The organism is Leifsonia sp. TF02-11 (assembly GCF_017565305.1).
Taxonomy (GTDB): Bacteria; Actinomycetota; Actinomycetes; order Actinomycetales; family Microbacteriaceae; genus Leifsonia.
Window position 1 is genome coordinate 443,370 of sequence record NZ_JAGEKP010000003.1, and the last position, 55,398, is coordinate 498,767.

A 55,398-nucleotide genomic window follows, 5' to 3' on the forward strand; every position below is an offset into this window, starting at 1 on the left:
TTGACCACGACGCCCTCCTGGCCGGCCGCGAGCGCCTCCCGCGACACCCGCTCGGCCGTCTCGGGATCGTCGGTGACCTCCCCCGGGATGCGATACTCGCCGGCTACCCGCTCCAGCTCGTGCCGACGCACCGAGAGCGGCTCGTCGAGCAGGTCGCGGCCGTCGACGTGGAGGATGTCGAAGAACCAGGGATGCAGCACGGCTTCGCGTGCAGCCTCGGCGCCAAATCTCGACATCGTCTCCTGGAACGGCCGAGGCCCGCCGTCCTCGTCCAGCGACAGGGTCTCGCCGTCGAGGATGACGTCGCGCGCGGGCAGCCGGCGCACGATCTCCACGACCTCGGGCACCCGGTGCGTGATGTCGGCGAGGTTGCGCGTGAACACGCGCACGCTGTCGCCCGACCGGTGAACCTGGATGCGGGCGCCGTCGAGCTTGTACTCCACGGAGGCCGGCCCGGTGGTCGCGAGCGCGGCCGACGCCGACGCGGCGGTGGCGGCGAGCATCGGCAGCACCGGCCTGCCGACCTCCAGGCCGACGGCGTCGAGCTCGTCGGCGGTGCCGGTCAAGGCGATCACCGCGGTCTCGCCCAGATCGCCGGTGAGCATCGCGGCGCGACGGACGCTCGTGCCGGGGCGATCGGCCGCCCTCGCGATCGCGTCGATCAGCACGCCCTCCAGCGCTCCCGTGCGCATCTCGCCCAGGAGCACGCGGGCCAGGAGATCCTGTTCGCCCGCGGTGCCACGCGCCGCGAAGTCGCGGAGCGCTGCACTGCGGTCGCCCGCCGAGCCGGCGCCGCCCAGCGCGGCCAGCTCGCCGAGCAGCGCGTCGAGGTCGAGGACGGTCAGCGTCGCCTCGGCGGCGGGCTCACCCATCACGGCCGAGACGCCGCGCCAGCCGACGCCGACGCGACCCTGCCGCGGCTTGCCGACAAGGAACCCGACCGCCGGGGCGATCTCGTCCGGCTGCAGCTCGCCGAGCAGGCCCGCGAGCGCGTCGACCTTGGCCAGCCGCGACCGCGTGGCCGCGACAGCATCGAGTGTGGTGACTACCGTGTCGAGGAGCACTCCCTCAGTGTTCCACCGACCTCCGACGCCCCGACGCGTTTACGCCGCCGGCGTCGCCACCCCGCGCCGCGCGGTGGAGCTCAAGAGGGGCGCGAAGCGATCCTGCGACCCCAGCGCCGAGGGAGCCTGCGACCGAGGTTTCCAGCGCTCGTCATGCGAAACTTACGCCGCCGGCGTCGCCACCCCGCGCCCGAACGTGATCGCACGCACGATCTGCACGATCCCGAGCACGATCAGGCTGATGCCGGCCAGGATGAACAGCACGACGATCCCCCACAGCGGGCTGAACAGCAGCACGATGCCCGCGACGATGCTCAGGATGCCGAAGAAGATCGACCAGCCGCGCGAGGTCGAGTCGCCGAGCTGGGCGAGCGCGACCACGCCCTCCACGATCCACGCGATGCCGACCAGGATGCCGATGAAGGCCGCGAGGAAGGTCGTGGTTCCCGCGAGGTTGGCGAACGCCACGATCGCGGCGATCACGAGCAGGACGCCGAAGATGATGTCGAGCGCGCGAGCTCCGCCGCCGATCCCCTTGGCGAAGATGCCGATGCCGAGGTAGGCGATCCCGGAGACGAGCAGCGAGATCGCGATCAGCACTGTGAGCCCGACGGCCGCGGTCTTCGGCCAGAAGACGATGATGATGCCGATGATGAGGGCGACGGCTCCGCTGATCCCGAGTGCGACGCGCACGCTGTTGATGACAGCCGGGGTGAGGTCTCTGCCGTTGACGGAGAACGACGCGAAGGCGGACGGCTGGGAGTTGGACATCGACTGGATCCTTCTGGTGGGAACGGACGAACGTCTTCGGACGCTATCGCTGCCGCGCACACGGTGTCTAGGGTCCTCGGACCCCTCGCGTAACACGCGCCGCCGGCCTCGGCCTGGCCGCCGTCGGCTCGCGGACGCGCGTCAGTAGTCCTCGCGCCCCTCGCCGAGCACCGCGAGGGTGTCCTGGTCGAGCGCCCAGTCGCGCAGCGCCCTCTCGAGCTGCCTGCGCGTCCACTCCGGCGTGACGTCGGTGTCGGCGAGCCGTTCGAGCCGATCGAGGCGTTCTGCCGCCGTTCCTACGAGATCGTCCATGGTTGGGTCCTCCTGGCGTCGATCCTGAACCTCGGGCGCCGGCGGTGCAAGAGCGGGTGGTGCATCCGCGCATACCGACCGGTCTGATCGGCCGCTACCGCGACGGCCGCCGCGTCTCAAGTGCCCTTCGTGACCTCGCAGAGGGTACGGACGGGAGGTCCAGAACCGTCTCGTAACGTCGCCGGATGCCCGCGGTCGGAACAGGCCGGCACCCCCGCCGGCCCTGTCGCGGGCGACGGAAAGGATCCACGTGAAGAACACCATCCAGAACACCTCCGCACACAGCACCACCGCACACAGCACCACCGCGCGCACCGCCTTCGGCGCCCGTCGCCTGGTGATCGGCGCCGCCTCCGTCGTGGCAGCTGGGGCGCTCATCGGCGTGGGGGCGCAGGGAGCCTTCGCGGCGACCGGCGACACCGGTGCGTCCGGTTCCGGTTCGGCGTCCGTGTCCGCTTCGACGTCGCTCGGCGGCGACGCGCACGGGTTCTCGCTGGCCGGTCAGGCCCATGCGCTGTTCGACGGCCACCTCAACGGCGCCAAGGCGCAGCAGCTCGCCAAGCGGATCGTCTCGGATACCGCCGTCTTCTCGCTGCTCCCCGACAGCCTGCAGAGCGACCTGAAGACGCTCGCCGGCGCGTCCGCCCAGGACCGCACGGCCGACGCGAAGAAGATCGTGTCGACCGCGCTCTCGGGAGGCTACGGCAGCGCCATCCAGAAGCTCGCGACCCAGTTGAAGGGCGACGGCCACGGCCTCGATCTGAAGGGCCTGGACCTGAAGGGCCTCGACCTCGACGGCCTCCTCCAGGGCCTGCGCGGCGGCGATCTGGGCTCCGGCTCGACGGCGCAGCTCGGTACGGACGCCGCGGGAGTGGCCTCCGCCGTCACGGGCGACAGCCAGCTCGCGGCGAAGCTTCCCGACGCGCTGCGCAGCGATCTGTCGCAGCTCGCCTCGGCGCCGGCCGCCGACCGCACCGCCGACGTGCAGCGGATCGCGACCACGGCGCTCTCGGGCGGCTACGGCGCGCAGGTCCAGCAGGTCGCCGACCAGGTCGAGCAGGCGGTGACCGCCGCGCACTGACGCTGCACCCCAGCTATCGCGTCCTTACTTCCTCCCGCGACTCGCCGAGCGCGACCGGGAGGAAGTGAGGGCGCGTTGCTGTTTCGCGGGGGATCCGTCGTGGGAGGGATGCGGCGACGTGCTGCGCGGGCGCATGATTCGAGCATGTAGCTCAGGAGGATCATCGCCGCGGTGGCCGCCTACGCGCTCTTCGCGGGCGGTCTCGCGACGCTCTACGTCGTCGTGCAGCAGGACGGCAGGCACGCCGTCGAGGACGCGCCCCGCGCCCTCCTCTCCGCGGGCGCGACCACGGCGACCTCGACGGACCCGGGCGCGGGCCGGCCCGGCGGTTTCGACCTCGACAACTACCTCGGCACGTTCTGGGTGACCTACGACGCCGCCGGGAGGCCGACCGCCGGGAACGGCTACCTCGGCGGTTCGCTCGCCCAAGTGCCGCGCGGGGTCCTGCAGACGGCCCAGGCCACGGGTGAGGACGCCGTGACCTGGCAGCCCCAGCAGGGCCTCCGGTTCGCGATCGTGGCGCAGCCGCTCGGCGACGGCTCCATCGTCGCCGGCCAGTCGCTCCGGCCGACCGAGGAGAGGGCGAGTCGCACGCTGTTCATCATCGCGGGTGCACTCGTCGCGGGCTTGTTCGTGGTCGGCGCCGCTGTCGCCGCCGATGCGCTCGTGGCCCGGCGGCGTCCGTTCAGCGGCGCTTGACGCCGTACCGGTGCTCCGGCCGGCCGGTGGCGCCGTAGCGGAGCTCGAGTTTGAGCACATCGCTCTGCTCCAACTGGGTGAGCGCGCGCTGCGCCGTCGTGCGGCTGATCCCGATCGCGCTCGCGACGTCGTTGGCCGACAGGCTCCCCTGGCTCGCCGCGACGGCGTCGTAGACCGATTGCAGCGTCGGCGCGAGTCGGCGCAGCGCGTCCGCCTGGGTCGGTGTTCCGGGCCGCAGGAGGTCGAAGATCCGGTCGATGTCGTGCTGGGTCGCCTCGGTGGGCAATCCGTTCAGGTCGTCGTACGCCCTCCGGAACGCCGTCAGGCGTTCGGCGAGCTGCGCGAAGCCGAACGGCTTGACCAGGTAGTGCAGCGCACCGAGCTGCACTGCCTGCCGCACGGTCGCGACGTCGTTGGCGGCGGAGATCACGATGACCGCCGGGGCCGACGGCCCTGCCAGCAGCTGCCGCACGACCTGGAGGCCGTCGCCGTCCGGCAGGTAGATGTCCATGAGCACCAGGTCGGGGCGCAGCTCCCCGGCGAGCCGGAGGGCGTCGGCCGCGCTGTGCGCCTGGCCGGCCACGCGGAAGCCGGGGACGGCGTCCACGAACCCCACGTGCACCGATGCGACCCGGTAGTCGTCGTCGACCACGAGCACGGTGAGCGAGGGAGAGGTGCCGGCGTCGCTCATCGTGCATCCTCGATCGACCGGGCGGCCGTCGTCGCCGTCGCCGTCGCCCGCGGCAGCACCACCGTGAACACCGCTCCGGGGCCGCCCGACACGCTCACGCTCCCGCCCAGCTTGGTCGCCGTCGAGTGCACGAGCGACAGCCCGAGCCCGCTGTGCCGCACGAGGGAGCCGCGTTTCGTCGAGTAGCCGCTCTCGAAGATCCGGGGCAGCTCGGCGCTCGGGACGCCCGGCCCGGTGTCGGCGACGCGCACCGTGACCGACTCGCGCGTCTCGACGACGCTCACGACCGTCTGCCGCGGGCCCGGCGCGCCGGCGAGCGCGTCGAAGGCGTTGTCGATCAGGTTGCCCAGCACCGTCGTCAGCGCCTGCACGCGCTCCGGCGCCTCCCCGAGGTCCGTGTCCGGTGCGATGACCAGGTCGATGCCGCGCTCGTTGGCCTCAGCCGCTTTGCCGAGCAGCAGGCCGACGATCATCGGCGAGGCGATGTGCGTGCGCAGGGTCGCGTCCAGGTCGGCCGTCGTTCCGCGGATCTCGTTCAGGTAGTCCAGCGCCTCCTGCGTCCTGCCCAGCTCCAGCAGCCCGGAGACGGCGTGCATGCGGTTGGAGAACTCGTGCTGCTGCGCGCGGATGGACTCGCTGAAGCTGCGCTCGCCGTCGAGCTCTCGGGTGAGTCCGGTGAGTTCCGTGCGGTCCTGGAGGGTGAACACGGCGCCGTGCTGGCGGACGCCGATCTTCACGGGCATCCGGTTGATGACCAGGATGTGGTCGTCGGTGAGCGCGATGGCGTCTTTGACCTCGCTCGTGCCGGTCAGGGTGTCACGGATGGGGCCGGCGACGAGCACGTCCTTCAACAGCCTGCCCCGCGCACCCTCCGGTAGGCGCAGCAGCCGCTGGGCCTCGTCGTTGACGACCGTGATTCGGCCGGCCGGGTCGATCGCGATGACACCCTCCCGGATGCCGTGCAGGGTGGCCTCCCGCTCCTGCAGCAGCCGGGCGATCTCGTCGAGCTCGAGCCCGAACGTGCGGCGCTTCAGGAGGCTCGCGAGCGCGAACGACGCGAGCGCGCCGATCGCCAGCGCGAGCACGAACCAGGCGCCGTAGGCGGGCAGCTCGGAGAGCAGCTCGCTCGCGACGGAGCTCTCGCGGATGCCGACCGACACCTCCCCGACGACGCGGTCGGAGTCCGGCGCGAAGAGCGGGACGCGCGCGTTGGCGTTGAGGCCCGTCGCACCTTGGTCGGTGCCGAGGTGCACCTTGCCGTCGGCGGCGACCAGCGGCTCCTCCACCTTCTTGCCGATCAGTGCAGCGTCGGGGTGCGAGTGGCGCACGCGGTTCGTGTCGATGACGACGACGTAGGCCGCTCCCGTGCGGTTCGCGGTCTGCGTTGCGAGGTCCTGAACCGTGCTGGTGCAGCCGGTGCCGCCGCTCGTCATGCAGTTCTGGATGTCGGGGATGCCGGCGAAGGTCTGCGCGATGGCGGCGGCGCGCGCCTGGTAGTCGGCGTCGAGGTTGGCGCGGGCGGTCTGGGCGAGGAGCAGGAAGCCGATCAGCATCGAGGCGGCAAGGATCGCCAGTTGAGCCAGCAGTATCTGGCTCGAAAGTCGTCTGATCCGTCGTCGCATCACCCGAGATTGTGTCATCCGCGGCTGGTGACCGCATGCGCGCAGAACGCCCAAAAGCTGCGACAACGCACACAACCGGATGAATCGCCCTCAAGCGAGACAGGCGCCGTGCGCTCGGCGAGCATCGATCTCCAACGGGCACCGGAGGTCGAACCACCTTCCCGGCCCGCAACGGAAAGACAGAGAGGTCTTGACTCATGGGTGAACACCGACCCCGCAGCGCGCCAGGCGCCGCCCCCGCGGCGGACGAGGCGGCGCGCATCGACATCGTCGGACTGACGAAACGCTTCCTGACGCCGAAAGGCGACACCTTCACCGCGATCCGCGACGTGACGCTCACGGTCGAGCCCGGCCAGTTCTGCGCCATCGTCGGCCCGACCGGCTGCGGCAAGTCGACGACGCTGGCACAGGTCTCCGGGCTCGAGCGGCCGAGCGCCGGGTCCGTCAGCGTCGGCGGCCGCATCGTCGACGGGATCACGAGCGGCGTGAGCTACATGTTCCAGGCCGACTCGCTGTTCCCGTGGAAGACGGTGCTCGCCAACGTGATGATCGGCCCGATCCTCATCGGCACGCCCAAGAAGGAGGCGACAGCGCTGGCGCTCGACTGGCTGCGCCGGGTCGGCCTCGCCGGGTTCGAGGATCGCTACCCGCACCAGCTGTCGGGCGGCATGCGCAAGCGCGTCGCGATGGCGGCGGCGCTCATCAACAACCCGCGCATCCTGCTGATGGACGAGCCGTTCGGAGCACTCGACGTGCAGACCAAGGCGATCATGCAGACCGAGCTGCTGACCCTGTGGGAGGAGCTGCGGCCCTCCGTGCTCTTCATCACCCACGACCTCGACGAGGCCGTCGCCCTCTCCGATCGCGTGGTGATCATGACCAGCAGCCCGGGAACCGTCAAGGACGTCTTCGACATCGACCTCCCGCGGCCGCGCGGCGACGTGCAGGAGATCCGGCACGAGCAGCGGTTCATCGAGCTGCAGGGGCGCATCTGGGAGTCCCTGCGCGACGAAGTGACCAGAGCGTACGAGCAGACGGCAGGAGCGGCGGCGTGACCACCATGACCATTGCAGAGAACCTCACCCCCAGCACCGCAGAGCGGGAGATCGAACTCAAGGCCTCCGCCCGGCGCACACACCGTCGCCGCACCGCCTGGGTGTGGACGGGGCGCGTGGCCGTCGCCGTCGTCGTGATCGGCGGCTGGCAGTGGTTCACCTCGGCCGGCTGGGTCGACAAGTTCTTCTACGGCCAGCCCTCCGGCATCTGGGACAGCCTGGTGCACCTGTTCACGCAGGGCACCGCGTTCGGGACGATCTGGGAGAACCTGTGGATCACCGTCCAGGAGGCCTTCCTCGGCTTCCTGCTCGGTACCGCGCTGGGTGTCGTCTTCGGCATCCTGCTCGGCTCCAACCGCTACCTCGCGTCCGTGTTCGGCCCGTACATCAAGGTCGTCAACTCCATCCCGCGCATCGTGCTCGGCTCCATCTTCATCGTCGCCTTCGGGCTGGGGGTCTTCCCGAAGGTGCTGCTGGCGGCGGTGCTGGTCTTCTTCGTCGTCTTCTTCAACGCCTTCCAGGGCGTGCGGGAGGTCGACCAGAACCTGATCGCGAACGTGCGCGTGCTCGGCGCGTCGCCGTTCCAGGTCGCGCGGCACGTGACCATCCCGTCGGCGATGACCTGGATCATCGCGAGCCTCCACACCGCGTTCGGCTTCGCCATCATCGGCGCCCTGGTCGCCGAGGTGCTCGGCGCCCAGCACGGCATCGGACTGATCATCAGCCAGGCGCAGGGCAACTTCGACCCGAACACGGTCTTCGCCTGCATGGTGATCGTCGCCGTGGTCACGCTCGTGGCCGAGTACCTCATCACCTTCCTCGAGAAGTCCCTCCTCAAGTGGCGTCCGCCGAGCCGCTCAGAGGCTCAGGCGATCTAGCCTCCCGACCTGCAATGAAGCAGAGCCGGCCTCGCGCCGGCACGACGAAAGGAACACATCCCATGAAGAAGCGCAGCATCGCAGCCATCGCGGCGGCGGGCATCGTGGCCCTCGGCCTGGCGGCCTGCAGCGGCGGGGGAGGCGGCACCGCGGCCGCCGGCGGCTCCGGCTCGGGCTCCGGCTCGCTTCCGACCGTCAAGATGATGGTCGGCGGCATCGACAAGCAGATCTACCTCCCGTACCAGCTCGCCCAGAGCCTCGGCTACTACAAGAAGTACGGCATCAACATGGAGCTGTCGACCGAGCAGAACGGCGGGGTGGGCGCAGAAGACGCCATGGCCTCCGGCCAGGTCGACCTCGCGGGCGCCTGGTACATCCACACCGTGGACTTCCAGTCCAAGGGCAAGGACGTCGTCAATCTGGTGCAGCTGTCGGGCGCGCCGGGCGAGCGGGTCATGTGCAACCCGAAGAGCAACGTCTCGTCGGCGGCCGACTTCAAGGGCAAGAACATGGGCGTCACCGACCTCGGCTCGGGCACCGACGAGCTGACCCAGTTCCTCGCCGCCAAGCAGGGCATCGACAAGAAGCAGTACAACACCATCGCCGTGCACGCCGGTTCCACCGCCATCGCCGCCATCCAGCGCGGCAGCGCCGACTGCGTGATGACGACGCAGCCGACCGTCGGGGCGCTCACCTCTCAGAAGCTCGCCACCTCGGCGGTCGACCTGGCCACCACGAAGGGCGCGACCAAGGCGCTCGGCGGCGCCTGGCCGGCAGCGGGTCTTCTCGCGCAGGCCAGCTGGGTGAAGGCCCACGGCGACGAGGCCCAGAAGGTCGTCGACGCCCTCGTCGCGACCATGCACTGGATCGCGAGCCACTCGGCCGCCGACATCGCGAACAAGCTGCCGCAGGACTTCGTGCAGAACAGCACCATCACCAAGCAGCAGTACATCGACGGGCTGACCACCGACAAGGGCCAGTTCCTGCCCGACGGCATCATGCCCGCCGGCGGCCCGAAGGTCATCTTCGACATGGAGAAGACCATCGGCGTCGACACCTCGAAGGTGAAGATCTCCGACACCTTCACGAACACGTACGCCGAGGCGGCGAACAAGCTGGAGGGCTACCAGACCACGACGACGCCCGCCGGCGCGGACGGCTGAGCCCCTCCGCCCGCTACCGCGAGAACCAGCCCGCCCACGTGCATCCAGCCATCCACCGCACGTGGGCGGGCTTTCGCGTCCCGCCCACAAGATTCGTCACGAATGTGCACTTTCGTGGCACGAATCGCGACATTCGTCACGAATGTGCGCGCTGTCAGCGGCGTGTGGCGCGGATGCGTTCCAGTGCCCCGCGGCGCAGGCGCTCGTGCTCGACCACCTCGAGGCCGGCGGCCTCCACTTCGGCGCGGTGCCGACGGGTGAGGTGCTCGCCCTGCAGCGGGATGGTGAACCGCTCGATCAGCCACTGCCCCGCGTAGACGAGCGCGCGATCGCTGCGCGTGTGGTCGACGAGGACGACAGAGCCGCCAGGACGCACCACTCGCGCCATCTCAGCGAGGGCGACCTCCGGGCGCGGGATGGAGCACAGTGCCAGCGCGCACACGACCGTGTCGAACTCCGCGTCGCCGAAGGTCAGCGCCTCGGCATCGCCCTCGCGCAATTCGGCGCGGATTCCGGCATCGTCCGCCCTCGCCCGCGCGATGGCCAGCATCTCCGGGCTCAGATCGATGCCCACGAGCTCGATCCCGGCGGGATAGTACGGGAGGTCGCGCCCGGTGCCGACCGCGACCTCGAGCACCCGCCCACTCGCTCGCGCGCCCACCCACTCACGGCTGCCATCGAGCATGGTCCGCTCGGCCCGCTCGACCTTGCGGTCGTAGCCCGCGGCTTGGCGCCGCCAGGCGCGCCGCTGGCGGAGGGTCTCCTTGGAGCTGCTCGAGGGCGTGTCGGTCACGCGGCCATTCTGGCCCGGGCCTGGGCGATGCGGAAAAAATACAAGTAAAATTGAAAATGCTAGATTGTTCTCGTCGAAATCAGCCATTCGCAAAGGAGAGAATGATCATGTCTATTCGTAAGCTGCTCGCCGGCAGCACCGCAGCTGCCGCTTTGATGATCGGCGTCGTCGTCGACACCAGCGAAGCGCCGGAAGTGGCGGCGGTCGAGTGCGTTCAGAACGTCACCAAATGGCAGGCGTACAACAAGTGTGCCGGTGTTCCGGCACGCCACTGGGATGCGATCAGGAACAGCACGCCGAGATACGGAAACTGGGCGACGGCGGGAAACTGGTCGGTCCAGTCCGCGTGTTGGCCCGACGTGGTCTCGTACGGCTACTCGCTGAAGGCGTAAGCAGTGCGTGCACGAGCAGCCGGCTGGGTGGCGGTCGCCGTCGCTGGAGCACTGATCTGCCTTGTCGGCTGCTCGGGCCCCGATGCGCCTCGACCTGAAGCGAGCCTGCTAGCGGTGACCGGCCCGTGGGCCTCGGACTTCCAGACCGCGTATGCGGACGCCAAGAGTGACTTCGAGCGTGAGGTACTGGCCGACGGTGAGATCACCGCGACCGAGTACGAGCAGTCTCGAAACCATGTCCGGTCGTGTCTGGCCGACTCCGGCCTCGGGATCGAGTGGGATGAGCGCGGCGGCTTCGCGCTCATCGCGAAGAACGGCCAGTACCCGGACGGATTCTTCGAGCGCTCCGACCCGATCCTCCGGGAATTCGAGTCGAAGTGGGCCGGATGGATACCCATTCTCTACGAGCAGGTCCGGCGCAACCCGCAGAAGCAGGATGAAGCCGCGCTTCAGATCACGTGCCTCAGGAACGCAGGACTCGTCGATGAGACCTACACGAAAGCCCAATGGCGACGGGACAACGAGAACGATGCGCTTCCCTTCGAACGCCGCAGCGGGCCGGCGACAGCATGCGAGCTCGACCCCCTCGGCCTCTGGTACTCGGGATGAGTCCGCGCGCACCCAAGCTGCGCTGGTCGATCGTCGGGATCGTCGCGATCGTGGCGGCGAGCGCCGCCGGGGCGGGTGTCGCCCTCGTGGTGCCCGTTCCCGAGCCGAGCGCGCTCTCGACGCCGCGCCCCGACACCATCGTCCCCGTGACCGAGAGGGCGTTCGCTGACGAGCGGCAGGCTCAGCTCCAGGTGAGCACCGGGCCTCTGGGCTCTGTCGTCGCACCTCGCCAGGGCCGGCTGACGGCGCTCACCTGTCGAAGCGGTGACCGGATCAGTTCGGGCACGACCTTCGCGACCATCGACGGAAGCCCGGTCGTCGCGCTGGCCACGGCGATCCCGCTCTGGCGCGAACTCGGCGCCGGTGACAAAGGCGACGATGTCCGCGCGCTGCAGACCGAGCTCGCGCGACTCGGGCAACCCGTTCAGGCCGACGGCGTCGTCGGCCGCGACACGATCCGAGCGGCGGGAGCGGTGCGCGGTGTGCAGCCTCCCGAGACGAACGACCTCACCGCCGTGAGTCCAGTCGACTTCGCATGGATCCCGGCGCACGAGGTGACCGTCGGCGAGTGCCCCGGAGTGGTCGGCGCGCCGGTGGAGGCGGGCGCCGTCCTCGTCGGGCTTCCGGTCCCCCTGGTGTCCGCCCGGTTGAGCACCTTTCCCGCGAACGCGGCCGAGGGCCGGCGAGTCCTCCGCGTCGGCTCGGTGTCGATACCTGTCTCGGGGGACGGCGCGGTGACCGACCCCGATGCGTTGGCGCGCATCGCATCCACACGCGAGTTCCTGGCGACGGGCGCGGGACCCAGTGAGGACAAGGCGATCCCCGTCCTGTGGTCTCTCGAAGATCCGGTTGCAGCGCTCGTGGTTCCGCCGTCTGCACTGTGGGACGTCGAAGACGGCAGCGCGTGCGTGCTGGCGGCCGATGACAGGGTTCTTCTCGTCACGGTTCTCGGGTCCGAGCTCGGACAGTCCTACGTGCGGGTCGCGGACGGGCGATCTCCGGATGCGGTGCGATCCGCTCCGCCGACAGGTCGCTCGTGCCGGTGACGTTCGAGGGGGTCTCCCATGAGTTTCATCAGGGGCGACCACTGTTCCGGCCGATCAGCCGCAGTTTCGCCGCGGGCACGATCACGGGTGTCGTCGGTCCGAGCGGGTGCGGAAAGTCCACGCTGCTCGCCATCGCTGCAGGGATGATCCGGCCGACGGTCGGCACGGTGACACGTTCGGGCGATCGCTGCGTCTGGGTCTTCCAGAACCCCCACGGGGTCGCGCGGCGATCGGCGTTGGACCATGTGAGTCTGCCTCTCGTGGCGGCCGGCCGCCGACGTCGAGAGGCAGACCTGGACGCGAAGCGGCTGCTCGCGGATTTCGGGCTGACGGACCGTGCCGACGTGCCGTTCTCGGCGCTCTCCGGTGGCGAGGCCCAGCGTCTGATGCTCGCCAGGGCGGTTGCGGCAGCGCCGGACCTGCTCCTGGTCGATGAGCCGACCGCGCAACTCGACCGGCCGATGGCGGCGCACGTGAACACGGTGATCGCGCGGCTGGCGAACGCTGGTGCGGCGGTCGTGATCGCCACACACGATGCCGATACCCGTCGTGCCTGCGACGAGGTCATCCACCTCGAGGGCCCGCGACCAGTCCCGACGGAGCGCGAGGGATGAGGCTTCGGGAGGCCCTCCGAGAGAGCTGGCGAGACGTCGCGAGCGGAGCCGGCCGCACAGTCCTCTTCGCACTGCTCTATGCCGCACTCGTCGGCGGAGTGGTCCTGGCCTCAGCCCTGTCGGCTGCGGCCGCCGTTCGTGACGCCCGGGCGTACGTGGCATCGGGCGCGGCCATCTTCGTGATGAAAGCGGCAGGCGGGATCGACGGTCGATCGTGCGATGCGATGTCGGCGCTCGTCAACGTCGTCGCGTCCGGCGCAGTGCGCGAAGAGATCGAGGGCGTCGCGTCCGCGCGGCTTCCGCAGACCCCGATCTCGCTGTTCGAGGTGTCGGATGGATTCTCCGACCTGCTGGAAAGCGTTGGCGACCCGCGGAGCGGCGGTCTCGGCCTGTCTCAGGAGGTGGCCGACACGTTGGGGCTGCAACCGGGAGACCAGCTGGAGACGACGAGGGGGGCCACGAAGGTCGCATCGGTCTTCGACTATCCGGACGACGGCCGCGATCCGCTGCTCGCATTCGCGGCGATCGGGCGGGCACCACAGGCCGCGTCGGCCTTCGATCAGTGCTGGGCGTCGATCTGGCCCCACGACGAGAAAGCGGTCGCTGCGCTCGGGCGCACAGTGCTCGCTGGTCCGACCGAGAGCGGGGAGCGTCCGACGCTCGTCCAGCTGAACCAGACCCGTGGTTCGCAGTTCATCGCCGGGACGACATTCGATCACACGGTCGCCGGGCCGCTCGCCGCCGCCGCCGGTGGGCTGCTCGGAGCCGCCTTCGTGATCCGGCGTCGGCTCGCTCTCGCCTCCGACCGCCATGTCGGCGTCGCGCGGGCCGCCCAGGTCGTGTCCCAGACCGCACAAGTGTTGCTCTGGGTGGTCGTGGGCGCCCTCGCATCGCTTGCGCTGGTGCTGGTCGCGGTGCGGCTTCCGATCGACGACAGAATGCCGATCGTCCAGCAGAGCGTGGTCCTCCTCGCGGCAGGTGGCGGTGCAGCCCTCGCGGCCGGTGCGGTGACCGTGTGTGCCATCCGCGACAGCGCACTCTTCCGCTACTTCAAGAATCGCTGAGACAGCGCCGATCCACCCCGTCACCCCACCCGCACCAACGTCGACTGCCACCCCGTCGACCCGTTCGGGGCGATCGGGGTGCGGCGCTCCTCCTGCAGCCGGCCGTCGCGGTCCGTCGCGCGCACGGCCAGGGTGTGGCTGCCCGCGGTCGCGTTCCAGTCGAGCGACCATTGCACCCAGGTGTCGGTGTTGATCGCCGCGGCGAGGGTGGCCTCCTGCCAGGCGCCGCCGTCGATCTGCACTTCCACCTTGGCGATGCCGACCGTCTGCGCCCAGACCACGCCCGCGATCTTCGTCGGGCCCGCCGCGAGCGGCCTGTCGATGCGTGGGGTGTCGATGCGGCTGGACAGCTTGATCGGGGCCTTCGGGCTGTAGCCGCGGGGCGTCCAGTAGGCCTGGTCGGCGGCGAAGGTCGTGACCTTCAGCTCGGTCAGCCATTTCGTCGCGGAGACGTAGCCGTAGAGGCCGGGGACCACCATGCGCACCGGGAAGCCGTGCTCCAGCGGGAGCGGCTCTCCGTTCATCCCGACTGCGAGGATCGCGTCCCTGCCGGGGTCGGTCAGGGCCGAGAGCGGGGTGCTCGCGGTGAAGCCGTCGATGCTGCGCGACAGCACCATGTCGGCGCCGGACCGCGGGCGCGCGCGGGCCAGCACCTCCCGCACGGGGACGCCCAGCCAGCGGGCGTTTCCGACCAGGTTCCCGCCGACCTGGTTGGAGACGCAGGTGAGCGTGATCGCGTACTCGTCGACGCCCAGCGCAAGCAGGTCGTGGAAGCCCAGCTCGACGCGCTGCTCCACCAGTCCGTCGACGGTGAGCCGCCAGTCGGCCGGGTCGATCGTGGGAACCGTGAGCGCCGTGTCCACGCGATAGAAGTCGGCGTTGGGCGTGAAGAGCGGCGAGAGGTCCGGCAGACGCAGATCGGCGCCGGCGGGAACCGGGACGCGGGAGGCCGGTGACGGCAGCCGGAGCGCTGCGCGGACGGCGGCGATGGAGGAGGTCGCCGCCGATCCGACCCTGGCCCCGACTCCTGCCAGCAGAGCGACCGCCGCCCCGGCACCGGTCAGCAGCAGGAAGCGGCGGCGGTCGACGGCCGCCGTCGCGTCCGTGTGCTCCCGGGCACCCCGCCAGCGCCGCAGCGCACCCACCAGCAGGTGGAGGCTCGCGGCTCCTGCCAGTGCGCCGATCGCCGGAGGCAGGAAGGCCAGCGGGCTCGCATCGGCGCGCGTCACCGTCGCGGCGATCGCCGCCAGAGCCGCCGCCGCGAACAGGGCGACACCGGCCCACCGCTTCCACAGCTCGAGAATGCCCGCGACGGCCGCCGCCAGCAGCGCGGCGATGCCGACCGTGGAGATCAGGAAGAGCTTGTCGTTCGATCCGAAGAGCTCGATGGCGAGCTCCTTGGCCCAGCGCGGAACGATGTCGACCACGAACGATCCGACCGCGATCAGCGGGCTGGCGTCGCGGGCGACGACCAGGGCCACGAGATCGGCGACGGCGACGAAGAGCGCACCGCTCACCGCCCCGGCCAGCGCGGCCCAGCCTGCGGTGCCGAGAGTCCTTCTCCGAATGCTCACGTTTCCTGTTCGGTGCGGTGCGGCCGCTGGATTGGCTCCGACGGTCCGGGAACCGTTCCAATCCGATCGGCCGACCGGCCCGAAACCCTATTGTCGGCCGCGGAAGAGCGGCTACCCGATGCACCATCCAGCACTCTCTCGAAGGAGAAGAACATGCGATCCACCACACGTCTCGCTGCTGCCGGTATTCTCGCGGCCGCCGCACTCGCGCTCACGGCCTGCTCGTCGGGCGCCGGCTCGTCCTCCACCGACACCAGCTCGTCCATGCCGTCATCGTCTCCGTCGGCTTCGGCGTCGATGGACCCCGCCGCCGACCTGGTCGGCCCCGGCTGCGCCGCGTACGCCAAGCAGGTGCCGTCCGGTTCCGGCTCGGTGGCGGGCATGGCCCAGGACCCGGTCGCGACCGCGGCGAGCAACAATCCCCTGCTGACGACGCTCGTCGCGGCCGTGTCCGGCAAACTCAACGCCAAGGTGAACCTGGTCGACACGCTCAACGGCGGCCAGTTCACGGTGTTCGCGCCGGTGGATGACGCGTTCAAGAAGATCGACCCCGCCACCATCGACACCTTGAAGACCGATGCCGGCGCACCGACGCTGACCAGCATCCTGACGTATCACGTCGTCCCGGGGCAGATCGCGCCGAAGGACATCGTCGGCACTCACACGACCGTCGAGGGTGGAACCGTCACGGTGACCGGATCGGGAGACTCCCTGAAGGTCAACGACGCCAACGTGATCTGCGGCGGCGTGCACACCGCGAACGCGACCGTGTACCTCATCGACTCGGTCTTGATGCCTCCGGCGAAGTAACCGAAACAGACACCGAGGGGCACGTCGTTGTCACTTTCCGTGGGGGAGAGGCGACCATGACGTGCCCCTCGGCTTCGTGGGTGGACGGCTCCGAGGTCGCGGATGCGCCCTGCCCACCAGCCCCCACCCCCGTCTACACTCGGGTCTCGTGTCCAGGAAGCACCGCGACTCCCGTGACGCCCAGGCGGCGATCGACCGGTACGAGTACGTGCTCGCGACCGGGCAGCAGGACCAGGTGTACCGGGTGCATCAGGAGGCGTTCGCCGCACTGAGTGACGAGCAGCGGGCGGAGCTGCGGATGCGCCTCTCCGCCGAGATCGGCGAGGAGGCCGACAGTCCCGTCGACGAGCGCCCCGAGACGCTGGCGAGGGTGGCGACCGACCTGGAGGCCGCCCGGCCCGGCACCGTCCCGCGCGCACTCGGGCCGCTGCTCCCGGTCGTCGCCGGCCTGATCATGGCGTCTCCCGTGGCGATCGCGCTCTTCCCCTACGACTACGCGGCGGGCACGGAGCAGTGGGCGACAGGTGCCGAGGAGGACGGCGAGTTCTTCTGAGCCGGGAGCGGCTGCTCGGCGCCGATTGAGGGGTTCTCCTCAGCTCTCCGGCGTGAGCGGCGGAGGTTGCGGGTTGTCCCGCATACCCGCGCGCCGCCGCACGGAGCAGGGTGTCTCCCGGCGGCGCACGCCGTGCGCGGCGGCGTCGAAGCCCAGGTGGCGGAGCCGATTGACGGGCCACAACGCGTGCTGCTCGCGAGGCGGCGGGACCTCAGCCGTCTTGGCGGGCGCGGAACGCGACCATGTTCATGCGGTTGCCGCAGCGGACGCTGCAGAAGCGTTTCGAGCCGTTGCGGGAGAGGTCGAGCAGGAGGCCGTCGCAGTCGTCGGCTGCGCAGCTGCGCAGCCGGTCGTTCTCGTTCGATCGGATCACGTCGACGAGCGCGAGCGCGACCTCGACCCGGATGCGCTCCGCCAGCGGCGCCTCCAGCGAGGTCGCGTGCAGGTGCCAGTCGAAGCCGTCGTGCCGCATCAGGTAGGGGGAGGCGTGCGCATCGGCCAGCATCGCGTTGACTTCGCCCACGGCCTCGTCGCGCGGCAGAGTCCAGGCCCGGCGCAGGAGATCGCGGGTCTCGTGCACCTGCCGCAGCTCCTCCTCGTCTCCGTCGATCCGCCCCGAATACTGGTTCTCGTGCAGCAGGGCGACCAGGAGCTCGGGTGTGGCGAGCTCGTCCTCGCCGCTACGGGAGGCGCTCGGCACGGTGTTGCAGAGCTCGACCGCGAACCGCAGCGCCTCCTCTGTGTCAGGGGCAAAATGCAAGTTGACTCCTTACTCTGCCGAGTACTAGCGTCAGGATCATAACGCACGACACCCCTGACATCCCGAGCTCGACAGGCAGCATCCCATGGCCACCACCCACACCACCCGCGGTCTCATCGTCGCGGTGATCGCCGCGGCCTCCTTCGGCCTGTCCGGGGCGTTCATCAAGCCGCTGCTCGAGAGCGGCTGGTCGCCGGCGGCGGCGGTCAGCGCGCGGGTGCTGATCGGTGGCGCGGTGCTGGCGCCGTTCGCCGCGGTCGCGCTGCGCGGCCGGTGGAGCACGCTGTGGCGCGGTCGCTGGCGGGTGCTCGGGATGGCGCTGATCGGCGTCGCGGGCACCCAGGTGCTGTACTTCGCGGCGATCGAGCGCATCCCGGTGAGCACCGCCATCCTGATCGAGTACCTCGCACCTGTCGTGCTCGTGCTCCTCGTCTGGGCGCGCACCCGGCGCGCACCGCGCTGGATGGTCCTCGCCGGGTCCGGCGTCGCGATAGCCGGCCTGCTGCTCGTCGTCGCCCCCGGCGGGGGCCGCGGCCTCGACCCGGTCGGCGTGACGCTCGCGGTCACTGCGATGCTCGGCTGCGCCGGGTACTACGTGATCGCCGCGCGCCCGGCCGAGGGGCTCCCGCCGGTCGCGCTCGCGGCGGTCGGGCTCCTGCTCGGCGGCGTCGCGCTGCTCGCGGTCAGCGCCACCGGTCTGCTGCCGTTCGTCGTCAGCTTCCGCGATGTCGAGCTGTTCGGCGGCCCCGCACCGTGGTGGGTACCGCTCGCGGTCGTCGGCGTTCTGGCGACCGCGCTCGCCTACGCGGCCGGCATCACGGCGGCCGGCCTGCTCGGCTCGCGGCTGAGCTCGTTCGCCGGCCTGCTGGAGGTCGTGGCCGCGACCCTCTACGCGTGGCTGCTGCTGGGCGAGTCGCTCGGCGCCCTCCAACTCGTCGGCGGCGTGCTCATCCTCGCCGGCATCGCCCTCGTCCGAGCCGACCCCACCCCCGCACCCTCCCCCTCCGCGCGGCAGGAGCCGCCGAGGGGCACGTCGTTGTCCCTTTCGACCGCCGAAAGGGACACCAACGTGCCCCTCGGCTGAGGACACAGCGCGCGGGAGGGAGCGCGGGGGGCGCGCGTCAGCCGATGACGCGGCCACGGCCGGCGAAGGCGCCGACGGCCACGAGCAACAGCTGCAGCGTGATGACGACGACGAGTGCGGGAGTCCACGACCCGGTCGCATCGTGCAGCGCGCCGACCGCGATCGGCCCGGCCGCCGCGAACAGGTAGCCGACCGTCTGCGCCATCCCCGAGAGCGCTGCCGCCTGCGAGTGGTGGCTGGTGCGCAGGCCGAAGAACGACAGCGCGAGCACGATGCTCGCGCCGCCTGCTACGCCGGTCAGACTCGTCCAGACGCCCGACAGCTGCGGCGCGACCAGGATCCCGGCCGCGGACACGACGATGATCGCGGGCGCGACCATCGCGAGCAGCCGCTGATCGCGGAAGCGGGGGATGAGGAACGAGCAGCCGATGCTCCCCACGATGCCGAACCCGTTGAGGAACAGCTGGTGGAGACCGGCCTCGCCCGGGCTGATCCCTGCCGTCGTCTCGATCGACGGCAGCCAGGTGATGAAGACGTAGAACCCGACGGACTGCATCCCCATGAACGCGGTGACCTGCCAGCCGAGCGCCGACCGCCAGGGCGACCGCCAGCGGGTGTCGTCGAGGTCGCGCGCGCTCACGCTCACGTCGTCTTGCGCGCGCGAGACCACGGTGTGCCTGCGCAGTTGCGGGGCGAGCACGGCCAGCGCGATCACCGCGAGCACCGCCCACATCCCGAGCGGCAGCCGCCAGCCGAGCGCCGACATCCCCGCGACCGGCACGGCGATCCCCGCCGCGACGGCCGCGAAGATCGACTGCACCGCGGAGTACGACCCCGTGATCTGTCCGATGCGGGTCGGGAAGTCGCGCTTGACCAGGGCGGGGAGGACGACGTTGAGCACCGCGATCGCTGCGCCCAGCAGCGCCGTGCCGCCCCAGAGGAACGGGAGGCCCGGAAGTGACCGCAGCACCAGCCCGACGGTGAGCACGATGAGCCCCGACCCGAGCGCCCACTCCAGCCCGACCCGGCGGGCGAGCCGCGGGGCGAGCGGGGAGATCAGCGCGAACGCCAGCAGGGGGAGGCTCACGAGCACGGAAGCCGAGACCGAGTCGAGACCGAGATCGCGCTCGATGTCGGCGAGCAGGGGGCCGACCGTCGTGATGCCGGCGCGGAGGTTGCCGGCGACCAGCAGCAGGCCGATCAGCACGAGCGCTGGACTCAGCGTGCGGGCGGCGGAGGTGGTGCGCGAAGTCGCGAGGGCGCGGTCGTCGACGGTCATCAGGAGGTGTGCTTCCGGGCCGGGGCCGGGGCGGGGGCGGGGGCGCGAGTGATCGGCAGTTCGATGCCCTGCTTCTCGTTGACGAGTCGCACCGCGTGCGTCGCCGCCGCCTCCGCGGCGACGGGGTCTCTTGCCGCGACGGCCTCGACGATGGCGTCGTGCGCGTCGTCGATCGCACTGGGGCCGTTCGCGGCGGCGTCGGCGATCGCCCGGGTCGCGATGAGCGCCTGCTCGTTGCCGCCGACCCCGCGGTAGAGCTCCGCGAGCAGCGCGTTGCCCGAGGCCTCCAGCAGCACGCGGTGGAACTCGATGTCCGCGTCCTCGTATCCCGGGCCCCCGAGCTGTGCGATGCGCTCGGCTGCCGCGCCCTGCAGCCGTGCGAGCTGCTCCGGCGTCCGCCGGATCGCCGCGAGTCTGGCGGCCTCGCGCTCCAGCAGCAGCCGGACCTCGGCGACGTCGACCGCGCGCTCGTGGTCGAGGCGTCGCGCGAGCGTCGGTGCGACCTCGCTGGTCGCGAGCACGAAGGTGCCGTAGCCTGCGCGGGCGCCGAGGAGGCCGACGTGTACGAGCGACCGGAGGGCCTCCCGCACGCTGTTGCGGCTCACGCCGAGCTCGTGCGTGAGCTCGGCCTCCGTCGGGATGAGGGAGCCGACCGGGAACTCGCCGTCGGCGATTCGGCGGCGGAGCTGGTCGGCGACCTGCTCGGAGAGTGTCACGTTGGGGGAGATTCGGGTCACACTGCACCTTATCGCCGCAAAGTGCCAAATGTCCAACAAATACGGCAACGCCTCACCGCCGAAGGGCGCGTCGTTGTCCCTTTCGGCGGTCGAGGGGGACAACGACGTGCCCCTCGGCAGAGGGCGAGAGGGCGAGGGGGCGAGGGGGGCGAGCGGGCGGCCGGGCTAGCGGCCCTCGGCGTGGCCGGTGTCGAGCGCGTCGAGGGCCGCCAGGTCCTCCGCGGTCAGCTCGAAGTCGACGTCGGCGTTCTCGACGATGCGGCTCGGCGTCGTCGACTTGGGCAGCGGCAGGATGTCGCGCGACAGCAGATACCGGATGCTCACCTGGGCGACCGTCTTGCCGTACTTCTCGGCGATCGCCGCGATGTCGCTGTTGCGGATGAGCTTGCCGGTCGCGAGCGGTGAGTAGCCCTCCACCCGGATGTCGTGCTGCCGGCAGAACTCCGTCGTCTGCGGCTGGGTGTGGCCGACGAACCAGCGGATCTGGTTGGCGTGCGGCACGACGTCCGTCGCGGCGATGAGGTCCTCCAGGTCGTCGACGACGAAGTTGCTCACGCCGATCGCGCGGGTCTTGTCGGCGTCGTAGAGCTCCCCGAAGACCTTCCAGACCTCGATGTTGCCCGCGCGATGGTCGCTGCCGATGGCGGTCCACGGCCAGGGCGCGTGGATCAGGTAGAGGTCGACGGGCCCGAGGTCGAGCAGAGCGGTCGAGCGCTCGAACGCGTGCCGCGCGCCGGCGGCGTCCTTGACCTCCGCCGGGCACTTGGTGGTGATGAAGATCTCCTCGCGCGGGACGCCGCTGTCGCGCACCGCCCGGCCGACGCTCTCCTCGTTGCCGTAGGCCCGGGCGGTGTCGATGTGGCGGTATCCCGCGTCGAGCGCCGTCCGCACGGAGTCGTACGTCGCCGGTCCGTCGGGGATCTGCCAGGTTCCGAACCCGATCTGCGGGATCGTCACGCCGTTCGAGAGGGTGAAGGTGTCGGTCAGCGCCGGCATGGGGACTCCTTTTCTCCGGGGTACTTCGGGCCGGCGCTCATGGTAGACCTTGCTCCGAAGCACGGATACGCCCCGTAGTGACGGTGCGCCCGTGACCCCCTAGCCCACCACCTCCAGCCGCACCTCCACGCGCGGCGGCACGACGGCCGGGTGGGTGCCCGCCATCGCCTCCAGCACGCGCACGACCTGGCACGAGTAGCCGTACTCGTTGTCGTACCAGACGTAGAGCACGAGGTTGGTCTCGTCGGCGATGGTCGCGAGGCCGTCGACGATGCCCGCGCGGTGGGAGCCGACGAAGTCGCTGGAGACGACCTCCGGCGACTCGACGTAGTCGATCTGCTGGCGCAGGCGCGAGTGCAGGGAGACGCGGCGCAGGTAGTCGTTGACCTGCTCCTTGGTCGCGGACCACTCCAGGGTGAGGTTGAGGATCGCGAGCGAGACGTCCGGGGTGGGGACGCGAATGCTGGAGCCCGTGAGCTTTCCGGCGAGCTGCGGGAGCGCCTTGGCGACGGCCTTCGCCGCGCCCGTCTCGGTGATCACCATGTTCAGCACGGCGGAGCGGCCGCGGCGGTCGCCCTTGTGGAAGTTGTCGGTGAGGTTCTGGTCGTTCGTGAACGAGTGGACCGTCTCGACGTGGCCGCGCACGATCCCGTAGGCCTCGTCGACGGCCTTCAGCACCGGGGTGATCGCGTTGGTGGTGCAGGAGGCGGCGGACAGGATGCGGTCGTCGTCGGCGATGGTGTCGTCGTTGATGCCGTGGACGATGTTCTTCAGCGGCGTCTTGCCGGGCGCCGTCAGCAGCACGCGCGCCACACCGGGGCTGCTCAGGTGCTGGGCGAGTCCGGCTTCGTCGCGCCACCTTCCGGTGTTGTCGACGATGATCGCGTCGCGGATCCCGTAGCCGACGTAGTCGATTCCCGCCGGGTCGTCGGAGTAGATCACCTGGATGCGGGTGCCGTTGGCGATGAGCACGTCGTTCTCGGTGTCGACCGTGACCGCGCCGGGGAACGGCCCGTGCACCGAGTCGCGCGCGAGGAGGCTCGCGCGCTTGTGGAGGTCGTTGTCCGACCCGCGCCGCACGACGATCGCCCGCAGGCGGAGGCCGTTGCCGTTGCCCGCGTGGGTGATCAGGATGCGCGCGAGGAGCCGGCCGATGCGCCCGAAGCCGTAGAGCACGACGTCCGTCGGGCCGGCGGCGTACGCCGGGTGGGCCGCGTCGATCTCCGCCCGCAGCCGCGCGGCGACGGCGTCGCCCTCGAGGCCGCGCACCGACATGGCGAGTCGGGCGACATCGACGGAGGCCGGCTCGGGTTCGATCGCGAGCAGCGCAGCGAGCACCGTCGCCGTCTCCTCCAGCGTGAGCTCCTCGTGGCCCAGCTCGCGCGCGCGGTCGTGAACCGAGATGACGCCGGTGGCCGACAGGTTGATGAGCCGATGGCCGTGGATGGAGGTGACGACTCCGTGGTCGCGGTAGAGCCGACCGATGAGCGGGATCAGCTGCTCGGCGCGCTCCTCCCGGGCGACCCACGCCGCGCGGTGGGACTCGAAGGCGTGCGGGTGGTCGGTGTTGAAGGCGGTCACGCTCGGTACTCGGGATCCTTCTGCGTCGGTGAACGCGTCGGCGGGGTGCGGTGCGGGGATGGTCGCGAGAGCAGCCTATTTGCCGGTGGGCGCAAGATTCGTGGAATCGACGTGGAAAGAATCCCGGTTCTTGCGCGGGTGGGAAGAACGACTATTCACACCTCGTGCGGATGAATGCCAGAACCTCCACTTGTTTGACCGCTGAATCGTCGGTCCTTAACATCGGTGTAGGACGTCGTCGCTGCTGCCCTCGCGACGACGTCTCGGCGCGACGGCGCCGGCGCGGGTCCCCGCAACACGTACCCGACCCGCGCCCGCGACCTCCCGGTCGCCGCACCACTCTCGAGGGATCATGCTCGACCTGAGGATCGAAGTCGTCGCCCGCAACGAACTGGGAGCGATCGTCGCGCTCGTCACCCCGCACGGCGTCGTCGACGCCCAGTCGGCGTCGTCGCAGATCGCCCGCGGCGAGGCCAGCTACGTCACCGGACCCGACTCGTACTCCCGGGTGCCCGTGCGGTCGATCTCCGCTACGGGAGGCGCCTACCTCTACGCCAATTGGGACGGCACCCAGCGCAACAACCTCCACGACCTCGCCGCCGTGCGCGTCCGCACGCAGCCGGCCGCCGAGGTGGGCGATGCGCTCGCGACCACCTGGTCGACGCGGCGCGGGCGGGTCGCCGCGCTCTGGGGCCGGCTGCGTGCCGGCGTGCGCGCGGGCACCGGCGCCTAGGGCGTGCCTGACAAAGGTGGGTGTGCCTACCGACACGCGATCATTTACCGCGGAGCAGACCTCCTCAACGCCCTCATCGCCTGGACTCGACGCTTGACGAGGGCGCTCTAGGCGCCCGTGGCGGCGTTGCGCAATTCCGTCCCCGTGCGCACGAGGACCAGCCCATCAGCCTTGAGCTCCTCAGGCACAGTATCGGCCTGTCCTTCCCTGATGGTGCAGACGGGTCCCCCGACTGGCAGGATCACCCAATCGCCGGCGACTGCGGCGTCGAAGATCACGTCCCAGGCGAGAACGCCATCAATGTGGTTGAACATCAATCCGTCCAACGGCACATCGCTTGCCCCGTACACCGCTGCCGAGCCATCAGCAGTCACAACATTCTCACCGCGTGCGTCGAGCAAGGGTGCCAAAATGCACTGCCCAACGGACTCGCTGCGGTCTGCGGGGACAGTCGAGAAGTCCTGTAGATAGACGTCGAAGCTCACGTTGTCATCTTGGTCGAAGTCGACCTCGCATTAGTGCCCACCATTGTCAGACACGCTCAGACCGCGCGCACCGGCAGCTTCGTGTCGTCCTGGTGGTACAGGAACTCCTCGAGCGGGTAGGGCTTGTGCCCGATCGCGGCCGCGATCGCCAGCTGGCCGATCACCGTCTCGACGACCGAGCGCTCGAAGTGGCCGAGCCCGGCGGGCACCGTCACGATCGTGAGCCCGGGGTGACCCGACGACGGGACCTCCTCGGCCGACGCGGAAGTGACGAGCACGACGCGCACCCCCGCATCGAGCACGGAGGACGGGATGGTCGTCTCGCGCCCGTCGCCGAACAGCACGAGCACATCGTCGCTCGACAGCACCTCCATCGGGCCGTGCAGGTACTGGTAGGTCTCGAACGCGCTGCTCGGCGTGCGCAGACCCTCGCGCACCATGAGCGAGAGCTCGGAGGCCGCGGCGAGCGACGAGCCCCTCCCCACGACGTCGATGCTCGTCGCCTGCGCGAGCACCCCGCCGACCGTCTCTGCGATCGACGCGTAGTCGCGGAGGGCGTCGGCGGCGCGGCCGGGGAGCCGTGCGGCCTCCGCGCCGGCGTCGAGCGCCCCGACGCGGTCGAGGAGCAGGGCGTAGGCGAGGATCGTCGCGGTGTAGCCGCTCGTGTAGACCGGGGAGTCCGGGAAGCCGCCGAGACCGAGCACGATGTCGGTCGCCTCCCGGATCGGCTGGTCGGGGAAGTTCGTGACGCCGATCCGCGACCCCTGCGGGAGGACGGCAGCGGCGGCGAGCGGCTCGGGGCTCCGGCCCGACTCGGACACGATGATCGCGTGCTCGGCGCGGACGACGGCCAGCCCGTCCGCCACATCCGAGGCGATCACGGCGGTGGCGGGCCGCCCGGTCTCCGCGAGCGCGGCGACCGGAACGTGCGCCGAGTTGAGGGAGGCGCCCATCGCGACGATGGCGACGCTCTCGTCCGCGCCCCAGCCGGGGAGCGCCGCGGCGTCGAGCTCGCGCGCGACGGTCTCGAGGGCGAGCTGCAGGTTGGCGGGCTGGGCGTTCATGGCGTCGATGAAGGATGCGGTGGGTTCCATGGTCGTCTTTCTCGATGAGAGGGTCGGGTTCGGGAGGTCAGCCCTTGACGGCGCCGGCGGCCATGCCGCTGACGACGTAGCGCTGGAAGATCATCGCCACGATGATCGGCGGGAGGGCGGCGAGGATGCCGCCGGCGGCGACCAGCCCGAAGTCGGTGGTGTAGCGTCCCGCGAACTCGCTGATCGCGACCGGGAGCGTCTTCGCGGCGTTCGACGACGTGAAGATCAGCGCGTACATGAACTCGTCCCAGGCGAGCAGGAACGCGAACATCAGGGCGGCGAAGATGCCCGGCCGCGCCGCGGGCAGGATGACTCGGAACAGGGCACCGAGTCGGGTGGTGCCGTCGATGCGCGCGGCCTCCTCCAGCTCTTCGGGGATGGTCAGGAAGTAGTTGCTGAGGATCCAGAGCACGAACGGCACGACCAGCGAGCAGTCGACGATGATCAGGCCGGTCACGGTGTCGAGCAGCCCCAGCGAGTTGAGGATGAGGTACAGCGGGATCAGCAGCGCGATCTGCGGGAGCATGTAGGTCGCGAGGAACAGGATCAGCACGGCCTGACGGAACCGGAACCGCAGCCGCGCGAACGCGTACGCGCCGAGGATGCCCACGATCATCGAGATGCCGACCGTCCCGACCGCGACGATCGTCGTGTTGGCGAGCGCCGCGCGGAAGGTGGCGCCGACGCTGTCCGCACCGCCCCGGAAGATGAGCTCGTACCGGCTCCAGTCGAGCGTGTCGGGGATCCACCGCAGCGGGGTGGAGATGAGCACGCGCTGCGGCGTGACGCTGGCGAGCACCATCCACCCGAACGGCAGCAGGATCACCAGGGAGACGACGATCGCCGCGAGGTGGATCAGGATCGAGTTGCGTTTGGCGTGTCTCACAGCAGGCTCATCTCGGATCGGCGCAGCAGGCGGAGGTAGAAGAACGTCAGGGCGAGGATGACGAGCACGATGATGTATGACAGCGCGGCTCCCACCCCGAAGTTCTGGTCAGAGAAGGCCGTGGTGTACGCGTAGTACGCGACGGTCTGCGTGCCGTTGACCGGGCCGCCGCGGGTCATCGCGTAGATGATGTCGAAGACCTTGAAGGCCTCGACGGTGCGCAGCACGAGAACCACCGAGATCGACGGCACGAGCATCGGGAGGACGATCGACCGGAAGATCCGCGGCCAGCTCGCCCGGTCGACCTTCGCCGCCTCGTAGAGCTCGGACGGGATGGAGGTCAGCCCGGCGAGCAGGAAGAACGCCACGAGCGGCGTCGTCTTCCAGACGTCGGCGATGATCACCGCATTGAGCGCCGTGGTCGGGTCGCCGAGCCACGCCTGGTACTGGTCGATGATCCCGAGCTGGGTCAGGGCCGCGTTGAGCGCGCCGTACTGCGCGTTGAAGATGCCCTTCCACATCGCGGCGTTGACGATCGTCGGGATCGCCCACGGGATGATGACGATCGCGCGGAACAGCCAGCGCGCCCGGAGCTTCGCGTTCAGCAGCCCGGCAACGATGAGCCCGAAGACGAGCTCGAGCGCCGTCGACACGATCGTGAAGTAGAGGGTGCGGCCCATCGCCGCCCAGAACCCCGACGAGGTGAGGACGCCGATGTAGTTCTGCAGCCCGACGAACGGGGTGTCGGTCGCCAGCGCCGAATTGACCTCGAAGAACGAGATCAGCAGGGTTCGCAGGATCGGGTAGACGATCACCCCGAAGACGGCGATCGCGGCAGGCAGGAGCAGCCAGAAGGCCAGCCTCCCCTGGTTGTCGCGCCTGCGCCGGGTGCGGCGCTCCCGTACGGGGGAGCGCCGTTCCGTCTCGACTCCGGCGACCGACACGCCGGTCACTTCTGGCCCGCGTTGGCGGCCGCGACCGCGTCGTCGAGGGCCTGCTGCGGGCTCTTCTTGCCGAGCAGCGCGTTCTGCAGCTCGACCTGGATGGCCTGCGAGACGGTGTTGTAGTTCGCCACCGGCGGGCGCAGGATCATCGAGTCGTAGGCCTTGCCCGCCGCGGCGAACACCTCGGGGTTCGTCTTGGTGATCTCGGGCTTGGTGTAGCTGGACTTCCAGTTCGTCATGGAGCTGGTGACGTACTTGTCCTGCACGGCCTCGCTAGTCATGTACTCGATGAACTTCCACGCGGCCGCCTGGTGCTTCGACTTCGCGCCGATCGCGAGGGCCATCGAGCCGTTCACTCCGGGGTTGTCCCCGTTCGGGCCGGCCGGCGGCACGGTGACGGCGACCTGGCCGACGACCTTCGAGATCGAGGGGTCGTTCTGGTCGCGGAAGGTGGACTCCCAGTTCAGCTCCATCGCGGTCTTGCCCGCCGCCATGGACTTGTCGGTGTCGTCCTCGAGGAAGGTCGTCGATGCCGGGTCGGTGAGGCCGTCGTCGATCGACTTCTTCATGAACTCCAGGGCCTGGACTCCCGCGCCCTTGTTGATGACGAGCTTGCCGCTGGAGTCGGTGAACTGGCCGCCGAACGCGCCGAGCAGTTCGGCGTAGTCGCAGACGAGGGCCTCGGCCTGCGACCAGCTCCACGAGATCGGGTACTGCACGATCCCGGCATCCTTGAGCTTCTTCGCGACCGCCAGGACGCCGTCCCACGTCTTCACGTCGTCGGGGCCGGCGCCGACCTTGGCCAGCATGTCCTTGTTGTAGAAGAACAGCTTCGTGGAGGGGCCCCACGGCACCCCGTAGTACTTGCCCTGGTATTCGGCGCTGCTGAGCGCGCCGCCGAGCATCTCCGACTTCCAGCTCGCCGGGAAGTTCTTCGTCACGTCGGTGATGATGCCCTTGGAGGCGAACTCCGCCGGCCAGATCACGTCGAGGTGCACGACGTCGTACGTGCCGGCCGGAGCCGAGGTGACGATCTTGTCGTGCAGCGCCTCGTAGGCGACGAACGTCGGCTTGACGGTGATCTTCGGGTTCTTCGCCTCGAAGTCCTTGATCATCGAAGCGACGTCGGACTCGGAATAGCCCGCCTGCTTCATGAAGAGCGCGTTGATCGTTCCGGTGCCGTCTCCTTGGCTGCCGCCGCCGGAACTGGCTCCCGTCACGCTGCAGGCGCTGAGGGCGAGCGCGGCCACCGCCGCGAGCCCGACGCCGGCGAGCGTTCGACGTCGCCGAGGGGATGTGATTCTCATGGCTTCCTCCGTGATGGTGTTGTTGGTGCGAAGGGGACAGCGTCGGCCGCCTCCGTGAGTCGCCTGGCCATCGCGAGCGCGCCCTCGACCGGGGGCGCGGCGAGCAGATGGACGGCGTGTCCGAGTCCGCGGGCGCGGAGGCGCTCGCGAAAGGCCCGAAGCAGGCGTGGCTGGTGGGTGATGACGCCGCCGGCGCAGACGACGTGGTCGCCGACCGCTCCGTGCCGGTGGACGAGCTCCACGCTGCGGGCCAGCTCGTCCGCCGCCTGGTCGATGACCTGTGCCGCTCGCGGGCTGCCCGCGTCGGCGGCGGCGAAGACGAGCGGTGCCGCAGCTCCCCAGCGGGTGATGCGGGGATGGACGGTCAGCGCGTTCGACAGCCCGACGATGTCGTCGACGTCGAAGTGGGCGAACAGCGCGTGGGCGAGCTGGTCGAGCGTCTCCCGCTCGTCGACGGCGTCGAACAGCGAGCGCACCGCGTCGCGGACGAGGGCCGGCGCACTCCCCGGATCGTTCAGGATGTAGCCGTAGCCTCCGGCGGTGACCGGAGAGCCGTCGGCACGCCTGCCGACGATCTTGGAGCCCGTGCCGGCGATCACGGCGATGGCTTCGTCGAAACCGGCCGCCGGGCCGAGCAGCTCGACGTCGTTGACGGTCCAGGTGCGACCGGGCCGGGCGTCGGCGAGGGCCGTCTGGAAGGCCTCGGCCTGCGCGTCGCTGTCGAGCCCGTGCGCCCCGACGGCCAGTGCGGCCTCTTCGGCGCCGGGGAGGTGGCCGAAGAGCGCCAGCAGGCGCTCGACGCTCGCGGCGGAGTCCAGCCGCCCGTCGACCTGCCACTCGGCCGTGGGAACCGCGCGGTCGAGGAGCGTCACGCCGGTGGATTCTGCGCGGACGTGCGTCTTCGTGCCGCCGATGTCGATCCCAACGATCACACGTCGCTCCTCTGTCGTCATTGCCAGACACCCGGCGTGATGCCAGGACCTTCTCCCGATCGGTCGGGTTACTTCTTTCCGATCGGAGTGAGAAGAAGTTGGAATGACACTAGAAGCACCACCCGCCGTCTGTCAAGGGCAGCGGTCAGAAGTCGATGTACGCGAACCCGTTCACCTCGGCAGCGGCCAGCTCGGCGATCCCCAGGAGCACGCCGTCGTCGCGATGCGTCGCCGCGGCGACGCGCGGCACCCGGATGATCCTGCCGCGGAGCCGCTGCTCGATCTCGGGGATCACGGTCGCGTCGGCGCCGGCGAAGCTGCTGCCGAAGACGACCAGCTCGGGGTCGAGCACGATCACCAGAGCGGCCACGGCGATCGCGACCATGTCGAGGATCTCGTCGGCCATCTCTCTGGCGTCGCCGTCGCCGGTGCGCGCGAGCGCGAACACGTCCTCCGCCGTGATGGTGCCCGAGGCCGGGAGGGTCATCCCGCGTTCGCGCGCGCGCCGGGTGAGCGCGAGCGACCCGATGCGGTCCTCCAGGTCGCCGTGCTCGTCGTACGAGCGCTCCAGCGAGGAGCGCTCCATCAGCAGGTAGCCGATCTCGCCGGCCTCCGCCCGCGCGCCGCGGTACAGCTCCCCGTTGGTGATGATCCCGGCTCCGAGGCCGTTCTCGAGGAAGATGGCGACCAGGCTGGAGAGGCCTTTGCCCGTGCCCGCGTGCAGCTCGCCGAACGCGAGGGCGTTGGCGTCGTTCTCGACCACGATCGGGACCGTCGTCCGCTCGCGCAGGAGCGTGCCGAACGGCACGCCGGTCCAGCCGAACTCCGGCATCGTGCCGACGATGCCGTCGGGCTGCTCCACGACGCCCGGCACGGCGATGCCGGCGGCTAGACACGGTGTGCCGAGCGACTCCGCTGTGGAGATCAGCTCGTCGAACAGACTGAACACCCGTTCCAGCTGGGCCTGCTGGTCGGCGAGCCGCTCCTCCTCCGGCGCCGCCTTGGTCGCGCGGGGACCGAGCTCGATCGTGCGCCGGAAGACGATGGTGCCGTCGAAGTCCACGAGGATCCCCGTCACGACGTCCGCACGCAGCTGGATGGCGGCGACCAGGCGTGAGCTGCCCGCGTACCGCAGGAGGACGGAGGGGCGGCCGCCGCGCGACGGCTCCTGGCCGGCTGCGACCACGAGCCCCTCGTCGACGAGCGTCGCGGTGAGCCGGTTGATGGTCGCCGGGGCCAGCCCCGTCATCGCGCCGAGCTGCTGCCGCGACAGCGGCCCGGACGCTCGGAGCGCTTCGATGATGGCCGTCTGGTTGACCCGCGCGAGCGTGCTCGTCGTCGCCGTGCCCCCTGCGCGTCGTGCCACCAGAACACCTTCCGTCGTAGCTCGGAAGAACTTTACTATCCGTGTGGAAGGAACGGGGCGCGGAGTCCGACTATGACCGGAACGGCGCTGACGTCGGGAAGTGCTTGCGCAGCATCACGCCGATTCCGTCCTCGTCGTTCGACAGCGTCCGCTCGATCCGCGCGCTCGCGTCGAGACCCTTCGAGGCGTTCGCCATCAGGACTCCGACGCCGGCGTTCTCGAGGAGCTCGAGGTCGGACAGGCTGTCCCCGAAGGCGATGACCTCGCTGAGCTCACGACCGAGATGCTTCGTCAGCGCGGCGACCGCCGGCAGCTTCACCGCGTGCGAGGAGTTGATCTCGATGACGTGCGGCACGCGGTGGATGAACGCCTCCGCTCCCACCTCACGCAGCGGCGCTTCGAGAGCGTCCAGTGCCGCACCGTCGCCGCGGAACATCAGCTTGAACACGGTGTCGGCGGCGACCGCGTCGGCCCGCACCCGCTCGGTGCCGACGGCGCTCGGCCACACGGAGGTGTTCCTGGCCTCCCGCAGTCCCCAGTAGTCCAGCCGGTTCACGAACCAGTCGTCGCGCGTGTAGACGCCGATGTGCACGTCGGTCGCCGCGGCGAGTTCGACGAACCGAGCCGTCGCGGCCGGATCGAGAGGGGTCTCGGAGAGCGTCGTGAACCCGCCGTCCGCCTCCCGCGCCCAGACCAGCGCCCCGCCGAAGGTGGCGTACGACGCCGGGACGCCGAGCTGCTCCTCGATCAGCGCGGTCGACTGCGGGCCGCGCGCGGTGACGAGGATGAGGTGGATGCCGTCCGTCTCCACCACTCGGCGGATCTCCTCCGCGGTGAAACGCGGGATGCGCTTGTCGGAGCCGATCAGGGTGCCGTCGATGTCGAGCGCCAGGATGCGCAGTCCGCTCACGCCGAGACCTCCCGTCCGGTTGGGCCTCTCCACACTAGCGGCGATCGTGCTGGGCGTTCAGACGCCCCCGCCGCCTCCTCCGCCGCCCCCGCCGCCGGAGAACCCGTCGCCTCCGGTGCCGCCGGAGGACGAGCTGCTCGTCATGGTCGTGCTTGACGAGATCCCGCTGACCATCTCGGAGAGCACGGCGACGTTGAACGCGGTCTGGCCCGCGTACCACGTCGGTGCCTCGCCCGCCTGCTCGTAGAACCTCCCGAGCTCGGCCAGCCACTTCTTCTCGTCGCCGAACAGCACCGCCCAGGGGAGCAGCCGCTCTGTGAGCTTCAGCATCTCGCGAGGGTCGTCCACGGCGACGGACACCCGCTCCGCGCCCTGCGGCGATTGGAGGTAGCGGATGCGGTCGGCCTCGGCCAGGTGCACGTACATCCGCAGGCCGTCCACGTACTCGCGGAGCGCCGTTCCCGTGCTCGTCAGCGGCGACCGGGACACGAGGGCGGCACTGGCGATGAAGAGCGCAACCGCTCCGGCCGCGATCCCGAACGGCACCGCCCCTCCATAGACGCCGACGATGCACAGCACCGCGGCGATGACGGCGAGCGCTGCCGCCGCCAGCGCCGTCACGACCACAGCGCTGACCGGCCCGCGCGGTCCGCCGGTCCGGTAGCCGAGCCCCGTCGCGCCTTTGTGCACACGCTTCATGAGGGCCGTGATGCCCTGCGCGACGCGGGTGTTGGAGGAACCGAGCTGCAGCGTGCTGCCTGGCGTCAGCGACTCCCCGAACAGGGCCTGGAGGAACCGGAGCTCGTCGGCCGTCGGGTGCGGATCGCGGAGCGCCTGACGTCCGGTCGCCTCGGTCGAGACGAGTTCGAGCGCGTAGGACGGGTGCCCGAAGAAGCCCTTGGCCGCCTCCACCACCCGCACGCGCCCCGAGACGGCGAGGTCGAGCGTCTGCGCAGGCACCGCCTTCTTGGTGAGGCCGGCCACATCGGCCGCGAGGAGCAGCCCCTCCTGCGGAGGCACGTACTCGGGGATGATCGTTCCGCGCCCGGGAGCGTCGCGCAGGAAGCGGACACGCACGACGATCGCGCCGACCAGGGTCAGCAGGCCGATCAGCAGGCCGGCGACGGCCGCGTAGCCCCAGCCGGTGTCGAACAGCCCGTCGGCCCGCGCGGTGAACGTGCCGGGAGCGAAGCCGATCGCGAACGTGAGGTTCTCGTACGCGCCGAGCTTGTCCGCGCTGAAGCGGAACCCGTCGCCCGTACGCTCGACGTTCGCCGGGTCGGTCGAGCCCTGCGCGCCCCGGTAGGCGGACGCCTCGCCCTGGAGCGCCGACTCCAGGCCGGCGCCGAGGTGCACGGTGGCGGTGACGCGGTCGAACGGCTGCGCCCACTCGGTGCCGTTGGTGTCCCAGTAGAACTCGTCGTTGTCGGTGTCGGCGAAGAACCGCGTGACGTTTGTCTGCCGGTAGGTGATGACGTAGGTCTGCTCGCCGTGCACGAAGTCCTTGGCGGCGATCGTCAGCGTGCGGATCCCGTTGGAGGACTCGCTGGTGTACGGCCGCGGGGTGCCGTTCTGGTCGGTCACCGACACGACCTGCAGATCGGTCGGCTGGCCCTGGTAGTCCTCGACCAGCGAACGCCGCATGCCGTGGTTCTGGTCGGTCTCGGGAAAGCGGGCGACCAGGGTCTCGACGGTGGTGAGCGTCGAGTGCCCCTGCGCGTCCCGGCCGAGACGGTAGTCCCCGTCGAAGCTCGCGAAGGTGAAGTCGTCGACGCCGGCGGGGGCGGCGGCGGGGGCGACGTGCTGTGGGCGGGAATCCGCCGCAACAGCGCGGGCGCTCGCCGCGCTCGCCGCGCCGCCGGTCGTGACGAGGGTCGAAACGGCCACCGCAAGACCGATCGAGAGCAGCCGGCCGATCCGGCCCGGCCGCGAGCCGCGCCCACGCACTCCCACTGTGTTTCCCGCCGTCCTCCGCCCGACCGGACGGTGTCTGCCGGCTGCCGGACCACCCGGCAGCGCGCAACCATCCTGGCACCATCTCCCACCGAGGCGCGGCTAGTGCAGGGATGCGTCGCGCGGCCCTACCTTCCATGTCGTGAACTCGGCGACGAACCCCGCGCGTTCAGGCGCGCAGAGGTAGGGTCCTGCCACGACCACAGCGTCTCCGTGAGGCGACCACGGCGCGAGTCTGATGAGTTCGAACTCCTCGTCTTCTGCCTTGGCGCGGACAGAGAGCGCCCCGGAAGCCCAACTCGCCCGAATCGTGACCTTCTTGTCCTGCCACCGGGGAACCGGCGCCGTGGACCAGTCTGAATACGCATCCGTGACGACGGTCGACAGGCGAAGGACGCCGTCCACGTATTCCGTTCCGGCCTTGACCCAGTGGTCTCCGTCCACGCGCACGATCACCCCGGCCTGATCGAACTGTTGCGACATGTCGGCCACGAACTCCACTTCCACGGCCGTGTCGACATCGAAACGTCGGAGCAGGCCGTGTGCGGAGTCCCGCTCGAACCCGTACGACGTCTTCTGCCACGCATCACTGCCTTCGATGGCTTCGACACGAAGGCCTCCGGAGGGCGTGTCCGTGACGGACGCGGGCGGATTGCGCCACGTGCCCTGATCCCAGGGAATGTCTCGCACGAGCGTTGCCGGGGTGGTGCTCTGTGTCATCGATCGTCCTTCCGCCTGACGATGGCCCTCGCCGGCGATCTGCCGTCCCTCTAGCCGATCTCGGAGGTCGCCGGGCTGACCTCGTCGGGGTGGTTGCGGGCGAAATGCGGTCCCGCGTTCCCGGTCTTCAGCCGGCGGCGGAGGGCGAACAGCCACCACAGGGCCGCGAGGGCCACGATACCGCCGAAGACGTACCCGTTTCCGGCGAAGGCAGGCAGGAAGATGAGCGCGAACTCCACCGCTAGGAAGACGACCAGGCTGATGATCAGCAACGGGAGCCGCGCGCGGCCGAGGTCGAACGTCCCCGGCTCTGCTGCGGGGATGCGATGGCGCAGGGTGGCGACCAAGAGCCCGATCGTCTGCAGCACATAGGTGGTGAAGAAGGCCAGGGTCGCGATCCCGAGGAAATAGTTGAACGCCTGCACGCTGATGAGCGCGGAGAGCAGCAGGAGTATCGACACAACGCCGAGGGTGATCACCGCCGTCGACGGCGTCTTCCGCTTGGGCGCGACGTGACGCAGTGCGCGTGAGAACGGCATCATGTTGTCCCGCGACAGGGAGTAGAGCAGCCGCGTCCCGACAAGGACGTTCGAGAGGAGGCACACCAGGATGTTGGTGAGGGCGATCGCGACGACGATCCGGGCGAACACCGGGCCGAGCTGCTGCTGGATGATCTCCTCGATCGGAGCGGGCGAGTTGGCCAGAACCGATGGGTCCTTGATCGCCAGCACGTAGACCAGGTACATCAGGAACTCGATGACGCACGAGGCGGCAAAGGCGTAGAACATCGTGCGGGGGATCACCCGTCGGGCGTTCTTCGTCTCCTCCGCCACGTCGGCGACGGCTTCGACGCCCACGAGCCCGAAGAACGGGCCGAGCGACGCGGAAAGCCAGGCGAGGATGTACGGAGTCGCCTGATCGGGGCTCTTGCCGATGAAGAGCGACGAGAACGGCTGCGCATTGTCCGGCACGATGATCAGGAGGACCGCGATGGTCAGCGTGACACCCACCGTCACGACGATCTCGAGACCGACGCCGATGTTGTTGATGAAGGTCGCCAACCTGACCCGGTAGGCGTTGATGAGCACGCAGACCGCGACGACGGCGATGGCGATGAAGATCTGCTGGGGCTGCGTGAGGGTCCAGCCGAAGACGCTGCCGAGGTAGCCGGCGAAGATGTAGCCGAGGCTCGTCATCCCGCTCACCCAGCCGATGAGCGCTGCGTAGCCGGTGAACCAGCCGAAGGTCGATCCGTTGAGACGGCTCGTCCACTGGTAGGCGTATCCGGCGAGGGGGATCTTCGCGGCGACGTCGGCAGCGATCAGCGTCCACAGCAGGAACACCGGAATCGCGAGGAACAGGGTCCAGATGAAGGGGGAGCCGGCGTTGAGGTACCCGGCGGCGAAACCCGTGAATACCGCGGTGGTCGCGCTGATCGTCGAGAACCCGATCGCGAACGAGGCGATCTTGCCGACCGACCGGTCGAGCTTCTGCTTGTAGCCGAACTCTTCGAGGCGGGCGTCCTCGTCCTCACCGACCACCCGAGCGGGCGGGGTCAGCGATTCTTCTTCTTCGGGGGTGGTCGAATTGACCATGAGCTACTCCTAGCTTCTTTGCTGGCCGAGGGGGAAACGATCCGCGGGTTCGTTCCAGTAAGTGAAGCGAGGATGTGGGTTCGGTGGAAGGTTGGAGCCGTTATGGAGTGATAAGCCGAGCCGATCAGTCCCGTGGCTCGGGCCGGGACGTGCTGACCATGTGCTCTACCAACCGACGGGCCGGAGTGGTCAGGCGCTCAGGGCGCCAGGCGATCGCGGTGTAGCTGACCGGACGATCGATGATCGGGACGAACTGGATTCCGGGGCGGTCGTAGAGCCGCACCATCGACGACGTCGTGAAGCTCAGCCCGACCCCGCGCGAGACCAGGGTCGCCTCCGCCTCGTAGGTGGCGGCCTCGGCGGCGATCTGCGGTTCCTTCCCTCCGCGGGCGTCGGCGGCGTACCAGTACTCGCGCCATTTGCCTGCGGACTTCGGTGCCACCACGATCGGCTCGTCGAGGAGCTCCTCGATCCGGAGCTCCTCCCGGCCGGCCAAGCGGTGCGACCGCGGAAGGCACGCCACCCAGGACTCCTCGGCGACGATCGCCAGCTGCATGTCCGGCACGTCGACCGGCGGGCGGAGCAGGGCGATGTCGGTGGCGCCCGACGCCAGTCCCGCGGTGGGGTCGGAGAAGTCGTACTCGATGGTCTCGACCGTGATGTCGGGGAAGACGGTTTCGATGCCGTCCAACAATTGGAACAGCAGGTCCGCGCCGGTTCCGATGAGGTAGCCGAGCCGGACATGACCGTAGTCCACCAGGAGCGCGACGGCTTCGAGCGCTGCGTCGACACCCGCGAGCGCCGACCGCACGTGGGGCAGCCACTCACGTCCGGTCGCCGTGAGCGAGACGGACCGGGTGTCACGATCGAACAGGCGGTCGCCGATGACGCGCTCCAGGTTCTGGATGGCCGCGGACAGTGCCGGCTGCGTGATGAAGAGCTTCTCCGCGGCGCGCCGGTAGTTCAACTCGGTTCCGAGGGCCTCGAAGTAGCGAAGCGATCTCAGATTCACGTCCGGGAAGGACCTCACGTCACCCTTTCGATTGATAAGCCCCCGTTATGTGGTCATTGTAACTAGCAGTTTCCGCCGGGATGGCGCGCGATCGCAGACTGAGGCTCTAGTCGCTGCACCAACGAGAGCAGGTAGAAGCATGCGCAGTCAGAGTCGATCGATCACGGTGGAGACCCCCGCTCGACAGGAGTTCTTCGACGTCACCGCGCAGCTGGAGGACTTCGTCGCCGCAGAGGGTGTGGGCGACGGCATCGCCGTGGTCTACTCGCCCCACACGAGCTGCTGCGTGATCCTCCAGGAGGAGTCGGAGGACACCACCTACTACGGCACCCAGCTACTGCTCCAGGACACGCTCAACGTCTTCGCGAAGATCGCGCCGCCGGCGCGTCACGAGGGCCAGTACCTGCACCCCGGCCCCATCCACATCCGCAACGCGGGCGAGCTGCGCGACGAGCTGCCCGAATGGGGACTGAACACGGACGGCCACATCATCTCGTCCATCCTCGGGCGCTCGGAGACCATCCCGATCGTCGCCGGCCGTCTCGTGCTCGGCGAGTTCGGCCGGGTGTACTTCGGTGACCTCGACTCGGTGCGGGCTCGGACGCGCACGGTCCACTTCCAGCTCGTCGCGGGCTGACGATGCTCGTCTACGCAGTCGATATCGGCACGACCAACCTCAAGGTCGTGCTGTACGACGGAGAGCTCCGGCGGCTGGCCACAGCCTCCGCGCCCGCCGTGTACGCGCGGGAGGGCGTGCGTGTGGAGTTCGACCCGGCGCAGCTCTTCGACACTCTGATCGAGCTCATCGGCCGATGTGCCGACGCCGCCGATTCCGCCGGCCGCGACGACGCGGTGATCGCCCTGACGGGACAGGCCGAGTCGTTGGTGCTGCTGGATCGCAATGGTGAACCGATCCGCCCCGGGCTGTCCTGGCTGGATGACAGAGCTGTCGCGGAGGCCTCCGAGCTAGAGGAGCGCTTCGGCGCCGACGCGGCCTTCGCCGTAACGGGAGAGCCGTTCCCCACCGCGACCTGGCCCGCGGCGAAACTCCGCTGGCTGCGCCGTCACGAGCCGGAGACGCTGGCCGCCACGCGGTCGGTCCTGATGATCAAGGACTACATCGCCTACCGGCTCACCGGTGCGTTCGCCGGTGACGCCTCCACCCGAGGGTTCTCGTACCTTTGGGATGTCAGGAACGGCTCGTACTGGAACGCGATGATCGACTTCTGCGCGGTGCCCGCCGAGAGCCTCCCGCGCGTCGTCGCAGCCGGGACCGAGCTGGGCGCCGTTTCGAATGAGGTCGCCGAGAGCCTCCCGTCGGCCGTGCGTTACCGGGTCAACATCGGCGGCCTGGACCACTTCTGCGCGATGGTCGGAACCGGGTCGTATGTCCACGGCAGCGTCAGCGAGTCGGCCGGCACAGTCCTGTCGCTCTCCGCGCTCGCGCGCGACTGGCGATTCGACCCCGCGCGCAAGGTGTCCTTCCACGCAGGCCTCCGGCCAGGCGACACGGTGCTCTTCAACGGCGTCGACGGCGGCGGAGCGGCGCTCGACTGGTTCCGCGTCCAGGGACTCGGCGGGATGCCCTACTCCGAGCTGGAGAGCCTGCTCGCATCTCGGGACCACCGGAACCCGCCGATGTTCCTGCCGTACCTGACAGGGGTCAACCCGCCCGACTACTTCCCGCACGCTAAGGGCGCCTTCCTGGATCTCGATCTCGGTCACGACCGCGTCGATCTGGCGTATGCGGTCGAGGAGGGGATCGCGCACCTGCTGCGGCGCAACGTCGAGTATTTCGACGGCGACACACCGCAAGAGATCGTCTCCACCGGGGGAGGCGCCGCGTCCCCGTTCTGGAACCAGCTGAAGGCGGACGTCTGCGGCGTGGACGTCGTGGTGCCCGATGAGCTGGAGGCCACCTGCCGTGGCGCGGCCGTCCTCGCACTGGCTGCCGAGGGGGCGGTGAGTGATTTTCGGGACGCCGGAATCGAGGTATCGCCGCCCCTTCGGTACACGCCGTCCCGGGACGCACGACGCGACGAACGCTACGCGCGCTTCGGTGACTACCTGCGCCGACTGTTCGAGCCCTGATCGCGAACGACGAGAAAGTAGAGAAACGAACGATGAAGTTGTGCTGCTCATCCCCGATGGTCCCTGGTGAGACGTTGACGGCCAAGGCCGACCTGCTCAGGGGCTGGGGCTATGACGCCATCGCGGTCTTCCAGCCGCTCGAGACGTGGGGCGCCGCCGCGCGCGACGAGCTGTTCGCGCTCGAGGCCCGGACAGGTATCCGCCCTGTCGAGTTCGTCCTGGTGGACGACGTGTACGGGAACGCCATGTCCGCCGACCCGGAGCTGCAAGCGCGGTGTCGGGCAATGTACCGCGAGACCGCCGAGGTCTGCGCCGATCTCGGTGCCGTCACCGAGATCGAGTTCGAATACGGCGCGCAAAACCCACTGCCCCTCTTCGACCCGTTCCAGCAGCTGAGTTCCGCCCAGCACGACGCCTTCGTGACCTTCTACCGCGAGATGCTCGGTCGGGTGGAGGGCAGCGAAGCGCGTGTCCTCCTCGAACCGATCAACCGCTACGAGAGCCGCTACCTGAACCGGGTGGAGGACAACCTGCGCATCATCGAGGAGGTCGCCCATCCGAACGCGGGCCTGCTGCCCGACCTCTTCCACATGTCGATCGAGGAAGCCGATCCTGCCCGATCGCTGCGGGAAGCAGCGGATCGCATCGTCCACGTGCATCTGGGCGACAGCAATCGGCTGCTCCCCGGTCACGGTCATCTCGACTGGTCGGCGGTGTTCGACGCGTTGCATGATGTCGGCTACAGCGGCTACCTGAACCTCGAGTGCTCCACCGAGGGCGACCCGGCGGTGAGTCTCCCCGCCACCGCCGGCCGGCTGCGGAAGCTCCTTGACCGATGAGTGCCTTATTGACCGCGCCCTTCTTCGAGATCGGGCCGAAGAACCTCCTGCGTCGCCCGGAGCTGGAAGAGTTGGCCCGGGCGGCCGGAGAAGCCGGCAGGGAGCTCGGCGTCGCGGTCGTGATCACCGTCCCGAACGTGATGGTCGCACCGATCGCCGAACTCGACACCGGCGTCCTCGTTTTCGGCCAGAGCATGGACCCGGATCGGCTCGGCGCGTCATTCGGCCGGGTCACCGCAGAGGGCCTACTCGACGCGGGCGCGGTCGGCGTGATGCTCAATCACGATGCCGACCCGTTGGACGCCGCGACATTGGCCGCGACCGTCGATCGCGCGCATGAGACCGGGCTGGAAACAATCGTGTGCGCGGGAACTGAGAGCGCCGCATTGGCCTTCACCGCTCTGGCGCCGTCGGCCGTGCTCATCGAGCCGCCGGATCTCATCGGGACGATCGGCGGAGCCGAACGCGACTGGGTTCGGCCGCTCACCGAGGAGATGCACCGCGTCGACGCACACGTCCTCGCGATGCACGCCGGAGGCGTCTCCTCTCCGATCGTCGCCCGGGGAATCATGGCGGCCGGCGCCGACGGTACCGGCTCGACCAGCGGTGTCCTCACGGCCCAGGATCCGCTCGTCGCGGCGGTGCATTTCATCGCGGCGGCCCGCGCGGGCTGGGACGACGCCCGCTCGAACGCCCGTCTCTGATCACAACCGATAACCAACGAAGGAATCACACATGGACACGAACCTCTCCGGCAAGACCGCCGTCATCACGGGTGGAGCACGCGGGATCGGCTACGCCGTCGCCCGGTCGCTCGCCGCGGAAGGCGCCGACATCGCGCTCCTGGACCTACTCGACACGGTCGAGGAGTCGGCCAGGAAGATCTCTGACGACTACGGAGTCCGCACGCACGGACAGCGCTTGGACGTCACCGACCAGGACGCGACGAACGCGGCCTTCGAGACGATCGCCGATCGTTTGAGCGTCCCGCAGGTGCTCCTCACCGCAGCCGGAATCGAGATCAACGGCGATTCGATCGACGTCCCCGCTGCGGCCTGGCGGAAGGTGATCGACGTCAACCTGACCGGCACGTTCTTCTCGGCGCAGGCGTTCGGACGCGGTCTCCTCGCTTCCGATCTCCCCGGCAGCGCGATCCTGATCTCGTCGATGTCGGGTGAGATCGTCAACGTCCCGCAGTGGGCCGCGTCGTACAACTCGTCGAAGGCTGCCGTCGCGCATCTCGCAACGTCGCTCGCCGTCGAATGGGCTGCGTCGGACATCAGGGTCAACTCGATCGCCCCCGGCTATGTTCTGACCGACCTGACGCAGCAGATCCTCGACCGCGAGCCGGAACTCGAAGCGGACTGGGTCTCCCGCATCCCTCAGGGCCGCATGGCGACGCCGCAGGACCTGACCGGCCTGGTGACGTTCCTGGCGTCGAACGCCTCGAGCTATCTCACGGGGCAGCAGATCGTGATCGATGGCGGCTACACCGCGATCTGAGAGAGCGTGCACGGCGAATCGAAGGCCAGAGAGCCCAACCAGCTCAAGAAGTGACAATCGGTGTCACGTCTTGAGCTAGTTGGGCTTTCTCAAGCTAGTTGGGCACAGGAGTCGACTTGTGACGACGGGAATGGTTCTCGTGGCCAGTGGCGCCCAGGCGGCGGATCAAAGCTGCGGCCAAACCCGCTGTCAGGAGGGCGGCGGCTAGCAGTAGGCCGCCGGTCGGGTCGCTTCCGGTGTCGGAGAGGCTCCCTGCGGGCGTCGCCGGTGGTGACGGTGCCGGCGCAGGAGCCGGCGCCCAGACGGCGTAGAGCGTGAGGTCGGCGGTGAGGGTCGAGACCACCAGTCGGTCGTACGCGGGGTCGGGAGCCGTCGCGGACGGCGAGGTCGACCAGCCGAGGAAGGCGGAACCGGGCCCGGTGAAGAGCAGGTCTGCGGCGTCCGGATAGGTGATCGAGGCGCCAGGCGGCCCGTCCCACGCCGTCGAGCGCGAGAGCCCGGCATTCTCGCGGAACGTCACGGTGAACTGCGGATCGGGGTTCGCATAGGCGGCGGTCAACGTCACACCCCCCGCGCCGAAGCGGACCGTCTGGCCGGCCTGATAGAGGCCGTCGCCCGGCGCGGGGACGGTGATGATGCGCATAGCTACGACGCCGGAAGCCAGACGCCAGCCGACGAAGACCTCGTCGTCGCGCCGCAGCGACGAGCCGTCGGCGACGATCGCACTGGAGCCGGCGTCGTAGCGATACGGGTCGCTCGGGACGGCCCCCGACGTGTTCCTGTCGCCGAAGTAGAGCATCGGGAACGGCGCGGCGGCCGGCTGCTGCCAGCGGGCGTACAGGCTCAGGTCGCCGCCGACCGGGGTGTCGAAGTCGTAGGGGACGAAGAAGCCCTCTGCTGTGCGCTGGAACCAGCCGACGAAGGTCTGGCCGTCCGGTTGCGGTGGCAGCGGGGCAGGTTCGGTCGCCGTGCCCTGGTCCTCGACGATTTGGGTGAGGCCGGCGATCGGATCGGGCGCGGATGGGTGGTCGTAGAACTGCACGGTGTGCGGGTCGTTCAGCCATTTGGCGTACAGGACGAGGTTGCTCGGCGGCATCGTCGCGCCGGCGAAGGTGAACGGCACGTTGAAGTCCGAGTCGGTGTACCAGCCCTGGAAGACGTCGCTGCCCCGTGTGGGGTCGGCCGGCTGGAGCTGTTCGAGCGAGCCTTGGTAGGGGATGTCCGCGACGGGTGGGATGGCGGTGCCGCCTCCTGTCACGAACGTCAGCGTGTAAATGTTGCGGCTGTAGAACTGGTAGCGGTACTTGTCGTTGGTGTTGCCGGAGTTGTTCAGCTGATACAGCCGGTTCGTCGGCGCATCGAGTTGGAAGTAGTTGCCGACGGTGTTCGCGCCGGTGCCGTACCCGACGTAGGAGGTGAAACCTTCGATGGGACCGGCGACCTGCCGGTCGCCGGTCGTGGCCCAGTACCAGGCCGTTCGGTACTGGGAGAAGATCTGGTGCCCGGCGGGGATGTCCGCGCGGACGGTGGTCTTGTTGTTGTTGTACAGGGTCGCGACGTGCAGAGGGTTGTTGGGGGTGCCGTCCGGCCCGATCACCGGATCCGGCGCCGGCGCCGTCTGGTCCACGGTCTCGGTGTAGATGAACCGCTGCGTCTGGTTCTGTGTTCTGCTCGCCGCCATTGCGCCGGTCAGTCGTGTCGTGCGGGCCGGGAGGTTCACCGATGACGTGTCCGCGTACGCGCCGGTGTAGGTGGCGTTGAAGACGTCCGGTGTGACCTGTTGCGGACCCCAGCCGCGCAGGACGCAACTCTGGTTCTGGGTGCCAGCGTCGAAGGCGGTGATCACACCGGACCCGTCCGTTTGAGAGAGCGGCACGGGGGCGACATTGGCGGCCTGCATGTCGAAGCCGATCTTCTCCCGCACCGAGAACGTGCCGAGAAGCTGGCCGCCGCCGGGTTGCGTCGACTGGTAATAGGTCGTGCCCCCGACGGCCATGGTGACGTCGTAGCTTGTCGTGCGAACGCAGGGGGTCGAGGTGTTGACGGTGCCGCCGGGGCTGATCAGCGTGAAGTCCGCCCGCCACAGCGCCCGGGTCAGGTATACGTTCACGACGGTGGAGCCGTCGCCCTTCACTGTGATGTTCTGCTGGCTGACGGCCAAGTCGGCGAACGCCATCGGGTCCGGCTGCACGTTCGAGGGGTCGAGTTGAGCGCGCACGAGACCCTGGATGGAGGCGGGGACATCGGCCTTGGTCGCCGGTCCACTCACGGTCGCCCCCGCGACGGCGGTGGAGGTGATGTCGTCGAGGAAGTCGTAGGTGGCCGGGTCCGCCAGCTGCGCAGGGCTCAGGGCGCCGTCGGCCGCTCCCCAGCTGGGCGGCGTTCCACCGGCTGGGGTGAACACCGGCGCGGGATAGGCGGCGGGCACCACGTTCGCCTTCTCCAGCCAGTAGCTGACGTGGTAGTCGACGCTGTCCCCGCTCCATCCGGCGTAGAGGGTCGTCGTGGCCGTGATCGGGAAGGCGATCGGCTGGGTGCGCGCTTCGTCCGCCCACCACTGTGTGAACGTGTAGCCGGGGCGGGTCGGCGGCGGGACGGCCGCGAGATCGGCCGCCGTGAATTCGGTGTTCGGTTCGAGGACGAACGACGGCTCGACCGCGGTCCCGTCCGTCACATAGGAGACGGCGAAACCGGCCGCGAAGACCGGGATGAGCCGCAGATTCGCCGTGACCGGCGACGAGAAGTCGTACGGCGTCCGCGACGCGTCGCCCTGCCGATACCAGTCGCCGGTGAACACCTGTCCCGCGGGTACGTGCGACACATCGGGGGCGATGTCTCCGATGGGCGCGCCGTCTGCAACCTCGTCGGCGTCGATGACGTGCTGCGCGTCGGTGCCGGACGGCCCTGCGAGGAACTGCACGACGTGGGTGTCGGTGAAGCGCGCGTCGACGACCAGGTCGGACGTGACCACGGTCGTCAGGAAGTCGAAGGGCACGACCGAGCCGCCCGCGTCGGTCACCCAACCGTTGAAGACGCCATCGGCCGCGGGAGGAGCCGGTTGCCGCGGTGCGTGGCCGCCATCGACGACCTGCACGCTCGCGACGGTGCGGCCGAGCGAACGGAATGTGACGGTGTGGACGTTCCACACACCCGGGGTCGTCGCACTTCCCGTGGGCGCGGAACTGACGGCGGGGGCGGCGATGACCGGACCATCGACGAGTGCCGGGGCGAGCAGGCCAATGAGCACACCGGTCGCGACCGCACCGACTACTGCCCCCGACATCCTCATGCGACGCGCCCCTCCGTCCACGCAGCAGATCGACCCAGTGTGCACCATTCGGGGGGCACACGGCCAGGCCTGTCCCTCTGACCCAATTCGCGCCCCGCCAGGGTTTCGCCGTTGCCGCGACCTCCTAGGGTTCGACCACGGTGCCAGGCGCGTCGGAACTGTCCAGGAAGGCGAACTTCGAGAGGTTCCACACAGGCAGGCCGTTGGGAAGCACATCGTCGAACTCGTCGACGGTTGCGATGAAGCCACGCTGGGCGTCATCGAAGTCCTGTCGGTCGTCGAACGGCAGTTCGTGCAGCAGTCGCGCGTTCGCGTTCTCGGTGACATCGCTCGCTTCGGTCACGTGTAGCTCCTCCCCGCTGGGCCGGCCGCCGTCGCGGGGCCGAATCACCGACAGGGAATCACATCCGATGGTCCAGCGGGAAGTGCGTTCGGGTGCCCCTAGACGATGTGGCCCGGCTGCAAGTAACGTCTGGCGCATTGCCGCGTCGGGCAAGGTGAGGAGGTGCCCGTGTCAGGGACGAGCACCCGTGAGAGTCGCTCCTTCCGGCTTCTCCCCGGGCTCACCGGTCACAACGTCGTCCGTGAGTTGTTGGCGGGCGTCACCTTGCTCGCGATCGCGATCCCGCTGAACATCGGGTACGCGCAGATCGCCGGGCTGCCGCCGACGGCCGGACTCTACGCGCTGGTCGTCCCCGCAGTTCTCTACGCCCTGACTGTGTCGTCGCGGCAGCTGGTCGCCTCCCCGGATGCCGCTGCTGCGGCCCTTGTCGCGTCCTCGATCGCCGGCCTCGCGGTGAGTCATGGCAACTACATCGCGTTGACGCTGGCGCAGGCGCTGATCGGTGGGGTGCTGTTCCTGGCGTGCGCGTTCCTCAAGCTGGGGTTCTTGGCGAACTTCCTCTCCAAGCCGATCCTCGTCGGCTTCGTCGGCGGCCTCGCGCTGGACATCCTCGTTTCGCAGGTGGCGAAGATGCTGGGCGTGAAGATCGACTCCGGCGGTGATTTCCTCGGCAAGGTCGTCGGTCTCGTAACGGGGCTGCCGAAGGCGAATGGCTGGTCCGTGCTGATCGCTGCCGGCGCCTTGCTCGTCCTCCTGCTGGGACGACGAATCGCGGCGGCCGTTCCGTGGGCGCTTGTGGTGCTCGTGGTCGGGACGATCATCGTGGTCCTCACCGACGCACCGGCCGCCGGAGTGTCAGTACTCGGGAAGGTGCAGGCCGGCCCGCCGACATTCACGTGGCCGGTCATCGACTGGTCGCAGTGGTTGGCCGTCATCCCCTCCGCGATCGCTCTCACCCTGGTCACTATGGGTGAGGGACTGCTGGTCTCCCGCTCGTATGGTGAGCGTCGGCACTACCCAACGAGCCCGAACCGTGACCTCTTCGCCTTCGGTGTCGGCAACCTCGGCGCCGGGATCACCGGCGGGTTCTTCCTCGGAACTTCCACCTCCCGCACCGCGGCAATGGACCAAGCCGGCTCCCGCACCCAGCTGCCGACACTCGTGACCGCGGTCGGGACGCTCGCGCTGCTGATCTTCGGCACCGCCCTGCTGGAAGACATCCCATCGCCGGCGATCGGCGCGATCGTCGCCGTGGCTGTCTTCCCGCTGCTCGGCATCCCGGACTTCATCCGGCTGTGGCGACTGGACAAGTTCGAGTTCGCGATCGGCGCCGCCTGCTTCCTCGGGGCGCTGCTCATCGGCCCGATCGCCGGAATCGTCATCGCATTCGTCCTCGCCGTGGTCAACGTCACCCGCCGCGCGGCGAACCCGCCCATCGACACCCTCGCCGTCGACGGCGACCCCGCCCACTCGCTCCTCGACGAAGCCGATCCCGGCACCCTCACCGCGCCCGGCGTGGTCGTCATCCGTCTGGCCGCACCGCTGTTCTTCGCCAACAGCACCGTGTTCCAGCAAGCTGTCGAGCACGCGGTCGAGACGACTGAGGCCTCACACGTCGTCCTCGACATGGAGGCTGTCACCGACATCGACGTGACCGGCGCGGAGTCCTGGCAGGCAGTCCAGGACTTCCTCACCGCCCGCGGCGCCGACCTGTCGCTCAGCCGCGTCCGACCCGGCATACGCGACCGGCTGGCCCGCTTGGAGATCGCATCCGGGTTCACCGTCTTCGACACCAACCGTTCCGCGATCGCCGCGTTGCGCACCGACACCACCCCGCGAGCGGGTTAGAAGGGGCCGCCGATGCGCACTGCCGCCTCACCCTCGGACGCTGCCGGCTTCTTCGCCGGCCTGGATCCCTGGTCGGTCCTGCTCGCGCTTGCCTCGGTGGTCGCGGGCGTGCTGCTGGGAATCGCCGTCCACCGCGTGACCGAGCGGCTGCTGAAACGCCTCGGCGGCCTTTCTCCGGAACTGGTCCGCCGGATCGCGCGGGGCGCCCGACTGGTGGTGATCCTGCTCGGTGTCGGGGTCGCGATCGCGTTCCTCGGTGCCCCGATCCAGCCGGTCCTCGCCGTCGCGGTGATCGTGGCCGTGATCGCCGGCCTCGCTCTCCGCGGGATCAGCGAGAACTTCGCGGCCGGCGTCGTGTTGCAGACCCGCCGGCCCGTCAAGGTCGGGGACGTGGTCGAGATCGCCGGGTTCACCGGCGTCGTGCGGGAGATCAACGGAAGGACGACCGTCATCCGGACCACGGACGGCCGGGTCGCTCACATCCCGAACGCCGACGTCGTCGGCAACCCGTTCGTCAACGAGTCCGAGCTCGGCGGCCGCCGGGCTGAGGTCGAAGTGCGAGCGAAGGCCACCTCGGGCGAACGCGCGGACCTGCGGGCCGCCGTGGCGGCGGCCTGCGAGAAGGTGGCCGGGGTCCGCAGCCGCGACCCGGTCCGGGTGCTCACGGTCACTGCCGAGCCCGACCGGGTCATCTACCGGGTCCGGTTCTGGCACGACCCCGGGCACGGGCCGGAGGTGACCGCCGCGGTCGTCGACGCTCTCGCCGAGCAGCTGGAAGGTCGGGACGCCGTCGTCACCTCCGAGCACCCGCCACCGCCGCTCACCCCGCCGGGGACGGTGTGACGTGGGGCAGTTGGTTCTGGACCTCGTCCCGCTGCTGTTCGGCATCCTGCTCAGTCCACTCGCACTGATGGCGTTGATCGCGGTGCTCGTCTCGGCCCGAGCACGAACCAACGGGATCGCGTTCGCACTCGGCTGGCTGGCCGGCATCGCCCTCGTGCTGACGATCTGCTTCCTTCTGTTCGGCGCGCTCCAAGTGCGCTCGGTGCGGCACCCGCCACTGTGGGTACCGATCGTGCAGCTCCTGGTCAGCGCCGTCCTGATCAGCGGCGCGGTCGCCGTCTATCGTCGCGGGAAGGCGCGGATCGAGCAGATGGCGGCCGCACGCTCACCCCGCCAGGTCGCCGCGGCGGCACCGCAGCTGCCCGGCTGGTTGCAGCAGGTCGAGTCGTTCCGGCCGATCCGGACATTCCTGCTGGGACTTGGCCTGTTCGTCCTCAACCCGGTGGACGCCTCCTGCGCGATCATCGCAGCACTCGACGCCCGGCAGGCTGCGGTCGACGACACGACCGCCGCGGTCACCCTGATCGTCTTCGGACTGGTCGCCTCGCTGTCGATCGTCGCACCCGTGGTCATCGTCGTCGTCCGCGGCCGCGCCGCCGAACCGTTCCTCGCCCGCATCCGCACCTGGGTCGCCGGGAACACGCACGTCCTCAACGCCGCACTGCTGCTCGTCATCGGCGTCCTCCAACTCCAAAAGAGCCTCTCCGGCCTGATCGGCTGAACCACCACACGAAAGGACACCCCATGCCCCTCCTCCGACGCTTCGGCCGCCCCGGCCTGATCGGGCTCGCCGTCCGCACCGCCGTGGTCGCCGGCACCGCCACCGCTGTCACCGGCGGAATGGTCCGCCACCAGCAACGGCGCAGCCAAGAGCAGTACGAGCAGCAGCAGTACGAAGCAGGCCAGCAACAACAGGCCATGCAGCAAGCGGCCGCCGACGCTGTCCAGCAGCAGACGCCGGCGCCCTCGCCGGCGCCGGGCGGGGAAGACATGCTCGATCAGCTGACCGCACTCACACAGCTGCATCAGCAGGGCGCGCTGACCGACGCCGAGTTCACCGCCGCGAAGGCGAAGCTCCTCGGGTAGGCAGCGGTGCCTGGTGGTCAGGGCTGGAAGGGAAGCCACTCCTCGCGCGACAGGCGCGTCGGGGAGCCGGCGCGTTCGACCACCCATTCCTCAGGCGTCGACGACACGTAGGTGACGAGGATGGTCTCCGGCGTCCACGCATCCGCCTGCTGGCTCCACCGTACGAGGTGGAATTCCGCGCCGACCTTCGGTGCGTTCCCGAGCGGGATCTCGAACTCACGCATCGCAACCTCCCCCTGGCCGATGGCCCGGACTCTACCGACAACCAGACAGACTCGTCTAGCCAGGAGCGAAACCACGATTGCGTCTGCCCAGTGGTGCGATCTCGCGGGTAGAGTCCGGCCACGTCAGCCCGGGGAAGAGGACCTCATGTCACGCTTTGTCGCCACGTTGCTGCCGGTCGGAGAAGACGGGTACCCGCAGGTAATCGACATCCCGATGCCCGCAGGGGAGACTGAACTGCCGGCTCGGCTCCGGCTCCCGATCGATACCCCCGACGGCCGGCAGTTCGAGGTGTGGGAACTGGCGGAGCGCACTGGGCGGCGGGCGGCCACCTACCGGCTGGCTCGGCTGGTCGGGCCGTAGCCTCGTCCAAGAGCCGTCGCATTCCACTGGCGGGCTAGACGAGCCCATGACCCTCTGAGAGGATCTCGGCATTGCTCTGTACGCGAACCAGCTCGTACCGCGGCCCGAACCGTGCCACATCGTATCCGCCGACCATGCAGAACCTGTCCACGACGTACGCGAAAGAGATCCGTGACCGCGGGAAGATCTTCGTGCCAGCGGGGCGTTCCCACACCGCGTTCATCGACGCCCGCGACATCGGCGCCGTCGCCGCCGCGGTGTTCACCTCGGCCGGTCACGACCGGAAGGCGTCACCCTCTCCGGTGAACAGTCGCTCACCTACCAGGCCGTCGCCCGCATCATGACCGACGTCCTCCGGCGGCCCATCCGCTACACCCGGCCGAGTGAACAGTCATACCTGGCCGCTCTCGCCGAGCAGGGCGCCCCGCAGGACTACATCGACGTGCAGAAGATGATCTACCGGGTCGTGCGCCTGAACATCTCCGCATTCCCGAACCACGCTGTCCAGAAGCTCACCGGTCGGCCGGCGACACGGTTCGACCAGTTCGTCGACGACTACCGGGACGTGTGGTCCTGACCCTGGAAGCTGCGGGCCCATGCCCAAGTAGAACGAGAAATGCCCACCTAGCTCAAGAAGTGACACAATCGGAGCGAGTGACGGGAATCGAACCCGCGCTATCAGCTTGGGAAGCTGAGGTTCTACCATTGAACTACACTCGCGCGGCCCGTAAATCCCAGTAAATCACTGGGATGTGAGGCTGCGGCCCAGACTACCCGGTCGCTGGTGTTTGGCCAAACTCGCCACTTCGACCTGCCCTGGATTTCACCGACCCCTGACCGCCGTGAGGCGACGGAGGAGCACCGCGCATTCGCATTAATATGTAGACCGGTCTATTATCGACCCATGACATCCAAAGGTGACCTGACGAAGGCGCGGCTCGCAGAGTCGATGCTCGAGTTGATCCAGACCAGCGGCTTCAGTGGCACGGGGCTGAACGCCGTGATCGAACACGCTTCCGCGCCGAAAGGTTCGATCTACTTTCACTTCCCCGACGGGAAGGAGGGCCTGGGCCTGGCCGCGGTCGAGCTCGCCACGACGCAGTTCGAGGAGCTGATCGCTGCCGCCGCGGCGTCCGCAGGAAGCGCGGCCGAGGCCGCGCGCGCCGTGATCGGGGCCGTCGCGACCATCGTCGAGGAGAGCGATTTCCGGCTGGGATGCCCGGTTTCCGTCGTCACCCTGGAGATGGGTGCGGAGAGCGAGCGACTGCGGCAGGCGTGCGCCACGGCCTTCGAGTCGTGGATCGCTCCCACGGCCGCGCTCCTCGAGGCCGACGGTGTCGGTGCCGAGGAGAGCCGATCCCTGGCGACTGTCGTCGTGTCGATGATCGAGGGGGCCGTCATCGTCTCCCGCGCCACGCGAAGCGTCCAGCCGCTGCTCTCCGCCGCCGACAGCGCCGCGGACCTCATCGGCCGGCGCGCGACCGCGGGAGGGGCGCGATGACCCCGGGCGGAGGCTCCCGTCACGCCCTGGTCTTCGGTGCCTCGGGTCTCATCGGCCGCTACCTCGTCCTGGCCCTCGCCGAGGCGGGTGCGGACGTCACCGCGGCGGTTCGGTCGGCCGCGTCCGGAGCGAAGCTCGAACAGTGGCTGAGCGAGCACGGTCTGGCCGGGCGCATCAGCACGGCGATCGTCGACTTCGATGCCCCGGAGCTCCTCCCAGGCGGTCCGGCGGCGTTCCCGTTCGTCACCGAGATCCACAATTGCGCCGGGTCCTTCCGATTCGGCATGCCCGCCGACGAAGCGCGCAGCGCCAACGTCGGAATCGTCGAGGGCCTCATCGACTTCGCCGCGGGTCTTCCCCGCCTGCAGCGCGTGGTCCACGTCTCGGGATACCGCGTCGGCGGACAGGACCCCGCAACCGTGCCGTGGTCGGACGAGCACCGCGCAGAGGTCTACCGGGAGCTCGGCGGCTACGAGGCGTCGAAGGTGGAATCCGACGCGATCTTCCAGGCCAGGGCACTGCAGCGAGGGGTGCCGTGGACCATCGTCAACCCGGCCACCGTGATCGGTGACAGCGTGACAGGGGAGGCCGACCAGCACCTCGGCATCGCCGTCACCATCGAACAGCTCTGGAACGGCACCGCGGCCGCCCTCCCCGCCGGCGCGTCCACGTTCGTCCCGGTCCTCACCGTCGACTACCTGGCGGCCTTCATGGTCGCGGCAGCGGCGGATCCCGACGCTGAGGGCAGGTCGTACTGGGTCCTCGACGACGCGACCCCGCCGCTGACGGACCTGCTCACGCACGTCGGCCGGCACCTCGGTGCGAAGATCCCGAGCCTGAAGATCCCTGTGGGCGTCATCAAGCGGCTGCCGCGACGGTTCACCGGGGCAGATCCCGAGACCCTCGGCTTCCTGTCCTCCGACCGCTATCCGACGGAGTCCGCCGTCGAGCTCGCCGCGAGACACAGCATCCCGATGCCCGACGTGCGCGTCTCGCTCGACCGATGGGTCGACTACCTGGCCGCGCACCGGTTCGGAGCTGCGACGGGCGACGGGCGACGATTCGTCGACGCCGGAGGCGTGCGCACGTTCGAGCTCGGCACATCCGGATCCCGTCAGGTGATCTTTCCGGGCCTGCCTGTCAACGCGGACACCTGGGCCGACGTGGCGGCGGGCATCGGTGCGCGCGCCGTCGACCTGCCAGGACTCGGCCTCAGCGGAGGAACGGGCGTTCAGGACTGGGAGCAGTGGTTGCCGGCCGTCCTGGGCGATGAGCCTGCGGATCTCGTCGGCCATTCCATCGGCGCGGCTGCGGCCGTGGTCGCGGCCGACCGGTTCCCGGCACGGGTGGACTCCCTCACTCTGATCGCGCCGTTCTTCCTCCAAGCCCCGGCGGGCGCCTCGGCCAGGCTGCGGCCGCTCGTCGGCGCCTACCTGCGGCACAGCGACCCGGCGCGGCTTTCGCGCACGCTGACCGGATCGGAGGCGAGTGCACCCGCCCTCGCCTCGAGCCGCAGCGACCTCAAGCGCGGCACCGCCACGAGGGTGGCCGAGCAACTCGCCCTCGCCGGATCGCAACGGTGGCGTGTCGAACTCCGCGAAGCGTTGGCCCGGTTCCGAGGCCCTGTCCGCATCATCACGGGGAGTGAGGACCCGCTCGCGCCTGACGCCATCGAGCTGCTCGAATCGGCTTCGAATGTCGAGCTGATCTCGGTGTCGGGCGCCGGACATCATCCGCAGCTGACCCACGGCGATGCGCTCATCCGACTGCTCATGAGGGTGGCCGCTGCATGAGGGCCGTCACCGCGACCCCCGGGGATGCCCCATAGACTCCCGTCTATGGATGCCCCGCCGAACTCCGACGCACTGCGGAGTCTGAAGCGCATCAGCGATCCCACCCGCGCCCGCCTCCTCCGCCTCCTCCTCGACGCACCGGATGGCCGCGGCTCCGTCACCCGCCTCGCCGAGACGCTGGGCCTGCGGCAGCCGACGGTGTCGCATCACCTCAAGCTGTTGCGCGACGAGGGCTTGGTCGAGCGCACTCAGGAGGGTCGCACCGCCTGGTACTCGATCAGCGCCGACCAGCTCGACCGGGTCGCCGAACTCGTCCGCGACGACCAGCCCGCAGACGATACGGCCGCGCTCGGCAGGATCGTGGCAGACCTCGCCACCCGATACCGCGGTGTCTTCGCCCGCGAGAGCATCGAACAGTACGTGCGCGACAGCTACGACCGGCTCGGTGGGCGCAACAACAGGGCCTCCCTGACCAGCGCGTTCGCCGTCTCCCGTCTCGACGCCCTCCTGCGCGCGACCGGCGACCGGGGCGGAGTGCCGGAGGTGCTGTTCGTGTGCGTGCAGAACGCGGGCCGGTCCCAGCTCGCCTCGGCGGTCCTTCGGCAGCTCGCCGGCGACCGGGTCAGCGTCCGCAGCGCCGGCTCCGAGCCCGCGAGCGCCGTGCGCTCCACGATCGTCACCGTGCTCGACGAGGTCGGCACCCCGCTCGGCGGTGAGTTCCCCAAGCCGCTGACCGACGAAGCCGTCCGCGCGGCGGACTACGTGATCACGATGGGCTGCGGCGATGCGTGTCCGATCTACCCGGGCCGCGAATACCTCGACTGGGACGTCCCCGACCCCGTCGGCCAGCCGCTGGCCAGGGTGCGGGAGATCCGCGACGACATCGAAGAACGTGTCCGCGACCTCCTGAAGCGGATCGACGCCGAACGGCTCGCGAACACCGCGAACGCCGGCTAGCGAAACCATAGATAGACATCTATGCTTTTGCCTACCGGAGAAAGCGAGAACCGCCATGGCCGACGCCACGCCCACCGTCCTGTTCGTCTGCGTCCACAACGCCGGCCGCTCCCAGATGGCCGCCGGCTACCTGCGTGAACTCTCCGGAGGCCGCGTCGAGGTCCTCTCCGCCGGCTCGGAGCCGAAGGACCGGATCAACCCGGTCGCCGTGCAGGTCATGGCCGAGGAGGGCATCGACATCGCGAACGAGCAGCCGAAGATCCTCACCACGGAGGCCGTCAAGGAGTCCGACGTCGTGATCACGATGGGTTGCGGCGACACCTGCCCGATCTTCCCCGGCAAGCGCTACGAGGATTGGGACCTCACCGACCCGGCCGGACGCCCGGTGGAGGAGGTCCGCCCGATCCGCGACGAGATCAAGCAGCGCGTGCAGAACCTGCTCGCCGAGCTGCTGCCCGCGGCGGTGTGAAGCAAGGCACTGACACGCTCCCAGACCGCCGGACCGCCGTCAGTGGTGCTGCAGGGTCGGTGCAGCCTCGTTCGGCAGCGCGCCGTACACCTCGGCCCACTCCGCTTCGTACGTCACCGGGTCGACCAGACCCGACCTGCGCCGCGATTCCAGATCCTCGAGGCGGGAAGCGGCGACGCGGAGGAGGTGGACGTTGCCGTACTCCCGCACTTCGCCGCCGACGTATTCGGAGGCGACCGTCAGGACGCGGCAGTGCTCCCGCAGCTCGCGGGTGAGCCGCGCGGTGACGAGGAAGCCGGCGACATAGGCGGTCAAGACGATCGCCACGCTCAGCACCGGCCCCCAGCCGCTGAGGAAGACGAGCGCGAACAGGCAGAGGATCGCTCCGCCGACCGGCCAGGCGTGCGTCAGGTGCAGCAGTCGGCGCTGGCCGTGGGTGATGCCGGGCGGGTACACCGTCAGCCGGACCCGCTGCCAGATGCCCCGGCTCGCGGGAGACACATCGAGGGTTCCCCAGGGGGTGCGTCCCTCGAACAGACGTCGCACGATTTCATTCACGTGTCCAGGATGCGCCGCGGTCATGGCCGCACCCCACGATCCTTGCGATGTCCATACGGCAGTGCTCCGAAAGCTAACGCCTTCCTGGCGGGATGGACGCGCACGCGGCTCATCGCCCGCACCCGGCCGGCGTCCACGCGTCCGACCGGGGGTCGTCGTCGTGGAGGTGGCGACGGTCCGGGTCGATGTCGCGCAAGCGCGCGGCGCCGCGACACGGCACGGCCACGAGGTCGCCGGCCCGCAGATCGGACACCAGTTCGTCGAGGGTCAGGGCCGTAGCGGCCTCACCCGCCGAATGGATGCGCGTGCGCGCGTCGCAGGCGGTGGAGACCCGTCCGATCATCCGCAGCTCGTCGATGGCGACGGCGGAGTCGGTGAGCCGGGCGTCGATCCAGACATCGATCGTGCCGTCGGCCGCCGGGGCGACCTGGGTCACCCGGGCGACGACGACGGAGGCGACCTCGGTGGCCGAGGGCATGCCGCCGGTGCCGGGGATCACGGCGGCGGCCGTGTGCACGCAGGGTGTGC

Annotated in this window: 59 protein-coding genes and 1 tRNA gene (2 of these 60 running past the window's edge); 30 read left to right on the top strand and 30 right to left on the bottom strand. The window is 69.5% G+C overall.

Annotated elements, in window-relative coordinates:
• The 3 genes from JNB50_RS04435 to JNB50_RS04445 form a co-directional block, all read right to left on the bottom strand.
• A protein-coding gene (locus JNB50_RS04435; protein ID WP_208038869.1) for an ATP-dependent DNA ligase crosses the window boundary here: on the bottom strand, positions 1-1,064 show its 5' portion. 460 nt of this gene lie to the left of the window's left edge; only the first 1,064 of its 1,524 coding nucleotides appear in the window; it begins with the start codon at positions 1,062-1,064; the stop codon falls past the left edge of the window.
• A 162-nt stretch (positions 1,065-1,226) separates the two neighbouring features.
• Entirely contained in the window at positions 1,227-1,835 is a 609-nt protein-coding gene (locus JNB50_RS04440) for an HdeD family acid-resistance protein (protein ID WP_208038870.1), read from the bottom strand.
• A 141-nt stretch (positions 1,836-1,976) separates the two neighbouring features.
• The gene (locus JNB50_RS04445; RefSeq protein WP_208038871.1) at positions 1,977-2,147 is read right to left on the bottom strand and encodes a hypothetical protein; all 171 of its coding nucleotides are present in this window, start codon (positions 2,145-2,147) and stop codon (positions 1,977-1,979) included.
• 250 nt (positions 2,148-2,397) lie between these two features.
• Between JNB50_RS04445 and JNB50_RS04450 the strand changes: the two genes are divergently transcribed.
• Together JNB50_RS04450 and JNB50_RS04455 are read left to right on the top strand one after the other, a co-directional pair.
• Positions 2,398-3,228 (top strand): hypothetical protein, encoded by an 831-nt coding sequence (locus JNB50_RS04450; protein ID WP_208038872.1) that lies wholly within the window; start codon positions 2,398-2,400, stop codon positions 3,226-3,228.
• Between the two features lie 171 nt (positions 3,229-3,399).
• Positions 3,400-3,927, top strand: coding sequence for a hypothetical protein (locus tag JNB50_RS04455; RefSeq protein WP_208038873.1), 528 nt, complete (start codon positions 3,400-3,402; stop codon positions 3,925-3,927).
• Here JNB50_RS04455 and JNB50_RS04460 read toward each other — a convergent pair.
• Both JNB50_RS04460 and JNB50_RS04465 read right to left on the bottom strand, forming a co-directional pair.
• The gene (locus JNB50_RS04460; RefSeq protein ID WP_208038874.1) at positions 3,914-4,618 is read right to left on the bottom strand and encodes a response regulator; all 705 of its coding nucleotides are present in this window, start codon (positions 4,616-4,618) and stop codon (positions 3,914-3,916) included. The genes JNB50_RS04455 and JNB50_RS04460 overlap by 14 nt on opposite strands.
• Complete coding sequence (locus JNB50_RS04465) at positions 4,615-6,240, bottom strand: sensor histidine kinase (RefSeq protein ID WP_208038875.1); 1,626 nt, start codon at positions 6,238-6,240, stop codon at positions 4,615-4,617. The genes JNB50_RS04460 and JNB50_RS04465 overlap by 4 nt, the downstream gene beginning before the upstream one ends.
• A 197-nt stretch (positions 6,241-6,437) precedes the next feature.
• Between JNB50_RS04465 and JNB50_RS04470 the strand changes: the two genes are divergently transcribed.
• From JNB50_RS04470 to JNB50_RS04480, 3 genes are all read left to right on the top strand, one after another.
• A complete protein-coding gene (locus JNB50_RS04470) occupies positions 6,438-7,295 on the top strand; it encodes an ABC transporter ATP-binding protein (RefSeq protein WP_208038876.1) in 858 nt (285 codons plus the stop codon).
• 5 nt (positions 7,296-7,300) lie between these two features.
• Positions 7,301-8,173, top strand: a complete 873-nt coding sequence (locus JNB50_RS04475) for an ABC transporter permease (RefSeq protein ID WP_243768052.1) — start codon at positions 7,301-7,303, stop codon at positions 8,171-8,173.
• Positions 8,174-8,235: 62 nt separating this feature from the next.
• A complete protein-coding gene (locus JNB50_RS04480) occupies positions 8,236-9,336 on the top strand; it encodes an ABC transporter substrate-binding protein (protein WP_208038878.1) in 1,101 nt (366 codons plus the stop codon).
• Positions 9,337-9,490: 154 nt separating this feature from the next.
• Here the strand turns inward: JNB50_RS04480 and JNB50_RS04485 are convergent, their stop codons facing one another.
• The gene (locus JNB50_RS04485; RefSeq protein WP_307794597.1) at positions 9,491-10,129 is read right to left on the bottom strand and encodes a class I SAM-dependent methyltransferase; all 639 of its coding nucleotides are present in this window, start codon (positions 10,127-10,129) and stop codon (positions 9,491-9,493) included.
• Between the two features lie 107 nt (positions 10,130-10,236).
• Here JNB50_RS04485 and JNB50_RS04490 point away from each other — a divergent pair, with 107 nt between their 5' ends.
• From JNB50_RS04490 to JNB50_RS04510, 5 genes are read left to right on the top strand one after another with little or no spacing between them, the layout of a single operon-like run.
• On the top strand, positions 10,237-10,521 hold the full coding sequence (locus JNB50_RS04490) for a hypothetical protein (RefSeq protein WP_208038879.1): 285 nt from the start codon (positions 10,237-10,239) through the stop codon (positions 10,519-10,521).
• 27 nt (positions 10,522-10,548) lie between these two features.
• Positions 10,549-11,130 carry a hypothetical protein gene (locus JNB50_RS04495; RefSeq protein WP_208038880.1) on the top strand — a complete coding sequence of 194 codons (582 nt, stop codon included), beginning with the start codon at positions 10,549-10,551 and terminating at the stop codon, positions 11,128-11,130.
• Positions 11,127-12,176: a peptidoglycan-binding protein gene (locus tag JNB50_RS04500; protein WP_208038881.1), complete on the top strand. Its 1,050-nt coding sequence runs from the start codon at positions 11,127-11,129 to the stop codon at positions 12,174-12,176. The genes JNB50_RS04495 and JNB50_RS04500 overlap by 4 nt, the downstream gene beginning before the upstream one ends.
• Positions 12,173-12,790, top strand: coding sequence for an ATP-binding cassette domain-containing protein (locus JNB50_RS04505; protein WP_307794598.1), 618 nt, complete (start codon positions 12,173-12,175; stop codon positions 12,788-12,790). Before JNB50_RS04500 ends, JNB50_RS04505 begins: the two co-directional genes overlap by 4 nt.
• Positions 12,787-13,854 carry a hypothetical protein gene (locus tag JNB50_RS04510; RefSeq protein WP_208038883.1) on the top strand — a complete coding sequence of 356 codons (1,068 nt, stop codon included), beginning with the start codon at positions 12,787-12,789 and terminating at the stop codon, positions 13,852-13,854. The genes JNB50_RS04505 and JNB50_RS04510 overlap by 4 nt, the downstream gene beginning before the upstream one ends.
• 20 nt (positions 13,855-13,874) lie before the next feature.
• Here JNB50_RS04510 and JNB50_RS04515 read toward each other — a convergent pair whose 3' ends face one another.
• Positions 13,875-15,428 carry a molybdopterin-dependent oxidoreductase gene (locus JNB50_RS04515; protein ID WP_208038884.1) on the bottom strand — a complete coding sequence of 518 codons (1,554 nt, stop codon included), beginning with the start codon at positions 15,426-15,428 and terminating at the stop codon, positions 13,875-13,877.
• 153 nt (positions 15,429-15,581) lie between these two features.
• On the opposite strand from JNB50_RS04515, the gene JNB50_RS04520 reads away from it, so the two are divergent.
• Complete coding sequence (locus JNB50_RS04520) at positions 15,582-16,238, top strand: fasciclin domain-containing protein (RefSeq protein WP_208038885.1); 657 nt, start codon at positions 15,582-15,584, stop codon at positions 16,236-16,238.
• Positions 16,239-16,386: 148 nt separating this feature from the next.
• Entirely contained in the window at positions 16,387-16,791 is a 405-nt protein-coding gene (locus tag JNB50_RS04525; protein WP_208038886.1) for a hypothetical protein, read from the top strand.
• Between the two features lie 211 nt (positions 16,792-17,002).
• On the opposite strand, the gene JNB50_RS04530 is transcribed toward JNB50_RS04525, so the two are convergent.
• A complete protein-coding gene (locus tag JNB50_RS04530; RefSeq protein ID WP_208038887.1) occupies positions 17,003-17,551 on the bottom strand; it encodes a CGNR zinc finger domain-containing protein in 549 nt (182 codons plus the stop codon).
• An 85-nt stretch (positions 17,552-17,636) separates the two neighbouring features.
• Between JNB50_RS04530 and JNB50_RS04535 the strand changes: the two genes are divergently transcribed.
• Entirely contained in the window at positions 17,637-18,635 is a 999-nt protein-coding gene (locus JNB50_RS04535; RefSeq protein WP_208038888.1) for a DMT family transporter, read from the top strand.
• Positions 18,636-18,672: 37 nt separating this feature from the next.
• Here the strand turns inward: JNB50_RS04535 and JNB50_RS04540 are convergent, their stop codons facing one another.
• The 4 genes from JNB50_RS04540 to JNB50_RS04555 form a co-directional block, all read right to left on the bottom strand.
• The gene (locus JNB50_RS04540; protein WP_208038889.1) at positions 18,673-19,914 is read right to left on the bottom strand and encodes an MFS transporter; all 1,242 of its coding nucleotides are present in this window, start codon (positions 19,912-19,914) and stop codon (positions 18,673-18,675) included.
• A complete protein-coding gene (locus JNB50_RS04545; protein WP_208038890.1) occupies positions 19,914-20,651 on the bottom strand; it encodes a FadR/GntR family transcriptional regulator in 738 nt (245 codons plus the stop codon). Before JNB50_RS04545 ends, JNB50_RS04540 begins: the two co-directional genes overlap by 1 nt.
• 165 nt (positions 20,652-20,816) lie before the next feature.
• Positions 20,817-21,647 (bottom strand): aldo/keto reductase, encoded by an 831-nt coding sequence (locus JNB50_RS04550; RefSeq protein ID WP_208038891.1) that lies wholly within the window; start codon positions 21,645-21,647, stop codon positions 20,817-20,819.
• Positions 21,648-21,746: 99 nt separating this feature from the next.
• Positions 21,747-23,228, bottom strand: coding sequence for a glyceraldehyde-3-phosphate dehydrogenase (locus JNB50_RS04555; protein ID WP_208038892.1), 1,482 nt, complete (start codon positions 23,226-23,228; stop codon positions 21,747-21,749).
• A 352-nt stretch (positions 23,229-23,580) separates the two neighbouring features.
• Between JNB50_RS04555 and JNB50_RS04560 the strand changes: the two genes are divergently transcribed.
• Positions 23,581-23,961 (top strand): hypothetical protein, encoded by a 381-nt coding sequence (locus JNB50_RS04560; RefSeq protein WP_208038893.1) that lies wholly within the window; start codon positions 23,581-23,583, stop codon positions 23,959-23,961.
• 107 nt (positions 23,962-24,068) lie between these two features.
• On the opposite strand, the gene JNB50_RS04565 is transcribed toward JNB50_RS04560, so the two are convergent.
• The 12 genes from JNB50_RS04565 to JNB50_RS04620 form a co-directional block, all read right to left on the bottom strand.
• Complete coding sequence (locus JNB50_RS04565) at positions 24,069-24,446, bottom strand: hypothetical protein (protein WP_208038894.1); 378 nt, start codon at positions 24,444-24,446, stop codon at positions 24,069-24,071.
• A gap of 56 nt (positions 24,447-24,502) precedes the next feature.
• A complete protein-coding gene (locus tag JNB50_RS04570; protein ID WP_208038895.1) occupies positions 24,503-25,540 on the bottom strand; it encodes an SIS domain-containing protein in 1,038 nt (345 codons plus the stop codon).
• A gap of 37 nt (positions 25,541-25,577) precedes the next feature.
• Entirely contained in the window at positions 25,578-26,426 is an 849-nt protein-coding gene (locus JNB50_RS04575; RefSeq protein WP_208038896.1) for a carbohydrate ABC transporter permease, read from the bottom strand.
• The gene (locus JNB50_RS04580) at positions 26,423-27,379 is read right to left on the bottom strand and encodes a carbohydrate ABC transporter permease (protein WP_208038897.1); all 957 of its coding nucleotides are present in this window, start codon (positions 27,377-27,379) and stop codon (positions 26,423-26,425) included. The genes JNB50_RS04575 and JNB50_RS04580 overlap by 4 nt, the downstream gene beginning before the upstream one ends.
• Positions 27,376-28,677: an extracellular solute-binding protein gene (locus JNB50_RS04585; RefSeq protein WP_208038898.1), complete on the bottom strand. Its 1,302-nt coding sequence runs from the start codon at positions 28,675-28,677 to the stop codon at positions 27,376-27,378. The genes JNB50_RS04580 and JNB50_RS04585 overlap by 4 nt, the downstream gene beginning before the upstream one ends.
• Positions 28,674-29,609, bottom strand: coding sequence for a BadF/BadG/BcrA/BcrD ATPase family protein (locus JNB50_RS04590; RefSeq protein ID WP_208038899.1), 936 nt, complete (start codon positions 29,607-29,609; stop codon positions 28,674-28,676). The genes JNB50_RS04585 and JNB50_RS04590 overlap by 4 nt, the downstream gene beginning before the upstream one ends.
• A gap of 145 nt (positions 29,610-29,754) precedes the next feature.
• Positions 29,755-30,975, bottom strand: coding sequence for an ROK family transcriptional regulator (locus JNB50_RS04595; RefSeq protein ID WP_208038900.1), 1,221 nt, complete (start codon positions 30,973-30,975; stop codon positions 29,755-29,757).
• Between the two features lie 70 nt (positions 30,976-31,045).
• Positions 31,046-31,885, bottom strand: coding sequence for an HAD-IIB family hydrolase (locus JNB50_RS04600; RefSeq protein ID WP_208038901.1), 840 nt, complete (start codon positions 31,883-31,885; stop codon positions 31,046-31,048).
• Positions 31,886-31,942: 57 nt separating this feature from the next.
• Positions 31,943-33,832, bottom strand: coding sequence for a DUF2207 domain-containing protein (locus tag JNB50_RS04605; protein WP_208038902.1), 1,890 nt, complete (start codon positions 33,830-33,832; stop codon positions 31,943-31,945).
• 108 nt (positions 33,833-33,940) lie between these two features.
• On the bottom strand, positions 33,941-34,558 hold the full coding sequence (locus tag JNB50_RS04610; RefSeq protein ID WP_208038903.1) for a DUF1349 domain-containing protein: 618 nt from the start codon (positions 34,556-34,558) through the stop codon (positions 33,941-33,943).
• A 50-nt stretch (positions 34,559-34,608) separates the two neighbouring features.
• A complete protein-coding gene (locus tag JNB50_RS04615; protein ID WP_208038904.1) occupies positions 34,609-36,153 on the bottom strand; it encodes an APC family permease in 1,545 nt (514 codons plus the stop codon).
• 124 nt (positions 36,154-36,277) lie between these two features.
• On the bottom strand, positions 36,278-37,165 hold the full coding sequence (locus JNB50_RS04620) for a LysR family transcriptional regulator (RefSeq protein WP_208038905.1): 888 nt from the start codon (positions 37,163-37,165) through the stop codon (positions 36,278-36,280).
• Between the two features lie 139 nt (positions 37,166-37,304).
• Between JNB50_RS04620 and JNB50_RS04625 the strand changes: the two genes are divergently transcribed.
• The 5 genes from JNB50_RS04625 to JNB50_RS04645 are packed head-to-tail and all read left to right on the top strand — an operon-like array spanning position 37,305 to position 41,598.
• Positions 37,305-37,802, top strand: coding sequence for a YjbQ family protein (locus tag JNB50_RS04625; protein WP_208038906.1), 498 nt, complete (start codon positions 37,305-37,307; stop codon positions 37,800-37,802).
• A gap of 2 nt (positions 37,803-37,804) precedes the next feature.
• On the top strand, positions 37,805-39,256 hold the full coding sequence (locus tag JNB50_RS04630) for an L-fuculokinase (protein WP_208038907.1): 1,452 nt from the start codon (positions 37,805-37,807) through the stop codon (positions 39,254-39,256).
• 56 nt (positions 39,257-39,312) lie between these two features.
• Positions 39,313-40,095 carry a sugar phosphate isomerase/epimerase family protein gene (locus tag JNB50_RS04635; RefSeq protein WP_208038908.1) on the top strand — a complete coding sequence of 261 codons (783 nt, stop codon included), beginning with the start codon at positions 39,313-39,315 and terminating at the stop codon, positions 40,093-40,095.
• A gap of 8 nt (positions 40,096-40,103) precedes the next feature.
• The gene (locus tag JNB50_RS04640) at positions 40,104-40,799 is read left to right on the top strand and encodes a triose-phosphate isomerase (RefSeq protein ID WP_208038909.1); all 696 of its coding nucleotides are present in this window, start codon (positions 40,104-40,106) and stop codon (positions 40,797-40,799) included.
• A gap of 31 nt (positions 40,800-40,830) precedes the next feature.
• Positions 40,831-41,598: an SDR family oxidoreductase gene (locus JNB50_RS04645; RefSeq protein ID WP_208038910.1), complete on the top strand. Its 768-nt coding sequence runs from the start codon at positions 40,831-40,833 to the stop codon at positions 41,596-41,598.
• Between the two features lie 94 nt (positions 41,599-41,692).
• Here JNB50_RS04645 and JNB50_RS04650 read toward each other — a convergent pair whose 3' ends face one another.
• Together JNB50_RS04650 and JNB50_RS04655 are read right to left on the bottom strand one after the other, a co-directional pair.
• On the bottom strand, positions 41,693-44,887 hold the full coding sequence (locus JNB50_RS04650; protein WP_208038911.1) for an InlB B-repeat-containing protein: 3,195 nt from the start codon (positions 44,885-44,887) through the stop codon (positions 41,693-41,695).
• A 124-nt stretch (positions 44,888-45,011) separates the two neighbouring features.
• The gene (locus tag JNB50_RS04655) at positions 45,012-45,230 is read right to left on the bottom strand and encodes a hypothetical protein (RefSeq protein ID WP_208038912.1); all 219 of its coding nucleotides are present in this window, start codon (positions 45,228-45,230) and stop codon (positions 45,012-45,014) included.
• A 168-nt stretch (positions 45,231-45,398) separates the two neighbouring features.
• Here JNB50_RS04655 and JNB50_RS04660 point away from each other — a divergent pair, with 168 nt between their 5' ends.
• From JNB50_RS04660 to JNB50_RS04675, 4 genes are read left to right on the top strand one after another with little or no spacing between them, the layout of a single operon-like run.
• Positions 45,399-47,078, top strand: a complete 1,680-nt coding sequence (locus JNB50_RS04660; RefSeq protein ID WP_208038913.1) for a SulP family inorganic anion transporter — start codon at positions 45,399-45,401, stop codon at positions 47,076-47,078.
• Between the two features lie 12 nt (positions 47,079-47,090).
• Positions 47,091-47,921 carry a mechanosensitive ion channel family protein gene (locus JNB50_RS04665; RefSeq protein WP_208038914.1) on the top strand — a complete coding sequence of 277 codons (831 nt, stop codon included), beginning with the start codon at positions 47,091-47,093 and terminating at the stop codon, positions 47,919-47,921.
• A 1-nt stretch (position 47,922) separates the two neighbouring features.
• Entirely contained in the window at positions 47,923-48,642 is a 720-nt protein-coding gene (locus JNB50_RS04670; protein ID WP_208038915.1) for a GAP family protein, read from the top strand.
• A gap of 23 nt (positions 48,643-48,665) precedes the next feature.
• Positions 48,666-49,007, top strand: coding sequence for an SHOCT domain-containing protein (locus tag JNB50_RS04675; RefSeq protein WP_208038916.1), 342 nt, complete (start codon positions 48,666-48,668; stop codon positions 49,005-49,007).
• A gap of 17 nt (positions 49,008-49,024) precedes the next feature.
• On the opposite strand, the gene JNB50_RS04680 is transcribed toward JNB50_RS04675, so the two are convergent.
• Complete coding sequence (locus tag JNB50_RS04680) at positions 49,025-49,231, bottom strand: hypothetical protein (protein ID WP_208038917.1); 207 nt, start codon at positions 49,229-49,231, stop codon at positions 49,025-49,027.
• 145 nt (positions 49,232-49,376) lie between these two features.
• Here JNB50_RS04680 and JNB50_RS04685 point away from each other — a divergent pair, with 145 nt between their 5' ends.
• The 3 genes from JNB50_RS04685 to JNB50_RS04695 all read left to right on the top strand — a co-directional run bounded on the left by JNB50_RS04685 (position 49,377) and on the right by JNB50_RS04695 (position 50,169).
• Positions 49,377-49,592 carry a hypothetical protein gene (locus JNB50_RS04685; RefSeq protein WP_208038918.1) on the top strand — a complete coding sequence of 72 codons (216 nt, stop codon included), beginning with the start codon at positions 49,377-49,379 and terminating at the stop codon, positions 49,590-49,592.
• A gap of 134 nt (positions 49,593-49,726) precedes the next feature.
• Positions 49,727-49,936: a hypothetical protein gene (locus JNB50_RS04690; protein WP_208038919.1), complete on the top strand. Its 210-nt coding sequence runs from the start codon at positions 49,727-49,729 to the stop codon at positions 49,934-49,936.
• A complete protein-coding gene (locus tag JNB50_RS04695) occupies positions 49,933-50,169 on the top strand; it encodes a hypothetical protein (RefSeq protein ID WP_208038920.1) in 237 nt (78 codons plus the stop codon). The genes JNB50_RS04690 and JNB50_RS04695 overlap by 4 nt, the downstream gene beginning before the upstream one ends.
• 72 nt (positions 50,170-50,241) lie before the next feature.
• Here the strand turns inward: JNB50_RS04695 and JNB50_RS04700 are convergent.
• Positions 50,242-50,312 (bottom strand) — tRNA-Gly (locus JNB50_RS04700).
• A gap of 184 nt (positions 50,313-50,496) precedes the next feature.
• On the opposite strand from JNB50_RS04700, the gene JNB50_RS04705 reads away from it, so the two are divergent.
• From JNB50_RS04705 to JNB50_RS04720, 4 genes are read left to right on the top strand one after another with little or no spacing between them, the layout of a single operon-like run.
• A complete protein-coding gene (locus JNB50_RS04705; protein WP_208038921.1) occupies positions 50,497-51,093 on the top strand; it encodes a TetR/AcrR family transcriptional regulator in 597 nt (198 codons plus the stop codon).
• Positions 51,090-52,886 (top strand): alpha/beta fold hydrolase, encoded by a 1,797-nt coding sequence (locus tag JNB50_RS04710; RefSeq protein ID WP_208038922.1) that lies wholly within the window; start codon positions 51,090-51,092, stop codon positions 52,884-52,886. Before JNB50_RS04705 ends, JNB50_RS04710 begins: the two co-directional genes overlap by 4 nt.
• A gap of 45 nt (positions 52,887-52,931) precedes the next feature.
• A complete protein-coding gene (locus JNB50_RS04715; RefSeq protein ID WP_208038923.1) occupies positions 52,932-53,843 on the top strand; it encodes a metalloregulator ArsR/SmtB family transcription factor in 912 nt (303 codons plus the stop codon).
• Positions 53,844-53,898: 55 nt separating this feature from the next.
• Positions 53,899-54,312 (top strand): arsenate reductase ArsC, encoded by a 414-nt coding sequence (locus JNB50_RS04720; protein ID WP_208038924.1) that lies wholly within the window; start codon positions 53,899-53,901, stop codon positions 54,310-54,312.
• Between the two features lie 39 nt (positions 54,313-54,351).
• On the opposite strand, the gene JNB50_RS04725 is transcribed toward JNB50_RS04720, so the two are convergent.
• Both JNB50_RS04725 and JNB50_RS04730 read right to left on the bottom strand, forming a co-directional pair.
• On the bottom strand, positions 54,352-54,870 hold the full coding sequence (locus JNB50_RS04725) for a DUF6611 family protein (protein ID WP_208038925.1): 519 nt from the start codon (positions 54,868-54,870) through the stop codon (positions 54,352-54,354).
• 109 nt (positions 54,871-54,979) lie between these two features.
• Positions 54,980-55,398 carry the 3' portion of a hypothetical protein gene (locus JNB50_RS04730; protein WP_208038926.1) on the bottom strand. The gene runs 145 nt beyond the window's last position, so only the last 419 of its 564 coding nucleotides appear in the window; the start codon falls outside the window, past its right edge; it ends in the stop codon at positions 54,980-54,982.

Bases quoted from the DNA above. Each gene is read 5' to 3' on its own strand.
- JNB50_RS04440 (WP_208038870.1), bottom strand. From the start codon at position 1,835: ATGTCCAACTCCCAGCCGTCCGCCTTCGCGTCGTTCTCCGTCAACGGC.
- JNB50_RS04445 (WP_208038871.1), bottom strand. From the start codon at position 2,147: ATGGACGATCTCGTAGGAACGGCGGCAGAACGCCTCGATCGGCTCGAA.
- JNB50_RS04460 (WP_208038874.1), bottom strand. From the start codon at position 4,618: ATGAGCGACGCCGGCACCTCTCCCTCGCTCACCGTGCTCGTGGTCGAC.
- JNB50_RS04465 (WP_208038875.1), bottom strand. From the start codon at position 6,240: ATGCGACGACGGATCAGACGACTTTCGAGCCAGATACTGCTGGCTCAA.
- JNB50_RS04470 (WP_208038876.1), top strand. From the start codon at position 6,438: ATGGGTGAACACCGACCCCGCAGCGCGCCAGGCGCCGCCCCCGCGGCG.
- JNB50_RS04475 (WP_243768052.1), top strand. From the start codon at position 7,301: ATGACCATTGCAGAGAACCTCACCCCCAGCACCGCAGAGCGGGAGATC.
- JNB50_RS04480 (WP_208038878.1), top strand. From the start codon at position 8,236: ATGAAGAAGCGCAGCATCGCAGCCATCGCGGCGGCGGGCATCGTGGCC.
- JNB50_RS04490 (WP_208038879.1), top strand. From the start codon at position 10,237: ATGTCTATTCGTAAGCTGCTCGCCGGCAGCACCGCAGCTGCCGCTTTG.
- JNB50_RS04500 (WP_208038881.1), top strand. From the start codon at position 11,127: ATGAGTCCGCGCGCACCCAAGCTGCGCTGGTCGATCGTCGGGATCGTC.
- JNB50_RS04510 (WP_208038883.1), top strand. From the start codon at position 12,787: ATGAGGCTTCGGGAGGCCCTCCGAGAGAGCTGGCGAGACGTCGCGAGC.
- JNB50_RS04520 (WP_208038885.1), top strand. From the start codon at position 15,582: ATGCGATCCACCACACGTCTCGCTGCTGCCGGTATTCTCGCGGCCGCC.
- JNB50_RS04535 (WP_208038888.1), top strand. From the start codon at position 17,637: ATGGCCACCACCCACACCACCCGCGGTCTCATCGTCGCGGTGATCGCC.
- JNB50_RS04540 (WP_208038889.1), bottom strand. From the start codon at position 19,914: ATGACCGTCGACGACCGCGCCCTCGCGACTTCGCGCACCACCTCCGCC.
- JNB50_RS04550 (WP_208038891.1), bottom strand. From the start codon at position 21,647: ATGCCGGCGCTGACCGACACCTTCACCCTCTCGAACGGCGTGACGATC.
- JNB50_RS04560 (WP_208038893.1), top strand. From the start codon at position 23,581: ATGCTCGACCTGAGGATCGAAGTCGTCGCCCGCAACGAACTGGGAGCG.
- JNB50_RS04570 (WP_208038895.1), bottom strand. From the start codon at position 25,540: ATGGAACCCACCGCATCCTTCATCGACGCCATGAACGCCCAGCCCGCC.
- JNB50_RS04585 (WP_208038898.1), bottom strand. From the start codon at position 28,677: ATGAGAATCACATCCCCTCGGCGACGTCGAACGCTCGCCGGCGTCGGG.
- JNB50_RS04610 (WP_208038903.1), bottom strand. From the start codon at position 34,558: ATGACACAGAGCACCACCCCGGCAACGCTCGTGCGAGACATTCCCTGG.
- JNB50_RS04615 (WP_208038904.1), bottom strand. From the start codon at position 36,153: ATGGTCAATTCGACCACCCCCGAAGAAGAAGAATCGCTGACCCCGCCC.
- JNB50_RS04625 (WP_208038906.1), top strand. From the start codon at position 37,305: ATGCGCAGTCAGAGTCGATCGATCACGGTGGAGACCCCCGCTCGACAG.
- JNB50_RS04630 (WP_208038907.1), top strand. From the start codon at position 37,805: ATGCTCGTCTACGCAGTCGATATCGGCACGACCAACCTCAAGGTCGTG.
- JNB50_RS04635 (WP_208038908.1), top strand. From the start codon at position 39,313: ATGGTCCCTGGTGAGACGTTGACGGCCAAGGCCGACCTGCTCAGGGGC.
- JNB50_RS04645 (WP_208038910.1), top strand. From the start codon at position 40,831: ATGGACACGAACCTCTCCGGCAAGACCGCCGTCATCACGGGTGGAGCA.
- JNB50_RS04650 (WP_208038911.1), bottom strand. From the start codon at position 44,887: ATGAGGATGTCGGGGGCAGTAGTCGGTGCGGTCGCGACCGGTGTGCTC.
- JNB50_RS04665 (WP_208038914.1), top strand. From the start codon at position 47,091: ATGCGCACTGCCGCCTCACCCTCGGACGCTGCCGGCTTCTTCGCCGGC.
- JNB50_RS04675 (WP_208038916.1), top strand. From the start codon at position 48,666: ATGCCCCTCCTCCGACGCTTCGGCCGCCCCGGCCTGATCGGGCTCGCC.
- JNB50_RS04680 (WP_208038917.1), bottom strand. From the start codon at position 49,231: ATGCGTGAGTTCGAGATCCCGCTCGGGAACGCACCGAAGGTCGGCGCG.
- JNB50_RS04685 (WP_208038918.1), top strand. From the start codon at position 49,377: ATGTCACGCTTTGTCGCCACGTTGCTGCCGGTCGGAGAAGACGGGTAC.
- JNB50_RS04690 (WP_208038919.1), top strand. From the start codon at position 49,727: ATGCAGAACCTGTCCACGACGTACGCGAAAGAGATCCGTGACCGCGGG.
- JNB50_RS04695 (WP_208038920.1), top strand. From the start codon at position 49,933: ATGACCGACGTCCTCCGGCGGCCCATCCGCTACACCCGGCCGAGTGAA.
- JNB50_RS04705 (WP_208038921.1), top strand. From the start codon at position 50,497: ATGACATCCAAAGGTGACCTGACGAAGGCGCGGCTCGCAGAGTCGATG.
- JNB50_RS04710 (WP_208038922.1), top strand. From the start codon at position 51,090: ATGACCCCGGGCGGAGGCTCCCGTCACGCCCTGGTCTTCGGTGCCTCG.
- JNB50_RS04715 (WP_208038923.1), top strand. From the start codon at position 52,932: ATGGATGCCCCGCCGAACTCCGACGCACTGCGGAGTCTGAAGCGCATC.
- JNB50_RS04720 (WP_208038924.1), top strand. From the start codon at position 53,899: ATGGCCGACGCCACGCCCACCGTCCTGTTCGTCTGCGTCCACAACGCC.